We start from the raw sequence: 57,476 nt of genomic DNA, 5'->3' as shown, positions 1-57,476 counted from the left end.
GGAATTTTGAAGAAAACGACCTGACCGATAAATGTCGCAATCGGAGCAGTGAGTTCATTGATGGTTTCGTCTATTCCCGCGAACGCAGGACCTGACAGCACAAGTGCCGCCAGCAATAAAGTTGCAAAGCGTGCCATGAAGCACCTCCAAATCAATGGTTATCGTTTTGAGGCCCCTCAGGGCACAACTACCACGGGAACCGTGGCTGTCTGAACAAGATTGGCAACGACGCTGCCGAAGATCAGCGATTTCAAACCGTTTTGCCCTCGTCGACCGATAACAATCTGCGCCGCGCCGACTTCCTGAGCGATGTCCACAAGGGTCTCGGCCGGATTGCCATGCCGCACGATGCCTTCAGCCGAAATGCCGGCATCCGCCAGCTTGGCCAACGCAGGCACCACGACCCCCGAATTTGCGCGTTCGATCTCGGATTCGCGCCGTTCATGCCGTTCAGCATTTTCCTCGGGTGTGTTGAACGAATAGGGCGACCATTCGATCACGTAAGCGACAACGATTTTCGCCTCGCCTATCTGTGCGCGCTTCAAGGCATGGTCCATGGCCCGATCCGAACCATCGCTGCCATCCACGGCCAATAGTACAACATTTTCCATAAGTTTGTCCCTGTCCTAGGTGGACCCAACTGCGGCTTACTACCGTTATAGTTTAGTCGGGATGTGCCACTTTAACCATCTGCGCAACGGCGCACATAGGGCCAGTTTATTAGGCAAATTAAATCCAGTTGCCCAAAAAATAGACGAATACCATCCGAAAAAGCATTACTTTCAGACCTTAAGCCGACATATCACCGGAGGAATTGACTTGAAACACGGCCCCCACCTCGGCGCGGATAATCCGGGCGATCAGGGCGCAATCTTCAAGGCTGAAGGTCAGCGGCAGGCGCATATCGATGATGCCCTTCAGGATGCGATCGCTTTTCGGCATCGGCGTGCTGGGGGCGTAGCGCCAGCTGTCATAGCGGCTGGTAAAGCCCGCTGGCTCGGCCCCACCGAACCATTTCAGCTCGACCCCGCGCGCCATGCAGCGGCGCACCACGTCCTGAACCGCCTCGGCACCCCAATCGAGCAACAGGAACTGAATGGATGATCCGACATAGGTTTCGGCTTCGGGCCGCTCGATCACCTGCAATCCGGGGGTGTTACGCAAACCCTCTTCCACCACGCGGTAACGCTCATTCCACGCCGTGCATTGTGCGTCCAGCTTGGCCAGTTGCGGGCGCAGGATTGCGGCACGCAGATGATCCATCCTGCCAGACACGTTGGGGGTTTCGTATTTTACGCGCTCAAACACCTCGGGCGGCGGCACGGTGCCATGACGCCCGTAGAGCATGTAAGACCCTGACAGGATCACAGCGCGCGCCATCACCTCGTCATCGTCGGTGACGAAAAACCCGCCCTCGCCCGAGTTCATGTGCTTGTAGGTTTGCGTGGAGTAGCAACCGATCAGCCCATCCCGTCCCGAGGGCCGCCCGTTCCAGGCCGCGCCCATCGTGTGGGCGCAATCCTCGATCACGGTGATCCCGGCGTCCTCGCAAATCTCAAGAAGCCGGTCCATGTTGCACAGATGACCGCGCATATGGCTGAGCATCAAAACACTTGCCTGACCCGCTTTGGCCGCCAGATCTTCCAGATCAATGGTCAGATCTTCGGTGACGCCAACAAAGACCGGCACGGCATTCACGCTGGCAATCGCACCGGGGACCGGGGCCAGCGTAAATGCGTTGGTCAGCACCCGATCGCCCGGTTTTACCCCGATAGCGCGCAAGGCGGTGGCCATGGCATAGCCGCCCGAGGCAACGGCCAGTGCATATTTCGCCCCGACATAGGCGGCAAATTCCTGTTCCAGCAGGCCCGTCTCGCCCACCTCGTCGCCGACAAGGTTGTAACGGTGCAACCGCCCACTCTGCATCACGTCTAAAGCGGCCTTGATCCCGTCCTCCGGGATCGGTTCTTGCTGGGTGAAATTGCCTTTGAAACTCTCTGTCATGGCGTGATCCTGCGATCCCTTTCGCAGCGCGTCAATGGCTCGGCGGTGATTTGCGTTCTCTCAACGATAAATCCGCAAGCGCCTTGAAGAAAACCCGAAGGATTTACCCCAGAAGACGCACCACAACAGCCTGCAGTTCTCCATAGTGGTCAATCGTCGCCTCGGGTTCCAGATCATGCACATCATGGCCATTGGGCCCAAACGTCACAAGGACAGACGGCACACCGGCGGCGCGCGCCGTGGCACGATCCGTCAGAGTATCCCCGACCAACAAACATTGCGCCGGATCCCCCCCGGCCAATCGCGTTGCCACGCGCAGCGGTTCAGGATCGGGTTTGCGCACGGCAAGGGTGTCGGCCCCAATCAGGCTGCCAAACGCATCCAGAACGCCCATGTTGCCCAGCAGCAAACGCGCCAGACCCTCGGGCTTGTTGGTGCAGATCGCCACCCTGTAATCGGCCGATTTCAAGGCCTCAACCGCCTCCATTGCGCCGGGATAGAGGAACGTGTGCACGTCAATAGCTTCGCCATAAGCCTCTAACAGCACCGGATAATATTGATCAATCGTGGCTTCGTCATCGCCCCGCCCCAGCCGTTCAAGCCCAAGACGCAACATCGCACGTCCGCCATGCAGCGCGGTCGAGGCATCCTGCGGGACGGACAGCATATCGCCCTCGCCCATTGCGCGAAAACAGGCATTGGCCGCGGCAATCAGATCGCCACTTGTATCGGCCAGAGTGCCGTCCAGATCGAAGACCACCGTGCGCATTTCCGCCTATCCTTGTCACATGTCGAAATCATCTTTGATGCGCTGCGCCCTTGCGCAACCCCCTCAGGCAGATAAAACGACGCCCAAGCGATTACAAAGAGAAAGCGCATGAACACAGCCCTGATCGTTCTGGCCGCAGGCAAAGGCACCAGGATGAAATCCGACCTCCCGAAGGTACTGCATCCCATTGCGGGCGCGCCGATGCTGATCCACGCCCTGCGGGCCGGTGATGCAGTCGAACCTGCCCGTATTGTCGTGGTGGCCGGGCATGGCGCCGACCTGGTGCGCAGCGCCGCGCAAAACCATCACGAGGCCGTCGAAGTGGTTGTGCAATCCGAACAGCTGGGCACGGCCCATGCAGTGGCGCAGGCCGCCCCGGCCCTGAAGGATCTTGACGGTGATGCCCTTGTCCTCTATGGCGACACCCCGTTTATCCAGCCTGAAACCCTGACCCGCATGGCCGAGGCCCGCAGCGCCCATGATGTTGTCGTATTGGGGTTTGAAGCCGCTGATCCGGGACGGTACGGACGGTTGGTAATGCAAGGCGACACGCTGAGAGCTATTGTTGAGTATAAAGACGCGGATGAGGCTACCCGCGCCATAAGCTTTTGTAATTCTGGGGTTATTGCCGCGAAAGCCAGCACACTGTTCGATCTTATCCAGGCTGTGGGCAACGACAATGCCAGCGGCGAATACTATCTGACGGACATTGTCGCCATCGCCCGTGATCGCGGTCTGTCGGCCACCGCTGTAGCCTGTGATGAGTCTGAGACCATGGGTATCAATTCCCGCATCGAACTTGCCGGAGCCGAAGCCGCGTTTCAAGCCCGTGCACGCGCCGACGCACTGGACAATGGCGTCACCATGGCGGCCCCCGATACGGTCTATTTCTCGTATGATACCGCCATTGGGCGCGATACGATGGTTGATCAGAACGTGGTGTTTGCCCCCGGTGTTACCGTTGAAACCGGCGCCCATATCCGCGCGTTTTCACACCTTGAAGGATGCCATGTGGCGCGCGGCGCCGTGGTGGGCCCCTATGCCCGTCTGCGCCCGGGGGCGGAACTGGCCGAAGACACGCGCATCGGCAACTTTGTCGAGGTCAAAAACGCCATTCTGCACGAGGGCGCCAAGGTCAATCACCTCAGCTATGTGGGCGATGCCGAGATTGGCGAGGGCAGCAACATCGGTGCGGGCACGATCACCTGCAATTATGACGGTGTCATGAAGCATAAAACCACCGTGGGCGCGCGGACTTTCATCGGGTCGAACACCATGTTGGTCGCACCTGTCACCGTGGGCGATGAGGCGATGACGGCGTCCGGGTCGGTGATCACATCTGACGTCCCAGAGGGCGCTTTGGCCGTGGCCCGGGGCCAGCAAGTGAACAAACCGGGCCTGGCACGAAAATTGTTCGATATGTTAAAATCAAAGAAGAAAAAACGGGATGAGGAGACCGAATAATGTGCGGTATTGTAGGTGTCCTTGGCCACCACGAGGTCGCGCCAATCCTTGTTGAGGCGCTCAAACGGCTGGAGTATCGCGGCTATGACAGCGCCGGGATCGCTACGGTAAATGACGGTAAGCTGGAACGCCGCCGTGCGGTTGGAAAACTGGTCAACCTCTCTGATTTGCTCGTGCATGAGCCACTGGCGGGCAAGGCTGGTATCGGACATACCAGATGGGCCACCCATGGCACCCCGAACGTCGCCAATGCGCACCCCCATCAGGCGCGGACAGTCTCGGTTGTGCATAACGGGATCATCGAAAACTATCGCGAATTGCGCAGCATGCTGACCGCGAAAGGGATCGGGCACAATACGGATACCGACACCGAAACGGTCGCCCTTCTGGCGCAGCACTTTCTTGATGAAGGTGCGACGCATAAAGAGGCGGTTTTGCAAACACTGGACCAACTCGAGGGCGCTTATGCGCTGTGCTTCCTTTTCGATGGTCAGCCTGACCTGATGATCGCGGCACGCAAGGGCAGCCCATTGGCAGTGGGGCATGGTGACGGCGAGATGTTCGTTGGCTCGGATGCCATTGCGCTGGCTCCGATGACCGATCAGATCACCTATCTCGAAGAAGGCGACTGCGCCATCATCACCCGCGACAGTCTCGAAATCCTCGATTCCAACGGGGAGTTGGCCAATCGCGAGGTCCGCCAGATCCAGATCGACAGCGCTTCGGTCGACAAGGGCGGGCACAAACACTTCATGGCCAAGGAAATCGCCCAGCAGCCTGCCGTGATCAGCGATGCCCTGACTCATTATCTGACTGCCGATGGGCGCGACATCACCCTGCCCGGCGACGGCGTGGATTTTGCCGGTCTCGATCGCATCGTGATGGTAGCCTGCGGGACTGCCTATTATGCCTGCCTGACGGCAAAGTACTGGTTCGAACAGCTGGCTGGCCTGCCTGTCGACGTCGATATCGCCTCGGAATTCCGCTATCGTGAACCCCCGGTCCCCGCCCGCACCGCCGCGCTTTTCGTCAGCCAGTCGGGTGAAACCGCCGATACTCTGGCCGCTCTGCGCTATTGCGAGGGCAAGGCCGAGCGTATCCTTTCAGTGGTCAATGTGCCTGAAAGTTCGATCGCGCGGGAAAGCGATCTGGCCCTGCCCATCCTCGCCGGTGTCGAAGTTGGCGTGGCCTCGACCAAGGCGTTCACCTGTCAGTTGACGGTGCTCTTCCTGATGGCCCTCAAGGCGGCGCAATCCCGCGGTACGATGACCCCGGATGACTCGGCGGACATGCTGTCGCGCCTGCGTGGACTGCCCTCGGCGATAAACAACGCCTTGGAGATGAATACCGATTTCAAGCAATGCGCGCAGCGGCTGTCCGAGGCGGAAAATGCGTTATTCCTGGGGCGTGGGCTGATGTATCCTCTAGCTCTCGAAGGCGCTCTTAAACTTAAGGAAATCAGCTATATACACGCCGAAGCTTATGCTTCCGGAGAGTTAAAGCACGGCCCCATCGCCCTGATCGACAAGAAGATGCCGGTGATCGTCATGGCCCCGCGTGACGCCCTGTTCGACAAGACCGTCAGCAACATGCAGGAAGTGCTGGCGCGCGGTGGTAAGGTGATCCTGATCACCGATTCCAAGGGCGCGAGCGAAGCCCGAGAGGGCGTCTGGCAATGCCTGACGATGCCTGAAATCGACCCGGTTTTGACCCCGATCCTTTACGCGGTTCCCGCACAGCTTCTGGCCTATCACACCGCCATCGCCAAGGGCACGGATGTGGATCAACCCCGCAATCTGGCCAAGTCAGTGACGGTGGAGTAGCGACATGGGTACGCAATATGATGCGCTAAGCGACCAACACATTGCTTTCATAGGCAAACAGCACCTGTTTTTCAGCGGCACCGCCGCACCATCTGGTAAGGTCAACATCTCGCCTAAGGGCATGGATTCCTTACGCGTGCTGGGTCCCAATCGCATCCTGTGGCGCAATTTCACCGGGAGTGGCAACGAGACCGCCGGACATCTGGCACAGGCCAATCGCATGACGCTTATGTGGTGTTCGTTTGACAAACAGCCGATGATCCTGCGCGCCTATGGTACAGCCCGCACGATCCATCCGGATGACGCGGATTGGAACGATCTGACCACCCATTTCCCGGACCAGCTTGGGATGCGGCAACTCTATGATATGACAATAGAAATGGTGCAGAAATCCTGTGGTTACGCAGTACCCTATTTCGAGCATACCAAAGACCGTGACACGCTGAAACACTGGGCCGAGGACAAGGGCGAGGACGGGATCAGAACCTATTGGTCCGAGCGGAACAGCCAGACATTGGATGGCCTGCCCACGGGAACCGGTTCCAAATGACATTGGACGACGCGCTTGCCGCGCTCAAAGCCCATATCGAACCGGGTCGTGCCGAAGGGATGGCCGGTTATCACAAGGTTCCGCGCGAATATCTGGGTATCCCGAACCCGGCGCTGAACGATCTGACCAAAGCATGGCGTCAGGGTTTGGACATTGACGCCCGCGTTACACTGGCGCGTGAGCTATGGGACACAAACATTTTCGAGGCCCGTCTGGCCGCCGCCAAACTGCTGACCCAAGCGCGCATCCGCCCGGACGAGGCGGCCTGGACGCTGATTACATCCTGGGTGCCGGATTTCGACAGCTGGGCGATTGCCGACCACGCCATGATGGCTGGACAAAAACGGTTGGTGGCCGATCCCGCCCGCATTGACGCGGTTGAAACCTGGACCAAATCCGACAGCCACTGGATACGGCGCGCCGCGATGGTCATCACTCTGCCTTACACCAAGCAAAACCACCCTAAGCCGGACGAGGCAGCAATCCGCGAGCGCGTCTTGGGGTGGGCCGCAACCTATGTGCAGGATCCCGAGTGGTTCATCCAAAAATCCGTCGCCTGGTGGCTGCGCGACCTCAGCAAGCACGACCCGGACCGCGTGCGTGCCTTCATGGCGGAAAATGGCAGATACATGAAACCCTTCGCCCGCAAAGAGGCGGAAAAACATCTTAAAGATTAACCGCTTACGCGAAACACCTGGACTTCCGGCAACCCGGTTAACGGTGCCTCGATCAATCGCATTGCGGGCAAGGACATCCGGCTGCCTGCGGTTTTGGGCCCGTCAATCGGGATCAGGTCGACCGCGACCGACTTCCCCGTTCCATGATAAACCACACGCCCCTTGGCCGGGTTGGACACCAACGGCGTCTTCAGCCAGAACCCCGGTTCAGATGGGGACCCAAGCGACGCTATCGTTACGCCCAACGCCGTTTCGCCACCGGCGCTGGCAGCCTCGGCCTCGCGACGCGCCTCGGGTGAGGTGGTGTCAAACTCTTCCACCGTCCGGGCAGTTGCAGGTACCGCTGCAGCGGTGGTCACACCACCTTGAGGGCGCGCGATTGGCCGGGTCTGATCATCGCCATCGCGCACGTCCACATCACGTGGTCCCGTCAACGGCTGCAGCACCGCGCAAGCCGACAGACTGCAAGCCAGAATACAACTCAGAACATACTTCTTCATAAGGTCAATCTAATGCGCGCGTCATGTCATCGCAATTCCCAACATCGCCCTTGCCCTGCGCGCAGGCGCATCTTAACTTCGGGGGATGAAAACACCTTTGATTGATCCCTTCACCCGGCCGATTTCATACCTTCGGGTCTCGGTCACTGATCGCTGCGATTTCCGCTGTGTCTATTGCATGTCCGAGAACATGACGTTCCTGCCCAAAAAGGAGCTTTTGACCCTCGAAGAACTGGACCGCATGTGTTCAACCTTTGTGGGCCTGGGCGTTGAAAAGCTGCGTATCACCGGTGGGGAACCATTGGTACGGCGTGGGATCATGACGTTTTTCGATGCCATGACCCGCCATCTGGATGCAGGCGATCTCAAGGAGTTGACGCTGACCACGAACGGTTCGCAACTCAGCCGGTTTGCCGGTGACCTCTATGCGGCAGGCGTGCGGCGGGTGAATGTCTCGCTCGATACGCTGGATGAGAAGAAGTTTGCCGACATTACCCGCTGGGGTCGCCTGAAACAGGTGATCGAAGGGATTGATGCGGCGCAAAAGGCGGGCCTGAGGATCAAGATCAACGTCGTTGCGCTGAAAGACTTCAACGAAGACGAGTTGTTTACCATTGTCGAGTGGTGCAAATCCCGCGACATGGATCTGACCTTTATCGAAGTGATGCCGATGGGCGATATCGGCAACGAGGATCGTCTGGGCCAGTATTGGAAGCTGTCTGATCTGCGCACCCGTCTGGCCGAGCAATATACCCTGACTGAACTGGCAGAACGCACCGGCGGCCCTGCCCGTTATGTAAAGCTGGAAGAAACCGGGCAGAAGATCGGTTTCATCACGCCGCTGACCCATAATTTCTGCGAAAGCTGCAACCGCGTGCGCCTGACCTGCACGGGCGAGTTGTATATGTGCCTTGGTCAGGAAGACATGGCCGATCTGCGCGCGCCGATGCGCAACAATCCGACCACGGATGCGCCTTTGGAAGACGCCATTCGCGCCGCGATCGAACGTAAGCCGAAGGGCCATGATTTCGACTATTCCCGCCAAAGCGTCGATGGCCGCGTTTCGCGCCATATGAGCCATACCGGCGGCTGATGACCGGGCCCCGGCCGACCCTTTTACTGCGCTTCTATTCGCTTGTCGCCAATCTGCTGGCACCGCTTGCAATGTCGCGCGTCGTTGCCAAGCTCAAAGCGCAAGGAATTGAGGCCAAACGCTTCCCTGAGCGTCAGGGCAAGGCCACAAAGGACCGCCCGGAAGGTCCTCTGGTCTGGCTCCACGCCGCCAGTGTCGGGGAGAGCCTGTCCGTTCTGCGCCTGATCGAACATATGGGCGCACTGTTCCCGAACCACTCGTTCCTGCTGACCTCAGGCACGGCCACCTCGGCCCAGATCGTCGCCAAGCGCCTACCTCCGCGCACCATTCACCAATTTGCGCCGCTCGACAGCCGCAAATATCTACGCCGGTTTCTGGATCATTGGAGACCTGCCGCCGCGATCTTTGTTGAAAGCGAGCTTTGGCCCCAAATGCTGCGTGAGACGGCCCGGGCGGGTGTGCCATTGGCGCTGGTCAATGCCCGGATTTCCGAAACGTCTGCACGCAACTGGAAACGCGCCGCCCGCACATCGCGCGCCCTGCTAAGCCATTTCAGGATGATCCATTGTCAGGATCAGCGCACCGCCGATCACCTTACCGATCTGGGGCTGAGCCAGGCGCGTGCGGGGCAAAACCTGAAATCGTTTTCCGGTGCCCTGCCCTTCGATGCGGCCGAACTGGCACGGATGCAGACCGTGTTGCAAGGCCGTCCCGTCTGGCTGGCCAGTTCGACCCATCCGGGCGAAGATCAGATCATGCTGGAGGCCCATCAAGCGCTCTTGGCGAAAATGCCCGCGCTGATGCTGATCCTCGTGCCCCGCCACCCCGAACGCGCGGAAGATATCGAGGTGATGATTGCCGAAGCGGGGCTGCATGGCGCACGGCGTGCCACCGGCGAGCGGATTGATGGGGCCACTCAAGTTTACCTGGCCGACACCTTGGCCGAAACCGGACTATGGTACGCGCTCTGCCCTATCACCTGTCTGTGTGGCTCGTTCACCCCTGTGGGCGGGCATAACCCTTACGAGCCTGCCTATGCAGGGTCCGCCGTTCTACATGGACCGCGCTATGCCAATTTCGCGCAAACCTATGCGGATATGGATGCTTCGGGCGGGGCTGTTGAGGTTGCGGACGGTGCTGCATTGACCGACACGCTGGGCAAACTGCTGAGCGCACCCGATCGCATGCATAAGATGGGCGACAAGGCCAGGCAATTCGCCGATGCACAGGAAGACGCATTGGATCAGATCGCCCAAGACCTTTCCAAGGCTCTGTCTCTGCGCTAGGCACACAACGAACCTTCGTCTGTGCAAAGGCCGCCTGTGCCCAACCTGATCGTCACCAATTTCAACCGCAACTTTACCGGGGTCTCGGCCACGGCGGCGGGTGTGGTGCGCCAGCAAGCGCATGACTATGATCTGGCACTGGCCGGTCATCCCCTGCCCGGTTGTCCTGATCCGATCACAAAATCCGAAGCCATCCGCCTGTCCCGCACCCCGCCAAAGGATCGCCCCTTTACGATCTGGCACGTGCGCCGCAATCCTGAAATGCGCGCCGCACTCTGGGGCCGTGATGTGCTGCGCCTGCCGATCCGCATTGTGTTCACCTCCGCCGCACAGCGGTTTCATTCGGCCTTTCCACGCTGGCTGATCTCGCGCATGGACGCGGTGATTGCCACGACAGACCGCGCCGCCGAATTTGTTCCTCATGTGCGCGCAACTGCCCCCCATGGCGTTGATATTGAGGTGTTTTTCCCAGCCAAGGATCGTGCGAAAGCCTGGGCGGAAACGGGGTATCCCGGCACGAAGGGCCTTGCCACGATTGGCCGCATTCGGCCCGAAAAAGGCACTGACCGGTTTGTCGAGGCGATGCTGACCCTGTTGCCAGATCATCCAAACCTCACCGCTTTGGTGATTGGCCGTGCCGCGAAATCGGATCAGGCCTTCTTGAGCGATCTCAAATCGAAAATCGCGGCAGCCAACCTGTCGGATCGCGTGCTCTTTCCGGGCGAGATCGCACCCGACGCCCTGCCCGCCCTGATGCGCGCGCTCAGCGTTGTTGTACAACTGCCCCGCTACGAGGGTTATGGAATGACCCCGCTGGAAGGCATGGCAAGCGGCGTGCCCTTTGTGGCCACCGATGCGGGTTATTACCGAAGCTTCTCGGGTCAGGGTCAAACCGGCGTGATTGTGCCCGAGGACGATGCCACGGCCACCGCAAAGGCCATCTCGGACCTGCTCGGCAATCCGGAGCGCTACGGAAAAATGGCTCGGAATGCGCGCGATGCAGCCGAAACCCATTTTTCAATCCGCTCGGAATCGGACGCCATCAACGCGGTCTACGAAAGCCTCTGGGCCGAAGGCTGAACCAGCCTCTATCTTGCTGCGAAGATACTCGGCTAAACCGGCATCCTCTGCTCTACAATCTCGGCCCACCAGCTGCACCCGGCCGGGATCACCTCGTCGTTAAAATTGTACTCCGGGTGATGCACCATCGCCGTATCACCGTTGCCGACAAGGATATAGGCCCCGGGGCGTTCTTCCAGCATGAAGGCGAAATCCTCCCCCCCCATGACCAGCGGCGCATCGGCACATTCCCCCGCAACACTGCGCGCCACATCAGCGGCGAAATCGGTCTGGTCAGGGTGGTTGGCCATCACTGGATAGCTGCGCTGGTAGGTCAGTTTCGCCACCCCGCCAAAGCCCGCTCCGATAGCGTCGCAGAGGGCTTGCATCCGCGTTTCGGCCAGGTCTCGCAGTTCGGGGTTCAACGTGCGTACCGTACCCATCAGCCGGGCCTGCTGAGGGATCACGTTGAAAGTGTTGGAACTGGTGCTGACCGAAGTGACCGAGATTACCAATTGTTCGGTCGGATCCGCATTGCGGCTGACGATACTTTGAAAGGCGGTGATCAAATGGCTGGCCATCACAACCGGATCAACCGTGTCATGGGGCTTGGCGGCGTGCCCGCCGACACCGTCAATCTCGACCTCGAACCAATCTGAGGCGGCGAAAAACGGCCCCGGACGGATCGCAAAGCTGCCTGCGGGTTGCCCGGGCCAATTGTGCATTCCGTAAATCTCCTGAATGCCGAACCGGTCCATCAGCCCGTCATCACACATTTCCTTGCCACCGCCACCGCCTTCCTCGGCGGGTTGAAAGATCACCACCGCAGTGCCATCGAAATTGCGAGTCTCGGCCAGATATTGTGCTGCACCCAGCAGCATGGCGGTGTGCCCATCATGACCGCAGGCATGCATCTTGCCCGGGGTGGTTGAGGCATAGTCCAGCCCCGTCGCCTCTTCGATCGGCAGTGCGTCCATGTCAGCACGCAGCCCGATCACCTTGCCCGATCCCTTGGCCCGCCCTTGGATTACGCCCACTACCCCCGTGCGCCCGAGCCCCGTGACCACCTCGTCACAGCCGAAGGCGCGCAGCTTTTCCTCGACCAAGCCACTGGTACGGTGCGTGTCAAACAACAGTTCAGGGTGTTCATGCATGTCGCGGCGCCAGGCGGTAATCTGATCGTGCAACTCGGCAAAGCGGTTCTTGACGGGCATGGGCGTGGTCCTTTCGCAGCGGCTCTCGTGATTTAATCTAGCACCCGTCCTGCGGGATCAAGACACGATGTCCGGCACTAACCTCGCGATAGGTCGACGGGGCGGGGGTGCAGCCGGTTGCGTAGACAGGTGTTTCCGGAGGTGTGGTAAGGCGTGCAGGCGCCATATCCCGCTGGGCCGGATCGGCAACAGGCACAGCATCCAACAAGGCTTGAGTATAAGGGTGTTGGGGTTCTTCAATCACGGCGGCACGCGGTCCGATTTCAACGATACGCCCCTTTTGCATGACGGCCACATCATGGCTCATCCGTTCGACCACGGCCATGTCATGGCTGATGAACAGGATCGACAGGCCCAGATCGCGCTGCAGTTCCAAAAGCAGGTTCAGCACCTGCGCCTGCACGGATCCGTCCAGGGCACTGACCGCCTCATCCGCCACGATCAGTTTCGGCTCCAAAGCCAGCGCGCGGGCAATTGCCACGCGTTGACGCTGCCCCCCGGACAACTCGTGCGGGTAACGGCGCATCAGGCTGCGCGGCAATCCCACCCGGTCAAACAATTCGCCCACCCTGGCGTCGACTTCGCGATGTGTCATGCTGCGATAATTCCACAGAGGTTCGGCCACCTGCGCGGCCAGACTCAGTCGCGGGTTCAGTGATCCAAACGGGTCCTGAAACACCATCTGCATGGCCTGACGGGTCTGCTGCAGCTCCGCTGCTCCAAGTGCGGTGATGTCCGCACCGTCCAGCACAACTCGTCCCGTCGTGGGCTCGACCAGCCGCAAAATCGCACGCCCGACACTGGATTTTCCGCAGCCTGATTCTCCCACCAGCGACAAGGTTCGCCCGGTATTCAGCGTGAAAGACACATCCTGCACCGCATGCACCTGCGCCACGGTACGACGCAACAGCCCACTGCGGACCGGGTAACACAGGCCAAGATGGTTAACCTCCAGCAAAACAGCCTCGCCGCCCTTGACCGGGTCGCGGGGCGCCTCGCCGGTTAGGGCCATCGGCTCGGGGAAGACCCTGCCACGCATCGCACCCAGACGCGGCACAGCGGCCAGCAACGCCTTGGTATGACCATGACGGGGGGTGGTAAAAACCTGATCCACCGAACCTTCTTCAACAATATGACCCTCATGCATAACAGCCACGCGGTCGGCCATCTGCGCCACCACGGCCATGTCATGGGTAATGAACAGCACGGCCATGCCCGTATCGCGCTGCAACTGCTTGATCAGAGACAGGATTTCGGCCTGTATCGTGACATCCAACGCCGTTGTCGGTTCGTCAGCGATCAACAGGCGGGGGCGGCAGGCCATGGCCATCGCAATCACCACGCGTTGGCGCATTCCACCGGACAATTCGTGAGGATACTGGCCCAGAATGCGCACAGGATCGGGCATGCCAACCTGACGCAACAGGTCGAAAGCGCGGGCGCGGGCTTCGGTTCGGCCAAGGTTTTCATGGCGTCGCACCCCCTCGCTGAGCTGGCGGCCAATCGTAAAGACCGGATTCAGGGCCGTCATAGGTTCCTGAAAAATCATACCGATCTGGTTGCCACGAAGATGCTGCATCTGGCGCTGGTCGGCGCTGGCCAGATCAACGTTGTGACCCTGCGCGGTCTCGAACAGAAGTTGCCCTCCTTCGATTTGCCCGCCGCCAAAATCAACCAGCCTCATCAGCGAAAGGGCCGAAACCGATTTGCCCGACCCGGACTCGCCGACAATGCACAGGGTCTCACCCGCGCGCAGTTCAAAGCTGACATCCCGAACGGCCCCTACCTGGCCGCTTGCCGTGGCAAAACTGACATGCAGGTTCTGAATGCGGGCAACGGGGGCCTCGAGCATTTCGCCTCTCAGGTAAGGTTGGCAGCACCGCCACGCTAACGACGCCGGGAGCCCCCGTCAAACCACTCAAAACAATCAAAACACGTCAAAAACCCTCGGAAAGCTTGCGTTTTGAGCCCGATTCGTTTGAAATAACCACACCACTCAACCCCTGCGCCAACAGGGAATGGGCCACCCCGCCGCCAACGGGGATATCGCTGGGGACACCAAGATGGGCAGGCCCTGCTCATGGGGGATGACGTATGAACATCACAAACCGCCTGCTCGGAGCATTCGCGACGCTGATCACGGCCTCTGTGGCACAGGCCGAACGGGGTGCCGACGGACAGGTCAATATCCTGTTCTGGCAAGCCCCCTCGATCATGAATCCCTACTTGTCCGGCGGCCTGAAGGATATCGAAGCCGCGAGCCTGGTGCTGGAACCCCTTGCGCGTTACGACGAAACCGGTGCGATTGTGCCGTGGTTGGCCGAGAGTGTTCCGACCCTCGAGAATGGCGGCGTGTCGGGTGACATGCGCTCGATCACCTGGCGCTTGAAAGACGGGCTGGTGTGGTCAGATGGCAGCCCCTTGACCTCGGGCGATGTGAAGTTCACCTGGGAATACTGCACGGCCGAGGGCGGAGGCTGTGCACAGATCGCCAATTACGCCGGCATTACAGGAATCGATACACCCGACGACCTGACCGCTGTCATCCGTTTTGATGCACCAAAACCCTTTCCCTACAACGCCTTTGTCGGCGCCAAGTCGCCCATCCTGCAACAGGCGCAATTTGGCGATTGCATGGGGAACAAAGCCCCGGGATGCACCGAGGCGAATTTCAATCCCATCGGCACCGGACCCTTTGTGGTCAGCGATTTTCGCCCCAATGACGTGATCCAATACGACGCCAATCCGAATTACCGTGATCCGGCGAAGCCGGCCTTTGCAAATGCCGTTCTGAAAGGTGGTGGCAATGCCGAAGCCGCCGCGCGCGCCGTGCTGGAAACGGGCGAGTTTGACTATGGCTGGAACCTGCAACTGGCGCCGGATGTTCTCAACAAGATGCAATCGGTTGGTAAGGGGCAGGTCGTGTCGGGCTTTGGTACATTGGTTGAACGGATCATGATCAACCTCACTGATCCCTCACCCGAGCTGGGGGATCGCCGGTCAACACTGGATCAGCCGCACCCGATCCTGTCTGACAAGGCCGTCCGCAAGGCCCTGTCGATGGCCATTGACCGCGAGTTGCTGGTCGAAATCGGCTATGGCAAAGCCGGACGGGCGACATGCAACGTTCTGCCAGCGCCCAAGATATACGCCTCGACCGCCAATGACGCCTGCAAAGTGCAGGATATTGAGGGGGCCAAGGCACTCTTGGACAGCGCGGGGTGGGTCGTGGGCCCCGATGGCGTGCGCGTCAAGGACGGCAAGCGCCTGTCGCTTCTCTTCCACAGTTCAGTCAACGCGGTGCGGCAGGATTTTCAGGCTGTGATCAAGCAATGGTGGGGACAGATCGGGGTTGAAACTGAATTACGCAGCATTGATCCGGCCGTTTTCTTTGGCTCGGACCCGGGCAACCCGGACACTTTCCAGAAGTTCTACGCCGATGTGCAAATGTACGCCAACCGCTTTGATGGCACCGACCCCGAAGCCTACATGGCAATTTGGCATTGCGATCAGGTTCCGAGTCCGGACAACCAATGGCAAGGCAACAATATGCCGCGTTACTGCAACCCGGCCTATGACGCCCTAGTGACACAGATGCAGACCACCGGCGAGATAAGCGTGCGCGCCGCCCTTGCCAAACAGATGAACGATATGCTGATGCAGGATTTCGTAATCCTTCCCCTGGTCGATCGGGGACGTGTTTCGGCCCATGCCAACAGCCTGGAAGGCGTGATCCTGAACACCTGGGACAGCGAGATCTGGAACATTGCCGATTGGCGTCGTGCAGACGGGGACTAAACTCCAAATGAGCGACTAGCTATCGGCCAGATCCATCGCCTCGCGCCAGTGGCGGCGACACAGGCTGACATAGCGTTCATTCCCGCCGATCTGCACCTGATCGCCCGCGGTCATCACGCGACCGTTCTGGTCCTTGCGCACCACCATCGTCGCCTTTTTGCCGCAGTGGCAGATCGTGCGCACTTCGCGCATTTCATCGGCCAGCGCCAGCAAGGCGGCGGAACCCGGAAACAGCTGCCCCTGGAAATCGACGCGCAACCCATAGCACATTACCGGCACACCCAGATCATCGACCACCCGGGCCAGCTGCCAAACCTGTTCAGCTTCCAGAAACTGCGCCTCGTCCACGAACATACAGGCAATGGGGCCGCGGCTCAGGCGGCCCTCAACCTTGGCAAAGAGGTCTTCACCAGGGGCAAACCTGTCCGCGCCCTGCCCGATTCCGATGCGCGATGCAATACGGCCCTCGCCGCCCCGGTCATCCAGCGCAGCGGTCAGCAGATAGGTCTGCATGCCTTGTTCCTGATAATTATAGGCCGCCTGCAACAGCAGGGTCGATTTGCCCGCGTTCATGGTCGAAAAATGGAAGTAAAGCTTTGCCATGGTTCTGGGGTACGCCAGCAAGGCCTCCGCCTGCAACCACTGATATGGCCGACATGTGGGTGGGGTCAGGTGACCGGCCTCTAACCGCGTGCAGGAAGTGTACTTCCGGGGATGGAAAGCACGGGCTATGGCTTCTGATCAACAGGCACCGGGACGGACGTGTCCCCGGCACCCCGACCCCACCCTATGTCCGTCGCTGGGGACGTCGGACAACTTGTTACAGGTGTGATACTCGTACCCCCCGGCAACTGCGGGATTGCCTTACCAATGGCATTTGGGGATAAAGCAGTTTATGGGAAAAGACTGGGGGCTTTCCCCCTCTTTGAGACACCCGCGTGACAGGGATGAGTGTATGTCGACATTCGGAAGTTATCTGAAGAAACACACCGAGGCATTGGTGAAAGATGTGGGCATTGAACCTGCCTGCGAATTGACCGGAAAATCCAAGGCCACACTCGGACGGTATTACTCCGATCACCCCGAGCATGGTGATCGTTTCATGCCGATTGATGCCGTTGCAGCGCTCGAAGAGGCATCGTCCTACCCCCATGTTACTAGCGCTCTGGCCGAGTTGAAGGGCATTCACCTGTCCTATGACGAACGGCGCCGTAATGCTGATGAGAAGGGCGGCGTGAACAGCGACGTGATCGCACTGAGCCAGAGGTTTGCCATGCTGATGGCCGAGTATCAGCAAAGCATCGAAGACGGTGTGATCACCGTGAACGAGGCCAAGCGCCTGTTGAAAGAAACCACGGCGCTGCAACAGGTACTGATCGACATGAAGCTGCATCTGGAAGACGAAACCGTCACCTGAGCGGCGAATCGATTCTTCAGGTTTGGCTCGTCACGTTCGAGTATCGTCGCGCTGCAATGAATGTGATGCTACGTTAGCCGCAACCTTTCGGCACGATGGAGCGTGCGCCTAAGCGCGCCTCTCGCAAGAACCACGTCCATGACTTTTCGGCAATCCGCGGCCCGGCTTCATACAGCCAATGAGTATGTCCTGGAATGATCACGATATCATTGTCATGCCCGCGCTTGGCCAGTTCGCGGCCATTCGTTTTGGCATCCTCAATGGAAAAAATGTGCTCATGCTCGCCAATGTACAACCGGAAGGGCTTGGGCGTCGCTGGTTGCACCAGCATGTCGCTCGGAACGAATCCTGCGTGCAGCACCGCCGCCCGCCATGGACCTGTCGTCCGGTTCAGCAGCACCTGCGCATAGGCGGCCCCGTTTGAATGACCAAAAAGAAAGATGCGTTCGGGATCAATGTTGTGCCGCTCGCTCATCTCGTTGATCAACTGCTGCAAAACCGCTGCATCAGGATTTTGAAGGGGCCAACCTTGCTTCCCTGCATCCGGTGCCAGCAAGGCGATCCCGTGGCGCTTGGCCGCCTCACTCCACATCTCGATCAGAGACAGACCGTCGCGCCCAGCCCCGTGCAACAGAATGACCAATGGCAGGTTCGCTCCAATGCTCGGCGCATAATCGTACCAGACCTGCGGGCCTGCGCTGGCGTCACTCACGTGCCGGGTTGCAAGATCGCGTGTGGCTGTGGATGGGGTGAAATTATATGTCGCGGGCTGCGTGATCGGAAACCCATCCCATCTCGCTTCGGAAAAACGTCCCTTCTGCACGACAGTCTCGGCGATAGGCATTTTTAAACTGCCAGCCTTTTCCGTGGCAGGCGCATTCCGGATTTGGTACGCACCAAGGCCCGCCCCCCCGATCAGCACCAATCCTGTTATAAGGGCCACCCCACGCATTATCGACATGCCTTTACACTCCACTCGTTGTTCAGCCCATATGGACCGTTCGAAAACAAGCTATTCTCACCATGCCAAACAGGCAGAATTACGGCACCTGTCGGCATTTTCCTTAACACCCCGACGGACAACCCGGCCCAGCGCTTGCCAATTCTGCCGCGCTCCGTCACAGAGCTATCATCCCAAGATCAACAGGAGCCCCGAACATGTCCGACATCACCCGCATGCACACCGCCCAGCGCATGAGCAAAATCGTCATCCATAACGGCACGGTCTATCTGTGTGGGCAGGTCGGAACTGCCGGAGACAGCGTTGCCGATCAGACGCGCCAGTGCCTTGAAAAGGTTGAAGCATTGTTGGCCGAGGCCGGATCGGACAAGACCCGCATCCTGCAAACCACGATCTGGCTGGCTGATATGGCCGATTTCGCCGAGATGAACGCGGTCTGGGATGCCTGGGTCCCCGAAGGTCACGCCCCCGCCCGCGCCTGTGGCGAGGCCGCCTTGGCGCGCCCCGAGTTGAAAGTGGAATTACTGGTCACCGCCGCACAGGCCTGAGTAACGCCTTGCCGGCCAAGGCCATGACCGCGCTCAAATGGGCAAACTGCCGCTTGTGACGCAAAGAAACTTTGCCCGGTTTGACCTCTGTCAGAGAACCGCAACATCTGCGCGCTAGACCGGGGTCAGACCTGATCCAAGCGGAGCGCATGAATGACCCTTCCTCTTTCCGGCCGTATCATCCTTGATCTGACCCATGTTCTGGCCGGACCCTATGCCAGCATGACCCTGGCCGATCTGGGTGCCACCGTGATCAAGGTCGAACGTCCCGAAATTGGTGACGACACCCGCGCTTTCCCGCCGTTCAAAGACGGCGAGAGTGCGTATTTCGCGGCCATCAACCATTCCAAGCAATCCATCGCGTTGGACCTGAAGGCCGAGGCGGACCGTGCCGTGTTTGACCGCCTTCTGGCGCGCGCCGATGTCCTGTTAGAAAACTATCGCCCCGGCACGATGGAAAAGCTGGGATATGGCTGGGACACTGTTCATGCCCGACACCCGAACCTGATATACGGTGCGGTCAGCGGCTTTGGTCATACCGGGCCCGATGCCTTGGAACCGGCCTATGACATGGTGGTGCAGGCGCGCGGCGGGGTGATGTCGATCACCGGTGAGGCGGGTCGCGACCCGGTGCGCGTGGGGGCCAGTATCGGTGATATCGTGGCAGGCATGTGTCTCGTTCAGGGGGTTCTTGCCGCCTTGATCGACCGCGACAAGACCGGTCAGGGGCGCAAGGTGGATATCGCCATGCTGGATGCGCAACTGGCGATTCTGGAGCATGCGATTGCGATCACCGCGACCACCGGTGAACCGCCAAAACCCTCGGGCGCGCGGCACCCGTCGATCACGCCGTTCGAGACGTTTCATGCGGCTGATGGGTTGTTTGTCATCGCGGCGGGCAATGATGCGCTGTTCACCCGTCTGTGCCGGACACTGAAATTGCCCATTGCCACGGATGAGCGCTTCGCCACCAATGCTGCGCGCTGTGACAATGCCCGCCTTCTGAAACGGCTGATCGAAGCGGTAACACTGGACCATCCGGCCAGCTACTGGATCGAACGGCTGAGTGATGCGGGCATCCCCACCGGTCCCATCCAAAACGTTGCCGAGGCAATGGCCGATCGTCAGATCAAGGCCCGTAACATGGTGGTGGATGTGCTGGATGAGACGGGTCAGCCGCGTTACAAATCCGCAGGCAACCCCATCAAGATTTCCGATATGCCCGATCCGCCAACCCGTGCGCCTGCCCCCAAACTGGACGGAGATCGCGAGGCTATCTTGAAATGGCTGGATGAGGAGTAAAGCGGCCTAAAGCGCCTGAATAAACCGTTTCAGATGCTCGGCGACGATCTCGCCCGCTTCCAGTAAAAGCGAGTGTTTGTACCCCGGCAGGATCACAAGTTCCGAGTTGGGCAAAGCCGCATCAATCTGACGGTTCAAGCGCGGATTACAGCCACCGTCATTCTCGCCGGTCAGCACCAATGATGGGGCCGTGACCTTGCGCAGCCAAGGGGCCATCTCGACCGTGGCGTAAATGCGAAAGACATTCAGAAACACCGCGGCATCCGTACCGATCACCTGTTCCAGCCGCCGCTCGACCACATCGCCATGTTCGGCAATGAAGTCATCGGTAAACCACCGATCCGTCAGGGTGGGCAGGATTTGCGGGATGCCCTTGTCTTCCATCGCGCGCACCACGCCCATGACCTTGGCGGAATCGTCCTTGGTGCGGAAGGCGGCTGTGGACAGAACCCCAAGCGACGATACCCGATCAGGGTACTTGAGCGCATAGGCCGGACCGATCATCCCGCCCAAGGAATGGCCTGCAAAATGCGCCTGTTCAAACCCTGTGCGCTCGCGAACCCGTTCCAGGTCAGCCACCAGATCGTCCAAACCGAATGCGCCTTCGGGCATCGGCGATACACCATGCCCGCGCAGATCATAGGTCACCACGGTAAAATGCGGTGTCAGCACGGGCAGCAGCTTGGCCCAAGTGTTGCGCGCCGCCCCTATCCCATGGATCAGGAACAGCGGCGGGCCATCGCCCTCAATGGAATATGCGCAGTCAATCACATCGCCCATCGCCCTACCCCCTGTCCGAGAACAACACCCCGCCCTTGGCCCAGCTGTCTTTCTCAACATCTACGATCATCACCTCGACCGCGTCCGGGTTCCCCCCGGCGGTGCGGATAAACGCATCGGTCAACTCTTTCGCCAAAGCGCGTTTCTGGTCATCACTACGCCCCGCGAACATCTCGACCCTGATCATTGGCATGGCTGTCTCCTGTCAGAATTTCTGCTTGGGGTGCACCACATGAAACGCCCCGCTCATATAGGTCAGCGGTTTTTCCCCGGCGTTGGAAATGCCCGTCACATCGCCAATGCAAATCGCGTGGCTGCCATGGACCACCGCGTGGTTCAACGAACAGGTGAAAGCAGTTGCGCGCGGCAGGATCGGGCCTTCTTCGGTCGGGGTGACCTCAAGCCCCTCGAACCGGTCGGCCTGGTGGGCATCATACGCCCCGGCAAAGCATTGCGCGACTTCAACCGCATCTTCCGGCAGGACATTGACGCAGAACACGCCATTGTCCCCAACCGCCTTGGCAATGCGGCTGTCGGCCTTCAGGCAGACCAGAACAGAGGGCGGATCAGCCGAGAGCGAAGTAAAGGCGCTGACGGTCGCGCCCATGCGACCTGCGGGGCCATCAGTCGTGACCACAGTTACAGTGGCAGCGACATGGCGCATGGCAGCAATAAATGCGTCGCGGGCTATATTCATCAGGCGGTGACTTTCTCAGGTTGAATGGCGAAATGTGGCATAACGTCTTCAGCAAAACACTGGATCATATCCAGCGTCTCTTGTGCTTCCAGCCCGAAATTAGGACTCAGGATCACGCGATCAATGCCCAGCTCGGCGTAAGGTGCCAGTTTGTCGATCATCTCTTGCGGGGTGCAGATCAAAAGGCTTTCTCCCAACTCGTCCACGCTTTGCGCGCGTGGCAACTCGCGGATCATGCCGTGATCCACAATTCCGGGTCCAGTATAGACATTGTCGAACCGACTGTAATAGCGATCTGCCATCTCAAGTTTGCGCCGCTTCTCGGCCCCCGAATGCGCCAGATGCGCCACCCGGCTAAGCGTGAGGGTCAGATGCGCGCCCGCCTCACCCATCTCGTACTTGGCGCGGTTGAACCCACCCACCTGATCCAGCAGCAATTGGTGATTCCCGGCCAGCGGTGTGGTCTGAATGTGAAACCCGCGTTTTGTGCAGGCATAGATGCCATCGGGATGCATGACAGCCATCATCATCTGAATATCGCGCACCGGGCGGGGCATAATGGTGATCGGATCAAACTGGTAGTATTGGCCGTCCCAACTGACCTCTTCACGGGTCAAAAGCGCCTGCAGCACATCCAGTGATTCATCAAAACGCGCACGGGTTTCGTCCATCGGCACGCCAAATCGCTCCATCTCGAACGGGAACGCACCACGCCCGACGCCCAACATCAGACGGCCTTCAGTAAAGATGTCGGCCACCACGACCTCGCCCGCATAGGTGCGCATATCGTGCAATGGCAAAACAGCAATCGACGTCATGATCTTGATACGTTTGGTATGCGCGGCAATCTTGGTGGCGAAGGTCAGGGGCGCGGGCATCATCAGGATGTTGATCAGGTGATGCTCGGTGATCGACACCGCGTCAAAGCCCAGCTTATCGGCCAGCACAGCCTGATCCAACATGTCCCCGTAAACCCGATCCCCGCCATAGGATTTGTCCGGATAATCCGCCGAAAGCTGAATGCTGAAATCCATATCTGATCTCCTGTTGCGCGACCTCATTCTGACAAAGTCCCAAAAATAAAGAAAACGAATTTAATCTATTTAAAAGATCAAAAATTCTGCATTATAGAGCGATGAACATCACCGCAATCCAAACCTTTTTGGCCGTGACCCGCGCTGGTAATCTGAACCGCGCGGCGGAACAGCTCAACATCACACAGTCCGCCGTGACGGCCCGGTTGGACACGCTGGAACAGGCCATGGGCCAACGTCTGTTGAACCGATCGCGAAAGGGGGCAACGCTGACCAAAGCGGGCTATGCCTTCCTGGACCAGGCCGAGTTGATCACATCCACCTGGGCCAATGCCCGTGCGCAGGCCAGCCTGCCGCAGGGGGTCACATCGATGTTCAGCCTCGTGTGCGATCCAGCCCTTTGGATGGGTGTAGGCGCGGATTGGGTTGCAGGTTTACGCAACGAACATCCCGACACCGCGTTTGATATCTGGGCCGGTCTTGCCTCGGATGCGCGGCGCTGGTTGCAGTCAGGGGTCAGCGATGCGGCGCTGTTGCCCGAGCCGCTGAGCGGGCCAGAGTTTGCCCATCGCCCCTTTGCCATGGATCAGGTTGTCGAAGTTTCGTCCCGCCCCCGCGCGGCCATGCGCTGGGATCCCGATTACATCTATGTCGACTACGGCGCGGCCTATCGCCTGTGGCACGCCCTGACATGGCCCGGGGATGACACTGCGCCAAGCCGCTATTCCAACCCGGATTGGGCGCTGGCGCATCTGTTAAAGCATGGCGGATCAGCTTATCTGCCAGAAGGTCTGGTGAACAAGCATCTGGAGGACGGAACGCTGCATCCCGTACGCGGCGCGGCGGCCTATGAGCGCCAAAGCCATCTGAGCTGGCGCAAGGCCGTTGCCCCCGCCTTCCCATGGCTCGCTGCGGACTAACCGGCCTTGTTCTGCATCAGATGCGCCTCTAACGCAGCCAGCCCTTCGTCCAACCCCCTGCGCCCAAACCCTAGACGGAAGCGATCTGTCGGGGTTGGCCCCAGTTCGGACGAATAGATCGTGCTGGGCAGAAACAAGACACCGCTTTGTTCGACCAGATCGCGGGCAAACGCCTCGACACCTTCGGGACCCTTGTAGCGCGGGAACCCCATGCAGGACCCATCGGGGCGCGTCCAGTCAAACAGATCAGGGTGCTGGGCAAAGAACGCATCCCATTTCGGAAGGTTCTCATCGACAATGGCGCAATTGCGCGCCAGCAGCTTGTTCCGGTTGCGCAGGGCGATGATGGCCAACTGCTCACTAGGGCCGGAATTGCAGATCGACAGATAATGCTTCATCCGCTCCATCCGCGAGAGCACGTCACTGTCCTGACAGGCAATCCAACCGATCCGAAGGCTGGGCAGCCCGTAGGCCTTTGATGTCACACCCAGCGACAGCCCGCGCTCATAAACATCCGCGATGAACGGCAGATGCACCGCGTCACTGGGGCCCAGCCCGTTGAAAATCTCGTCATGCAGAATGTAGATGCCGTGATGGCGGCACAGCTCGATCAGGGCATTGTAACGCTCCAAAGGCAGGATCGCACCGGTGGGGTTATGCGGAAAGTTGATCGTGATCAGCTTTGTGTTGGGCCGGATTGCCGCCTTGATCCGGTCGATGTCCAGCGACCAGTTGTCATCCGCATCCAGCGGCACGCCCGTGGCCTCGCAGATGGCAATCGGCAGGGTTTCGTGGCTTTGATAATTGGGCGTGACAACAATGGCATGGCTGTCGCTATCCAGCAGCACAGTGTTGGCCGCAAAAATCCCCTCGCTTGCCCCGGCAAAGCAAAGAATATCACTGGAGCTCTGACGAGCAAACGTATCGGCAATCGCCGCGCGCAGATCGGGCGCGCCGTAAGTTTCGGTATAACCCAGCCACAACCCCTCAAACGCCTCGCGCTCCTCATCAGAAGCCATCGCCAGCAGATCGCGCAATGAAATGCTTTCGGCATCTGAGGCGGTCATGTGATAGCGCGCCTTGAACTCCCATTTGGAGAAATGCGTTTCCAGGCGGAAATCGGGAAGGCTGGGCATGGTGGGTCCCTTTCAGGCGACAGTGGTTCGCTCCTGCCTATCCCAATCATTTGCCAAAACAACCCCCTCTGGAAAATCGCCGTCACCCCTGCCATACCACCGCCAGATAACGCACAAAGGTATCCCATGACCCAGATCATCCAGTCCCTCTCTGAGGTGTCCGACCGGTACACCGCCCTGTTTGTCGATCTCTGGGGCTGTGTGCATAACGGCATTCAGGCCTTTCCGGAGGCGGTCGCAGCCCTACGCGCGTTTCGGGCCACGGGTGGCAAGGTGGTCTTGGTTACCAACTCGCCCAAGCCCCGCGCCGGGGTGGCAACGCAGTTGGGCAGCTTTAACGTGCCTGAGGATTGCTATGACGTGATTGCCACCTCCGGCGACAGCGCGCGATCAGCCATGTATCGCGGGGCGGTGGGAAATAAGGTTTACTTCATGGGCGAATGGACGCGAGATGCGGGGTTCTTTGAACCGCTGAACGTGATTGAAAACCCGGTTGAGATCGAACGCGTCCCCCTGCGGGAGGCCGAGGGTATCGTCTGTTGCGGCCCGTTTGACCCGTTGGCCGATCCAGACGTGAACCGCGCCGATTTCCTTTATGCCAAGCAAAAGGGCATGAAGCTGCTTTGTGCAAACCCCGATATCATCGTGGACCGGGGCGAGGTGCGGGAATGGTGCGCGGGTGCCTTGGCGCGGTTGTATACGGAAATGGGGGGTGAGAGCCTCTATTTTGGAAAACCCCATCCGCCGATCTATGATCTGGCACGGCGCCGGCTGGCATCGCTGGGTGTTGAGGTGGATATGGGCCGGATTCTGGCGATTGGTGACGGACCACATACCGACATACAGGGGGCGATGGGCGAGGATATCGATTCTCTTTTCATCTCTGGCGGGTTGGCCGCGGTGGAAACCAAAACGTCGCACCAACCCGACCCGGAAGCTCTAAATGCATATATTCAAAAGGAAATGATCTCTCCGACCTACTCTATCGGGTTGTTGCGCTGATGAAGATTTCCCTTGATTTTCTGCGCCTGCGAAGTAATAAAGTTCCAAAGTCAGGCCCGTAAGGGCTCGATTATTACTCACCGGACTGCCCAGGAGGGTCAGATGTTGGACAATATGCCCCGCGGAACCATCACAATCGAAGAGATCGAGATGGGCATGACCCGTCACCTTCAGAAGATCGTGACGGATGAAGACATTCAGATGTTCGCGCAGGTCTCGACCGACTTTAACCCGGTGCATATGGATGACGACTACGCACAGGACACGATTTTCGAGGGGCGGATTGCCCACGGGATGCTGACCGCGGGTCTGATCTCGGCCGTTATCGGGGAACAGCTTCCGGGGCACGGCACAGTTTACATGGGGCAAACGCTCAAGTTCCTCGCCCCTGTGCGCCCCGGCGACATGGTGCATGCCGAGGTCGAGGTGATTGGCGTCGATCACGGCAAACGCCGCGTTCAGCTGGATTGCCGTTGCCTGGTGAATGGCAAGAAGGTTCTGATCGGCGAAGCGACGGTTCTGGCACCTTCGGGCAAGTTCGACTGATAGAGATCGGCAGCAGTGCCGCGCGGTCTTATCGCCAGCCTGCCTCCCAATCCCTTGTCATCAAGGTTTTAAAACCGGACAGGTCGCTTTTTAAACGCAGGGATTTAGTCGTGCCGTCGCCGATCTTCTGGATCAGCAGGTGGCCCGCATTGTTATGTGCGAAAGGTGTGAAGGTGCTGTAGCCCGTACTCCAATCGAATTCTCGAATATCGCTGAGCCCGCTGCCCGCTGTGCCGATTTCCCACAGCTTGCCGTCGCCGGTATCCGAGCGGTAGCCGAAGAGATACATCTTTCCACCACGCGGCAGCACGGTCATATGCGTCCAGCCTTCTGCCCTTGAGGCAGTCCATGTGGTCTCGACGTCGACCTCGTTGCCAGCCTTGGTCAGCCGCAGAATGCGCATCTTGCCATTGCCGCCCTTGTACAGGAAAAGATAGCGATCATCCCCGTCCCAATAGGGCACCATTTGGGTATAGCCCTTGCCAATATTGGTCTTGAGCGCCGCGATGAACCCCGTGAAGGCGCTGTTGATCCGGTCGATGTTGAAATGCCCATAGCGCGAGTCGTATGAGATCAGGTGGTCGCTGTTCGCGATCTTGATCTTCTCCATATGCGTCCAACCGGCATAGATCTCGACATCATTGACCACGGTGGTGTCTTCACCCCCCGCGGCAATTTCCCAAAAACGGACCGCCCCGGTTGCAAAATCATAGCCCATAACATGTCGGCGGTTCGATCCGTCCGGCAGGAAATCGACGAAACTGGTCCAGTTACGACCCCAATTGCGCTGGATAATCTGTGTCGTTTCTTTTCCAACGGGATGATCAAAGCGGTTAATCCTGATCCTGCCATTCTTGCCGCGATACCGCAGGATGTAACGCGCGCCGTCCTCTTTCCAGCTGAGGAACCGGTTGCCCGGACAATTATGCGAGAGGATCTCCTCGGCATCGTCATCGCCCCATGTGCCCCATGTGCTGTTGTCGGCCTGATGTGTCTCGGCCTCGATACCGTCAAAGACCGCACGCACGGCTTCGCCATCCCCCATTTTGCCCCAGAAACCCGTGGCATCCAGCCCCGCGGCATCCAGCGTGACGTTCTGAACCTGCGTGTAATGGATATGAACTGTCGACGAGCCGGAATCACTGACCCTCCCGATCACCTCGCCCATGGCCACCTTGCGCCCCTCTGTCAGCCGCGGCTGGCCTTCTTCATCGGCCACATGCAGGTAATGCGTGCGCCATCCATCGGCATGGTCCACCATCAGATAACGCAGCCCGTTGCCAAGCGTCCGGTCGATCTGCACCACGCCCGCAGCACTGGCCAGAACCGGGTGATCACGGCTGATATTGGCCCCGGTTCCACTTCGCATGGCGAAATCCAGACTATCGGGATCCGGTGCATGGTTGCGTCCGGGTGGTCCGTAAGTCGAGACATCCCAGACCTGACCGCAAAGTGTCGGCGACTGAAAATCGGGGCGGTCCTGACTGTTGGCCACCTGTGGCAGGCAGATCAATGCGCCCAGAGCGGCACCGATGGGGATATATGAGTGGAGCGCGCGAATGCACGAGAAAGAAGGAAAAAGCATGAAAGCCTCCATGATACAAATAAGTTGATTTAAAATGTCGAAGTACAATCTATGCGATCCAGAATGCCTGCCCAACGGCCGTTCCGTCAATATCACGCTACCAGCCGTGCCAAACCGGCAGGAAGCAGCGCATCAAGGAAATCGGCAAGCACCTTTCTGATTGGCGCACACGCGCTTGCGGCCCCCGCGGTCTCGTTCTACCCCTGCCATATGACTGTTCATCTGGTCTTTGACCTCATCGCGGCCACCTGTGCTTCGGCCCTGACTTTCGCTGTCTATTTCTGGCGCTTGAGGGCAGTGGCCGAGGATCGTCTGGCCTCTGCCGGACCGGGCTATGCCTTTGCGGCGCTGCTGGGTGCGGCGATCGGGGCCTATGGGTTGGGCACAGCCAATCTGTGGCTCAGTGGGATTGAGGGCGTCGGCCGCTCGATCCTTGGCAGCCTGGTGGGGGCAATTGCCGGGGTGGAGCTTTACAAGCGCGCCCACAAGATCACCGGCTCGACTGGGGTGATTTTCGTGGCCGGGTTCACCGCCACCATCGTGATCGGGCGGCTGGGCTGTTTCTTTGCCGGGCTGGACGATCACACCTTTGGCACGCCCACAGACCTGCCTTGGGGTGTGGACTTTGGAGATGGCATCGCGCGCCACCCGGTGCAGCTTTATGAAAGCGGGATCATGGCCGCGTTTCTGGTGATCGCGCTGATCCTGCTGGCGCGACGGTCACCATGGTTTCTAACCAACGGGTTTTACCTGATGTGCGCCACTTATGGCGTGCAGCGGTTTGGGCTGGAATTTCTCAAACCCTACGCCACGGTTCTGGGGCCGCTCAACATCTTTCATGTCGCATGTCTGGGACTGATCTTTTATGCTGTGAAAATGATAAGGCGACCCAATGTTTGAACGTAAAATTGCCCCCTATGTTTTTCACGGCCAGACGGAATCCTTGTGTGAAACCTGCCTTGCCCCGGTCCCGGCCAAGATCATTTTCGATGAAGGATGCGTCTTTTACCTCAAACGATGCCCCACGCACGGAGTGCAGAAGTCACTTATCTCGACAGATATTACCTATTATAAACAATGTCTTGACTGGTTAAAGCCTGCCGACCGCCCCCAGCAAGTGCAAACCCGGACCGAGCTGGGCTGTCCGTTTGACTGCGGATTATGCCCGGATCACGAACAGCACAGCTGCCTAGCCCTGATCGAGGTGAACGAGCATTGCAACCTGACCTGCCCGGTCTGTTTTGCCTCGTCCTCACCAACGCACACCACAACCCGCTCGCTCGACGAGATTGAGACGATGCTGGACCTGCTTGTCGAGAGCGAGGGTGAGCCGGACCTGGTGCAGATTTCGGGTGGCGAGCCGACATTGCACCCCCAGATCCTTGAAATTCTGCATCTTGCGCGCGCCAAACCGATCCGACACCTGATGTTGAACACCAACGGGTTGCGCATCGCCCGGGACCCTGATTTCGCGGCCGAGTTGGCAAAGCTCAAACCCGGTTTCGAGGTCTACCTGCAATTCGACAGCCTTCGCGCCGAGGTGCACAAGGCGCTGCGCGGTGCCGATCTGACCCGCATCCGCCAGCAGGCCCTGGAAAACCTGAACGCGCATGACATTTCGACCACATTGGTGGCCACGATCCGCAAAGGCCTGAATGATGATGAGGTGGGCGATATCATCGAACACGCCCTGCAATGGCCCTGCGTGCGTGGCGTGACCTTCCAACCCATTCAGGATGCCGGGCGAAACGAAGGTTTTAATCCCAACACGGACCGCATCACCCTTTCCGATATCCGCCGGGCGGTGATTGAGGCACCCAATGGGTTTGAGGCCGAAGATATGATCCCCCTGCCCTGTAACCCTGAAAGCATCTGCGTGGGCTATGCACTGCGCCGGGGCACACAAATCGCACCGATCACAGGGTTGTTGCCGCGTGAGGTTCTTATCGAGGCGCTACCCAATACGGTGACCTTTGAGAAATACCCCGATTTGCAGGCACGTATTGCCGATTTCTTTTCGCTGACCACGACGGACGAAAACGCCAAAGATCGTTATGAGGCGCTGTTTTGTTGCCTGCCGGTTCTGCCAGCGCCCCCAACCATGGGCTATGGCGATCTATTCCGGGTCGCAATTTCGGAATTTCTCGATCCACATAATTTCTGCGTCTCGCGTGTCAAACGCTCCTGCGTGCATTTCGTCACGCATGATCAGGGCATCATCCCGTTTGATACCTATAACCTGTTTTACCGCGACGAAGACGCCCGCGCACGCCGCAAACAGTCCTTGGTTCAGCGCGCGCTGCACGCAACAAGAGGGATCGCATCATGAACGTCCTGCAAATCATCGGGCTCGCTATCTTCGGTGCCATTGGCCTGTTCACCGGAGGTTGCGCATTGCTGTTCTTCATAGGCAGCGAAGGGACCGGCGGCGGATTTCTTGAAGTTCAGCTGATGGGGTTTGGAATCGCGGCTGTCTGCGGATTGGTGGTGTATGCCATTCTGAAATCGCGCAGCCGTAGTGGCCCTGATGATGCGGATCAATGAAAATCCTGGCCATCTCCATACTCGGGGCCATCGGGCTGTTTACGGGCGGATGTTCCTTCGTATTCCTGGTGCCTGGGCGCACCTATGTGCCGGAATTGCAAATCCCCGGCTTTCTCATTGCCGCCTTGTGCGGTTGGGCGGTCTACGCGCTGGCCAAATCCATACAGAACCCACCCGCTGAATAACCCGGCTATGGTGCTTGCACCCTGCCCCGCTTGGCGCTACCCCTGCGCCCATGCGGATCATCCGGGACTATACCTTTCTTGAACCTGTCGACCGAGGAGCCAGCGTGGCCATCGGGAATTTCGACGGTGTGCATCTGGGCCATCGCTCGGTCATTGATCTGGCCCGTCACGAAGGCGAGGCGATTGGCGCGCCCTTGGGCATCCTGACATTCGAGCCGCATCCGCGCGAGTATTTCGCGCCTGACGCGCCGCCGTTTCGCCTGATGGGCTCCGAAGCGCGCGCAAACCGGTTGGAAAAGCTGGGCATCGAGAAACTCTACGAATTGAATTTTAACGCTGCGATGTCGGCGCTGACCCCGGAAGAGTTTGCCCGTAACGTGATCAGCGAAGGATTGGGTCTGCGCCACGTGGTTGTGGGGGCCGATTTCTGCTTTGGTCAGGGGCGTGCGGGCAATGCGCAGATGCTGGCCGAGTTTGGCAAACAGATGGGGTTTGGCGTGACCATCGCCGAGTTGTTGGAAGGCGAGGTTGGCGAGGTGTCTTCGACAGCGATCCGCACCGCACTGACCGAGGGCCGACCCCGCGATGCCGCCGCGATGCTGGGGCATTGGCACCGGATCGAAGGCGAAGTGGTGGGCGGCGAACAACGCGGGCGCGAGTTGGGATATCCCACCGCCAATATGTCGATCGAAGGCCTGCACCCGCCAAAATTCGGCGTCTATGCGGTGATGGTTGACGTGTTGGCCGGACCACATAAGGGCCATTACCACGGAGCGGCCTCCTTGGGGGTGCGTCCGATGTTCAACGGCGAGAAACCCAATCTGGAGACCTTCCTGTTTGATTTCTCCGGCGATCTTTATGGCGCGCATTTGTCTGTCGCGCTGGCCGAGTATTTGCGCCCCGAAGAAACCTTCGACAGCCTTGAAGCCTTCATCGCCCAGATGGATGCCGATTGCGCCCGTGCGCGCGAGATTCTGGTGGCTGAATGGCCGATCCCATAGCCCGCGCAGGCCTGCGCCCCAAATTCTGGGAAACCACGCCGCTGGATCGTATGACCCGGGACGAGTGGGAGGCGCTATGCGACGGCTGCGGCAAATGCTGCATGAACAAGCTGGAAGACGAAGACACCCAGGAAGTGGCACTGACCCGCGTCGCCTGCCGGTTGTTTGACGATACCACCTGTCGCTGTGCGCAATACGACATCCGCCACCAATTCGTGCCCGAATGCATCGTGCTGAAACCCAAGACACTGGATCAGAACCTCTATTGGATGCCCGACACCTGCGCTTACAAACTGCTGCATCAGGGCAAACCGCTTTATGACTGGCACCCGCTGATTTCAGGCACACCCGACAGCGTGCATGAGGCAGGCGTGTCGATGCAGAGCCGTACCTTGCCTGAGTTCGAGGTGGATGAAGACGATTGGGAAGACCACATCATCGAGGAGCCCCAGTGATGCATTTCTATTCTGACAATTGTGGCCCTGCCCATCCTGCGGTGATGGAGGCGGTGAACGCGGCCAATACAGGGTATCAGACCTCGTATGGCACCGACACGATTATGGACGAAGTCCGCACGCAGATCCGCGACCTGTTCGAGACACCCGAGGCGGCAGTTTACCTTGTCGCCACGGGCACCGCAGCCAATGTTCTGGGCCTTGCCACACTGACGAGCCCGTTTCAGACCATCTTTTGCACACCACATGCGCATATCGAGGTGGATGAATGCAATGGCCCCGAGTTTTTCACCGGAGGTGCCAAGCTGACCCTCGTTGGCAAGGACGACAAGATCACACCCGAAGCATTGGAAGCCGCCATTGCCAAATGGCCCAAGGGTGATGTCCATGCCGCGCAACACGGCCCCGTATGCCTGACGCAGGTCACCGAGCGCGGTCAGATTTACTCGGTCGATGAAATCACGGCGCTGACATCCGTGGCAAAGGCCCATGGCTTGCCCACGTTCCTCGATGGCGCACGCTTTGCCAATGCGATTGCCGCCCTGGGATGCAGCCCGGCCGAAATGACATGGAAGGCCGGCATCGACGCGCTGTCCATGGGCGGAAGCAAGAACGGCTGTCTCGGCGTTGAGGCCGTGATCTTTTTCGATCCCCAACATGCCTGGGAGTTTGAGCTGCGCCGCAAGCGAGGCGCGCATCTGTTTTCCAAACATCGGTACCTTTCAGCCCAGATGCAGGCCTATCTAAGCGATGACCTGTGGCTGTCGCTGGCCCGGAAATCCAATGCGGCGGGCGGGCGGCTTGCTGCGGGATTGCGCGAAATTCCCGGGTGCCACCTGACCCATAAAGCTCAGGCCAACATGATCTTCGCCACCCTGCCCCGCGCCACTCATCAACGCCTGCATGCGGCGGGGGCGGTCTATGGCATGTTCGAGGGCCCGCTTGAAAAGGGCGATCCGGACGAACCATTGCTTTGCCGTCTGGTCTGCGACTGGTCGGTCAGTGACGCGCAGATTGACACTTTCCTTGCCGCTGCGATGTAGGCCGGGGTTCACCCCGGCACCCGTGACAAAAATCGCAACACTTCCCGTGCCACCTGATCTGCATGGGTGATCGGCACCATATGCTGCGCCCCTGCAATCACAACACGCTCGCCTTGCGCCAGCCGCCTGGCAAGGCCTGCCTGGATCGCCCCGATCACAGGTGGTGAGTCACTTCCTTCCAGCAAAAGCACCGGCATATCAACAGGATCCAGACCGCCCTGTTCCAACATACCCGTAGGGTCGTCATGCAGCGCCCCGCCTGCCGCCACGATCAGGTCCATCTGTTTGGCCAGATCATCCTGCACCGTTTCGGGCAAGTCCTCCCATGCAGGGCCAGTGCCCCACATCATGGTGAAGGCCCGGGCGGCCCCGTGTTTGTCTCCAGCCTTCCACGCTGCAGCAAACTCAGCAAACTTATGTTCATGCGCCGCCCAGATCGCGGGTTGATCCCGCATGGCAACAGCGAAGAACACCGGCTCGATCAACACCAGCGAACGCACCAGATCAGGCCGTTCGCGCGCCAGCCGCAAAGCGACAGTCGCGCCAAAGGAATGGCCAATCACGTCGCGTGGCCCGTCGCAGAAAGCCGCCGCGATATTGACCGTTACCCCCTGGATTTCACCCCGATCGTCCCAAGCCGCGCTACGCCCATGACCCGGCATGTCAAACGCGGTCATCGTGAGCGCACCTGATAAATGCCGCGCCAGCCCGCCCCAACTGCCAGAATGGGCTAGCGAGCAATGGATCATCAATGCCTCGCGCGGCCCCTGCCCGAAAGTGGTCCAGTAGGTGGGAAACCCTGCCTTATCGCCCCGTGGCATGAATTACAGTTTGCCCGCCAGATGCAGATCCAGATCTTCGATCCGGTCCTGCCCCCAGAAATGCTGATCGGTATCGGTGACATAGGTCGGCGCGCCGAACACATTGTCCGACACGGCGTCTTCCAGATTCCGGGCATAGGTCTCGGCCCCGGCCAGCAAACCGCTATCGGCCAGGGCCGGATCAAACCCAGCGGCCTCAAGACAGGCCTTGATCACGTCATCTTCGGCGATATTGCGTTCTTCGGCCCAGACCGCGCGCAGAAAGGAATGCACAAGCCCCCCCAGATCACCGCCACCCGCGTTTTGCGCGGCGATAATGGCATAGGAGGAAGGCGCCGTATTGGTGGGCCAATGGGCAGGTTTGACATTGAAGGGCATGCCCAATTTACGCGCCTGGCGTGGCATTTCCTCTAGCCGCCAGGCCTGCCGCGAGGGGTGGCGATCCTTTGGCGGGGTGCCACCCGTGCGCGCAAACAAACCCATGATATCGAGGGGTTTGTAGGTGATGCTCGCCCCATGCTTGTGGGCCACCTCCTCCATTCGGGTGCCTGCCAGATAGGAATAGGGGGACATGGTCGAGAAATAATAGTTAATATGGGCCATTTTCGCGCCTTTCAGGGTTCGCATCGCTTTGCCCGACCGTAGCCGCGTGTTAATCGGGGTTCAACGTCACGATTCTGTCATATCGAGCACCCCGGGGACCCTGCCACATGCCAATCACGTCCGAGCCGAAACTGATTTCCGGCAATGCCAACCTGCCACTCGCCAAAGCCACAGCACGACGCATGTCGATGCATCGGGGGGTGAATGTCGATCTGGTAGATGCCCGCGTCGAACGCTTCAACGATCAGGAGATTTTCGTCGAGGTTTACGAGAACGTGCGCGGCGAGGATATGTTCATTATCCAGTCCACCTCGAACCCGGCCAATGACAACCTTATGGAGCTGTTGATCATGGCCGACGCGCTGCGCCGGTCCTCGGCGCGCCGCATCACCGCTGTCATTCCTTACTTCGGCTATGCCCGGCAGGATCGCCGCTCACGCGCGCGCACGCCGATCTCGGCCAAGCTGGTCGCCAACATGATCGTCGAGGCGGGCATTGAGCGGGTTCTGACCATGGATCTGCACGCCGCACAAATTCAGGGCTTTTTCGATATCCCGGTGGACAACCTTTATGCCTCGCCGGTGTTTGCGCTGGATATCATGTCGCAATTCAAAGGGCAGATGGATGATATCCTGGTGATCTCGCCCGATGTGGGCGGCGTGGCGCGCGCGCGCGAACTGGCCAAGCGGATTAATGCCCCGCTGGCGATCGTGGACAAACGCCGCGAGAAGGCCGGCGAAGTGGCAGAGATGATCGTCATCGGCGACGTCACCGGCAAGAAATGCCTTATCGTGGATGACATGGTCGATACCGCCGGAACGCTGTGCAAGGCAGCCGAGGTGCTGATGGAAAACGGCGCATCCGAGGTGCATGCCTATATCACTCACGGCGTAATGTCTGGCCCCGCCGTGGACCGGGTGACCAAATCAGTGATGAAATCGCTGGTTCTGACCGACACGATTGCCGCCAGCGACACGGTCAAAGGTGCGCCAAACATCCGCGTACTGCCCACCGCACCGATTTTTGCCCAGGCGATCCTGAACATCTGGAGCGGGACGTCGGTGTCATCCCTGTTTGACACCGAAACGCTTGAGCCGATTTATGAAGGACTGTTCAACCGCTGAGGTGACGAGATACTGCTTTGAGCCCTTTGCGGTCATCCCCCCGCGCGGAATCAAGGCCGCAGGCCGCCGCGCGATCGCCAGACCGCCCGCAAGGGCTGGCGATTTGGTGAGGAAGGCGCATCGTTTTGATCTATTGCGGATTTGGCAGGCATAAAGCGTGTCAAATAAACGTTTGATCGCCATCCCGCGGTCTGGCCATCGCGCGGCTGGTCCGAATGTCCGCTTCGTCCCGCAAAGCGGTCGATTGACAAGACGGCATGAAATCTCCGCTCTGGGGCAGGTTTGCGACGGAACTGTGTGGTGGATAAGGGCACTTTGATGCGCAAAGGCAGGACGCCCGGTCACGTCGGTACCGAGTCTACATTTCGCAGGTTTCGCCAAATTCTGTGATTCAGGTTTTCCGCGAAACGCTCTAAGATCGCCCGAGATGCTGACTTACACTCTCCGGCGGCTGATATTGGCCATCCCCACGCTGCTCTTTATCGCGCTGGTGATTTTTTTGCTGTTGGAACTTGCCCCGGGCGATCCGACCGCGCAGGTGCCCCTGACGGTCCCGCCTGAGGTGAAAGAGCAGATGCGCATCGCCCTCGGTCTGGATCAGCCCAGCCATATCCGTTTTGGCAAATGGCTCTGGCAGATGTTCGCAGTCGAGCCGATGGTATGGTGGGATGCCACGTTTGGCACCACGCTGGCCACCGACACGCCCCGCGTGATCAGCTGGCAAACCCGCTCACCCGTCATGGACATCGTGGTGCAGCGTCTGCCCCAAACCCTGTGGGTGGTGGGTATGGCCTATGTCGTCGGCGTCATGATCGCCCTGCCCATTGGCATCTACTCGGCCTACCGGCAATACTCGGTGTTTGATCAGGTCGGCACATTCGTGACCATGGTGGGGTATTCCATCCCTCCGTTCTTTTCCGGCGTCTTGCTCATCGTGATCTTCTCGGTTGGACTGGGCTGGTTCCCGTCCGTCTATGACACGACGCACCGGGTTGTGGACTGGGACAGTTTCGTCGTGCAGCTCAACCAAATGGTGTTGCCGGTGATGGTTCTGTCCTTGCAGGTCACCTCGCAGATCAGCCGTTATATGCGATCGGCCATGCTGGACAATCTCACACAGGATTACGTGCGCACTGCCCGCGCCAAGGGCCTGCGCGAAAACACCGTGGTGGGCGTGCATGTGCTGCGCAATTCGATGATCCCGGTCGTGACCGTAATTGCCCTTGGCGTGCCGCAAGTCTTTGGCGGGGCGATCATCACCGAGGTGATTTTCAAGGTGAACGGGCTGGGCCAGCTTCTGATCACCGCGATACAGGCCAATGACCTGCCGATGGTGCACACTGTCACCTTCATGCTGGCTGTGCTGATCGTGCTGTTCAACATACTGGCTGACATCCTCTATGGCCTGCTTGATCCGAGAATCCGATATGAGTGAGCTGCGCCCCCACAGCCCCTCCCGCGATGTCTGGGACCAATTTCGCCGCCACCGGGGCGCGTTGGCGGGTGGTGTAATCTTCATGATCCTCGTCATCGCCGTTGTCTTGGGTCCACTGATCTGGCGGATCGATCCGGCCCTCATCGACATCCTCGCACGTAACCGGGGGCCATCTTTCGCGCATCCTTTCGGAACCGATCAACTGGGGCGCGACATGCTGGCACGCATGCTCGCAGGCGGACAGGTCTCGATGGCCGTCGGGCTGACAGCCATGGCGCTGTCCATCGCGTTGGGCGCGCTGGTAGGTGTCACGGCGGGCATGGTCCGCTGGCTGGACGGGCCTTTGATGCGCCTGACCGATCTGTTTTTGTGCCTGCCTTTGTTGCCTCTTCTGCTGGTGATGGTGATGCTGTTTCGCGAAGTGCTCAGCACGCAGTTTGGTACCGAAACCGGTATCTTCCTCCTGATCGTCATCGCCATCGGCATCACCAGCTGGATGCCCACCGCCCGGATTGTACGTGGCGATGTTCTGGCCCTAAAAGAACGCGAATTCGTGCTGGCGGCACGCTCGGTCGGGACCAAAGGACTGAAGATGGTCACGCGTCACATTCTGCCCAACGTGCTGTCGCCTATCATGGTCTCAGCCAGCCTTGGGATTGCCAACGCGATCATCACCGAAAGCGCGCTCAGCTTTCTGGGTCTCGGCTTCCCACCTGACTTCCCCACTTGGGGGCGCCTTCTGGCGGATGCGACCGTGTACATCACCGACTATCCCGAGCGTGTGATCTGGCCCGGGGCGGCGATTTCGCTAACCGTTCTGGCAGTGACTTACATGGGCGACGGGTTGCGTGATGCGCTTGACCCGAGAGTACGGCGCGTCAAATAAGGACCGACTTCAGCCCCCAGCAAACTTCCCAGTGTCGCTGATCCGCGCAGCTCCACAAATGCGAGATGTTTTTCCGCACAGGCCAGCAAGATTAGAAAAACGTTCCTCGTGGCGCCTCACATTCACGAAATGCAATGCTTGAATGCAATGGAATTTCACGTCATTTGGAATGAAATTCCGAATTTCCTTTCACCTTAAGGTGCTGCCATGTTTGAATCCTTCGGTTTTGAGACCCTCACCGCACCCCAAGCCGCTGTGCTGTTTGGCCTCGGCCTTGGCGCGGTGTTCGGTGCGCTGGCCCAGATTACCCGCTTTTGTCTGCGCCGCGCATTGGTGGGCGAAGATCGCCGCGCGGCGGCCGGTGTTTGGCTGACGGCGCTGGCTGTCGCGATCCTTGGGACGCAGACGGCCGTCGCGCAAGGCTGGATCAGCTTTGCCGATCACCGCTTCATGACCGCCGATATCCCGGTTCTGGCGATTGTTATCGGCGGGTTGCTGTTTGGCGCAGGCATGGTTCTGACGCGCGGATGCGTCTCGCGCCTGACAGTGCTGACCGGGTCGGGCAACCTGCGCGCCCTTCTGGTGCTGCTGGTCTTTGCTGCCACCGCCCATGCTGCGCTCAAGGGCGTGCTGGCCCCAGTGCGCACAAGCCTTGGATCGGTGACCCTGCCCTTAGAAAGCGCCGCCCTGCCCGGGCACCCGATGATCTGGGCTGGATTGCTGGCAGTGGCCGCTCTGGCCTTTGCGCTGCGTTCGGGCAACCGCCCCGGGATGCTGATCCTCGCGGCAGTGATCGGCCTGCTGGTGCCACTGGGCTGGGTCGGCACTGGGTTCGTGCTGTTTGACGACTTCGACCCGATTGCAATGGAATCGCTGTCCTTCACCTCCCCCGCCTCCGAGGCATTATTCTATACCCTCGCCTCAACCGCGATCAGCCCGGGTTTTGGCAGCGCGCTGGTCGGCGGCGTGGTGATCGGCGCGTTGGTTGCCGCCTTGCTGGGTGGTCAGTTTCAATGGCAAAGCTTCGAGTCTCCGCGCCAGACAGGGCGTTACATGTCGGGCGCCGTGATGATGGGGCTGGGTGGTGTTCTTGCCGGCGGGTGCACCGTTGGGGCGGGACTGTCGGGCGTGCCCACCTTGTCGCTGGCCGCGATCCTGGCACTGGCCGCCATCGTTGCAGGCGCTTTCGCTGCAGATCGCGCCCTGCGCCCCGCTACGCGCAAAGACGTTGCCGCGGTCCCTGCCGAGTAAACCCGATTGCAATATGTACACGGCATCGATCCTGCGCTAAACCGCTTTGCGGTCAGTCAGGACAGGGTAACGTTACATGACGCAGTTTGAATACAAGGTGATCCCGGCCCCCTCCAAAGGGCGCAAAGCCCCGGGCGTCAAAGGGGCCGAGGCACGGTTTGCCCATGGCCTGGAAGAAGTGATGAACGAATTGGGGGCCGAGGGCTGGCACTATCTGCGCTCGGATCTTTTGCCGAGTGAAGAGCGTCAGGGACTGACGTCATCCCAAACCATCTATCGCAGCGTGTTGGTGTTTCAGCGCCCGCGTATCGAGCACGTTGTGGACGAAGCCGTTGACGAGGTAAAAGCCGCCCCGCAAGAGCCTGATATTGAACCTGAAACTGCGGGTCATGATGAGATCGAAATCGGTGCCAGCACACCAGAGGAGCCCGCACCCGATGTTGATCCGGTGCCGCCGCGCCTTGCCTAAGCGGCACCTGCTTTAACTGCAGCGGTTGACGACAGGCGGTTTATCCCCATCTTTTTTCGACGCAACCCCTTCTCATCTTCTGGTTTTTGCCTAAACTCTTCTCTCCGAGTCGAACAGGTGCCCCAATGTCCAAGTCTGATCCCTTTGGTTTCGATATGTCCGTGTCATCGGCCAAGAAGAAAAACCCGCGCGGTCGGCGCGGCATGTCAGGGGCGTCCGAAACCTCGACTCGTCAATGCGAACATGAGGGCTGCACCGAGCCGGGCAAGTACCGCGCACCCCGCGCGCCCGACGTGTTGGATGAGTTCCTGTGGTTCTGCAAGGATCATGTCCGCGAGTACAATCTGAAATGGAACTTCTTCAACGGCACCACCGAGGCCGAGATGAACGCCCAGATGTCCAAAGACAAGGTGTGGGAGCGCGAGACAAAATCTTTCTCGGACCCCGAGGCTCGGGCCTGGGCCCGCCTGGGCATCGAGGATGCACATCAGGTGCTGGGCGGGAATGCCACACAAAACCCCGGCAAGGGGGCGTCTTCCAAGCGAAAGTTGCCACCGACCGAACGTCGCGCGATGGAAATACTCGAGGCGGAAGATACCTGGTCCAAGGCTGAAATTCGCAAGGCTTACAAAGCATTGATCAAGGTTCTTCATCCCGACATCAACGGCGGTGACCGTAGCCAGGAAGAACAGCTCCAGCAGGTTGTCTGGGCTTGGGATCAGATCAAGCAAAGCCGGAATTTCAAGTAAGACGTCAGAAAACAGCGTGCTCTCCGAGGTCGGCACGTTCATCACCACTGAGCAGTTTCTCGTAGAAATCGAACAACGTCTCGGTGCCAAATTCCGGGGTCGCCTCGGCATTGTACTGTCCGGCCGCCTCGTCCCAGACCAGCATCGACTCGGTCGCGTAATATCGCCCGATTCGCGCAAGATCGGCCTTTGCGGCCAGTTTTGAACTCAACTTCCCGCCCAGTCCGAGTCCGGCAATGATCACATCCAGCATCGCCACGGGCACATGCCTGAACCTCGGCGTCTGTCCCAGCATCCGAAACAAGGCATGACCCTGATCCAAAGGCGTAACTGCGGGTCCCGGCCCTCCGATTGGCAGGATTCTATTATAACGCGCCGGGTCAGTAAGGCAGGAAGCCATGAACCGTCCCAGATCATCGTCACTGATCGGCTTACAAGAGGTGAGCAGGCCATCGCCAAACACAAGAAACGGCTTGCCCGCCTGTACCCGCGCCAACTGCCCCGAGAGAGATTTGAAAAATGCCGTCGGTCGCACGATGGAATAGGTCAGATCCGAACCGATCAACGCTTCTTCAAAGGCCAGCTTGGCCTGCTGGAATGCCAATTTCGGACGTTGCACGCAGATCGCTGAAAGCTGAATAAACTGAGCCACACCAGCCTCTTGAGCGGCATTCAGAATGCGCAGATGCGCATTGAGTTCAATTGCCCAGGCATCATCCGGTGCCCCGGTGCGAGATGCCAGACAGGACATAACTGCGTCCACTGGCTGGGCGAACGCAGCACGCACATCCTCCAGCGATCCTGTGACAGCCACAGCCCCGTGAGGCAACGCGCCCTCGCGCCTTGGCCGCATAAAACACGTCACATCGTACCCCGCCTCTAGCAAGGCACGCACAGCGGCCTGCCCGGCGGTGCCGGTGCCTCCGAAAACAAGAATGCGTTTTGGTCGGGATGGTACGGACATGGCCCCACTCAGACAGAGCCCGCGCGCCGCGTCAACGCCCGTCAGGCGGGCTTGAACACCAGGCTGACGCCGTTCAAGCAATGCCGCTTGCCAGATGGGGCCGGACCGTCGTTGAAAATATGTCCCAGATGGCTGCCACAGCGACTGCAATGACATTCCGTGCGCACCATCAGCAATTTGCGGTCTTTCTTGGTGCCAATCGCACCGGGTTTGGCCTGCCAGAAACTGGGCCAGCCGGTCCCGCTGTCGTATTTGTGCTCGGAAGAGTAAAGCGCCTGATCGCAACCCCGGCAATGATACATCCCCGGATCATAGACCTTATCCAGCGGGGACGAGCCGGCGCGCTCGGTCCCTTCCTCGCGCATCACGTAATACTGGGCGTCTGTCAGCATGCTGCGCCATTCGGCATCCGTGCGGGTCACTTCAAACTGATCCTTGGCAGCTTGCCCGGGGCGCGTGCCCAGACCCATCAGGGCGATGGCACCCGCTGCCGCGCCCGCCATAAATCCACGTCGCATCATCACCAAGCCTCCTTATTTACATCACTAAGATGCGCCTCGACCCACCTTCTGACAAGCGCTACGCTTGCAACATATCGTGAGGCGCTGAAAGAAAGCCGTCAGGTAATCACGTCAGGGCAATGCCCAATCCCGGCGATCTTTCCCCTTTCCCTTGCCCTTTCCCGCGATATGTTGCACGACGAACGCCGGAAAAGGCGCGCGCGAAAAGGACAAAGACCATGGCCGACGGAACGATCGATATGAATGCCAAACCCACCGAAGACATCTCGGTGCGCGAAGTGTTTGGAATCGATAGCGACATGGCCGTCAAAGGCTTTGCCGAGCGGACCGAGCGTGTGCCGGAACTGGACAGCACCTACAAGTTTGATCGCGATACCACGATGGCGATTCTGGCCGGGTTTTCCCATAACCGGCGGGTCATGATCCAAGGCTATCACGGCACCGGGAAATCAACCCATATCGAACAGGTCGCTGCTCGGCTGAACTGGCCTTGCGTACGGGTGAACCTGGACAGCCATATCAGCCGGATCGACCTGATCGGCAAGGATGCCATCAAGCTGCGCGATGGGATGCAGGTGACGGAATTCCACGAAGGCATCCTGCCCTGGGCGCTGCGCAACCCGACCGCGATCGTGTTTGACGAATATGATGCGGGTCGTGCCGATGTGATGTTCGTGATCCAGCGCGTGCTGGAAACCGACGGCAAGCTGACCCTGCTGGACCAGAACGAAGTGATCACGCCCAACCCCTATTTCCGCCTGTTTGCCACGGCCAACACCGTGGGGCTAGGCGACACCACGGGTCTCTATCACGGCACCCAGCAGATCAACCAGGGCCAGATGGACCGCTGGAGCCTTGTCGCTACGCTGAACTATCTGAGCCATGATGCGGAAACCGCGATCGTGATCGCCAAGAACCCGGTGTTCAACACCTCCGAGGGGCGCAAGACGATCAGCCAGATGGTCACCGTCGCCGATCTGTCGCGCACCGCCTTCATGAATGGCGAACTCTCCACCGTGATGAGCCCCCGCACCGTGATCGCCTGGGCGCAGAACGCTACCATCTTCCGCGATGTGGGCTATGCCTTCCGCCTGACCTTCCTCAACAAATGCGACGAGCTGGAGCGCCAGACTGTGGCCGAGTTCTATCAACGCTGCTTTGACGAGGAACTGCCCGAAAGCGCTGCGAGCGTGAGCCTGGGATAGGATCGTGAAGCAACTAATGCTATCCTTTTTCATATCTCTTAGCTACGCTTCTGCAATGGCCGAAGCTCAAGTGTTGTTACCTTGTGGCACAGACCGAGTCCGCTACTCAGAGGCAGAAAGAGTTTGGGCAAACAGCCCTGACAGCTTTGCTATATGCACCTCTATGCAGGGAGCGGGTGTAGTTTATCAGACTCTTTCCGGGAAAACGGGCGAGATCATTTCTGAATTTCCGGACGTCTGGTTCGCTAGCAACATCATAGTTCTTGATGAAGAACTCTGGTTGGAAATTGAGACGCCTTCGGCAGCCAATTGCCAGGAAAGACCACGCGAAAGCTACGTGAGTATTGATAACATGACCTGCAGGTTTCGGTCGCAAGGCAAGCCATGACCAAACCAACCGATAACCCCGCCGACCCGTTCAAGAAGGCGCTGGCCGAAGCGACCAAGGTCATGGCCGATGACCCTGAGCTGACGGTCAGCTATTCGGTGGACCCGTCGGGCGTGACGGGTGAGCAGATGCGCCTGCCACAGGTCAGCCGCCGGATGACACGCGACGAGGTGTTGTTGGCCCGTGGCACCGCCGATGCGCTGGCGATGCGCCACAGATACCACGATGCCAAGACACATGCCCGCTATACCCCTCCCGGCGAGATGGCCCGCGATCTCTATGAGGCGATGGAAACCGCCCGGTGCGAGGCGATGGGCGCGCGCGACATGCCCGGCACGGCGTCCAATATCGACGCCAAGATTTCTGCCGAAGCACAGCGACTGGGCTATGACCAGATCAAGGATGCCTCTGAGGCTCCCCTGCCTGTTGCAGCCGGATACCTGATCCGCCATCTGGCCACCGGGCGTGATCTGCCCGAGGGGGCCGAAAACGTCATGCAACTGTGGCAAGGCTTCATCGAAGAACAGGCTGGTGGCACGCTGGAAGACTTGTCCGAAACCTTGTCTGACCAATCCGCCTTCGCCAAATTCGCCCGCCAGATCATCGAGGATCTGGGCTATGGCGATCAGCTGGGCGATGACCCGGATGCCATGGATGAAGAAGACGAAGACGAGGGCGAAGACAGCGCCGAAGAGGAAGAACAGCCCGACAGCTCGGGTCAGGATGACAGCGACGACAGCGAAGCCGACGCCGATCCGGAACAGACCCAGGAAGATCAGCAAGACGCCGCTCAGGCCCAGGTCAGCAGCGACGACATGGCCGATCAGGACGCGGGCGAAGAACAGGAACTGCCCGAAGGCGAGGCCCCGCTTGAGCCGCCGCAGCCACAGCCGATTTCCGATGCCGATCCCGACTACACAGTCTATTCCACTGAGTTCGACGAGGAAATTCACGCCGAAGACCTGGCCGAACCGATCGAGTTGGAGCGCCTGCGCGCGTATCTTGATCAGCAGCTTGAGCCGCTGAAAGGCGCAGTCAGCCGTCTGGCCAATAAATTGCAACGCCGCCTTCAGGCACAGCAAAACCGGTCCTGGGAGTTTGACCGCGAGGAAGGTATTCTGGATGCCGGTCGTCTGGCGCGGGTGGTGGCCAACCCGACCACACCGCTGTCCTTCAAGGTCGAGAAAGACACGGAATTCCGCGATACCGTGGTGACGCTTCTGCTGGACAATTCCGGCTCAATGCGGGGCCGCCCGATTTCCATTGCGGCGATCTGCGCCGATGTTCTGGCCCGCACGCTGGAGCGCTGCAGCGTGAAGGTGGAAATCCTTGGTTTTACCACCCGGGCGTGGAAAGGTGGGCAAAGCCGCGAAACCTGGCTGGGCGAAGGCCGTCCGCAACTGCCCGGTCGCCTGAACGATCTGCGCCACATCATCTATAAATCCGCCGATGCACCGATGCGCCGGACCCGGCAGAACCTAGGGCTGATGATGAAAGAAGGGCTGCTGAAGGAAAACATCGACGGCGAGGCGCTGGAATGGGCGCACCGCCGGGTTGTGGCCCGCAGGGAAGCGCGGAAAATCCTGATGGTGATCTCGGACGGGGCACCCGTGGACGATTCAACTTTGTCCGTTAACCCTGCGAATTATCTGGAGAAACACCTGCGTGACGTGATCGCCATGGTGGAAAAGCGCCGTCAGGTCGAATTGCTGGCCATCGGCATCGGCCATGACGTGACGCGCTATTACGATCGCGCCGTGACCATCACCGATGTGGATCAGTTGGCCGGGGCGATGACAGAGCAACTCGCCGCGCTGTTTGACAACGACCCTCGCGCCCGCGCCCGGGTTATGGGCATGCGCAAAGCGGGCTGAACACGCTAAGCGGGGGCGAGCGATGTTTAAAACTGTGATCCTCTATGGACCTTTTTTGGTCGCGGCCTTGTTGCGTTATGTTTTGGGGTCTGGGTGGCTGATTTTTGCAATGGTGCTTTGCATAGTGCCTGTCGGAGCCGTCGCCACCGTGGGGACGTGGCTTGATCCGCGCGCCCTGAGCGATCCATTGATAGGGGCGAGTTATCTGGGCATGGCAGCGATTTCAGCAGCAGTTGGCATCATCGCAGGCAAATTGCTGCGTGACGGTGGTCAAGAGTAACGGACCGACAGCCCGCAGGGTTGGCACCCATCTGACGAACAAGTCTTGTCTTAACGCGCAAAAGGCGCTTCTGTCGTCTGTGTTCTATTGATCAAACCACCAGAGAGCCGCATGTTTCAATCCTTCGCCGACACCGCCTCGCCCGAGCAAGGCCCGCCCCGCCTCGCCTTGTTGCGTCAGGTCATGGCCTCCGAGGGGTTGAGCGGCTTTCTGATCCCACGCGCAGATGCCCATCAGGGCGAATACGTTGCCCCGCGCGATGACCGTCTGGCATGGTTCACGGGCTTCACCGGATCGGCCGGGTTCTGCATCGCCCTGTTGGATCGCGCCGGGGTGTTTGTCGATGGGCGTTACCGGGTGCAGGTCAAGGCGCAGGTGCACACGGATCATTTCACCCCCGTTGACTGGCCCGAGACCAAGCCCGCGGATTGGTTGAAAGAGGCACTGCCAAATGGCGGTGTTATCGGATTTGACCCGTGGCTTTATACGGCTGAACAGATTGAAACACTGGAAAAAGGCCTATCGGGCAGCGCCATTGCTTTGCGCCCAACCGCCAATCTGATTGATATGATCTGGCCCGACCAACCAGAGCCCCCAATGGGCCGGATTACCGCTTATCCATCTGAACTGGCGGGCGATTCCCATTCAGAAAAGCGCGCTCGGCTGGCCAAGGATCTGCGTGAATCCGGGCATCCATCGGCCGTGATCACCCTGCCTGATTCCATTGCCTGGCTGCTCAACATCCGGGGCAGCGATATTCCCCGCAACCCGATCCCGCATTGCTTTGCGATCCTGTTCGAGAACGGGCATGTCACGCTTTATGTCGAGGCCGGAAAGATCGACGAGGCCTTGCGCGCGCATCTGGGTGCGGATGTTCTGATCCGCCCAACCGCGGCGTTTGCCCCCGGCCTGCACAGCCTGACCGGCCCTGTACGACTGGACAAGTCCAGCGTACCGCTCTGGGTGGTGCAAAACCTGAGCGAAGCGAATGTGAGTTTCGAGTGGGGCGACGATCCCTGCATCCTGCCCAAGGCTTGCAAAACCGACGCCGAGATTACCGCCACCAAAGCCGCCCATCTGCGCGACGGCACAGCGGTGTGCGAATTCCTCAGCTGGTTCGCGGCGCAGGCCCCCGGCACGATTTCCGAGATCGACGTGGTGCGCCAACTGGAAGATGCGCGCCGTGCCACGGGTAAGTTGCTGGACATCAGCTTTGATACGATTGCCGGGTCGGGCCCGCATGGCGCCCTGGCCCATTACCGCGTCACGCAAAGCTCGAACCGGGTGCTACAAGACGGCGATCTGCTGGTGCTGGATGGTGGCGGGCAATATCTGGATGGCACCACGGATATCACCCGCACCCTGCCCGTGGGTGATGTGGGGGACGAAGAAAGAACCGCCTTCACCCGCGTGCTGCAAGGCATGATCGCCATGTCGCGCGCCCGCTTTCCAAAGGGGCTTGCCGGGCGCGATCTGGATGCGCTGGCGCGCTATCCCCTGTGGCTGGCCGACCAGGATTTTGCCCATGGCACCGGCCACGGCGTTGGCGTGCATCTTTGCGTACATGAAGGACCGCAACGGCTGTCACGCACATCACATGTGCCCTTGCAACCCGGCATGATCCTGTCGAACGAGCCCGGCTATTACCGCGAAGGGGCCTTTGGTATTCGCATCGAAAACCTGCTGGTGGTGCAAGAGGCCAATACCTTGCCCGGCGGCGATCCGGGTGCACGGCATTGTTTTGAAACCATCAGCTATGTCCCAATAGCCCTTGATATGATCCAAGCCGAGATGCTGTCGGCGGGCGAGCGAGACTGGCTGAACAGCTATCATGCGGCCTGTCGCGACAAACTCACCGGCCTTTTGTCGCAAACTGCGGCGTCATGGCTGGAAAATGCCACTCGGCCTCTCTGACATTATGTTGTAACAAAGGCCGGATAGCCCCTTCGGGGACAGAAACAGACGTCAGATGAGGGGGATGGACATGTCGCAGATCAAGATTCGCAGGGCTAGTGGGACTTGGGTGGTGCGCGCCGGCGGGGCCGTTCTGGCCGAAACCAAGGACGCGCTGGAACTGAGCGAGCCAGGCTACGGCGACGTGATCTATTTCCCGCGCGATGATGTGGCGATGGCCTTTCTGGACGCCACGGATCACAGCACGCATTGCCCCCATAAGGGCGATGCCAGTTATTTCTCGATCGTGACCAAAAGCCAGACCCTGGAAAATGTCGCGTGGAGCTACGAAGACCCGAAAGAGGATGTGGCACGTATCAAGGGCCATCTGGCCTTTACGCCCGGCGACTACGTGGCGGTCGAAGAGCTCTGATATCGGCCTTTGGACAAAGATCGGCCCCGGACAGGATCATCCCGTCCGGGGCCGATTTCGTTTGATCGCCTAGTTCAGCGACATTTGCACAAACAGAACGATGTCCTGAACCGCACCATCCTCGAACGCAGCGGTCGCGGTGGCATCACCCGGAGCCAAATCTCCCGCATCCACCACGCGCACCGCGTGATCGCCCAACAATCCGGCACCAAACCCGCCAGCGGCATTGGCCCCCACATAGCCCGGGAAATCGGGGATTGGAGCAAAGCCCGAGATGGGCGTGCCATTGATGCTGATCTGGGTGCCGGTTGCCGACAAACCATCCGCCGGTTTGATCAGCAACAGCGCCTGATCAATGCTGATTGCCCGGTTGCGCAGGGCCACAGGCAAGGCCCGTTGGTCCAGCGTCATCACGGCATCCACGTTCAGCGGCCCGGTTGCCAATTGATGCAACACGGTCGCAAATTCCTGCCGGAAGCTGTAGGCCCGTGCAATGGAATTGTCGCTGAGCGCCTTGGCCAACGCGCCCTCAAGCGCCGCATTGGAGTCTTCAACCCGATCGCGCAGCACCCCGTCACTTTCGGCCGAATACGAGATTTGCAGGATCACATCGTTGATCGTGGCATAATCAAAGGGCCTGAAGTTGCGCGGCAATGTCACTTTCCATGTGCTTTCGACCGCCCCCGCCCCTTCAAAGGGCATATAGCGCGGGTCGGCAAAGCTGAAATCGAACACGCCTGCATCAGCCTGCGCCGTGCTGGTGGCAATCTGCACCGTGTGTCGCAACAGGCTGTCGGTCAATCCGGCAGGCCCGTCCTGTGTCGGTTCTACCCTCAGTTTGGATCCCGTCAGCGTCAGCGTCGCGGGGATGTTCACGTAAGGCCCCGTCACACAGGCAATCGACAAGCGCACCGATTTCATAATCCGCCGGTACTGTCCGGGATAAAGCAGGTCAAAGGCCAGTTCCGGAATGGTGAAGGTGCATTCCCCCTCTTCGCGCAACCGCATCAACCCGGCCGGGTCAATCTCGGCCAGCGAGAAGGGTTGGGTGATTTCCAGCACACGGTAGTTGGTTTCGAGGAAACGTTTTTCCATCGCCACAAGATCGGCCGCCAGCTTTTCACCTGACAACAAACCCGCCTGCCCCGGCTCCCAATAGCTGAGTTCCAGAAGATTTGCCGTATCGTCAGGGCGCTCAAACCGATAGGCCTGCTCGGCCAGTTGCGCCATGGAAAACGCCGCGTTGAAGGCCTGACGATAGATCGTCTGCAAGGTTGACGCCATCCAGGTGTAAAGCGCCTCACCGGAAAACTTGCTTTCGTAGAAGTCCAGGATTTCTTCCTGATCTTCAATGGCCTGCAGGTGGTTTTCCAATGATTTCTCGGCAATCTCGACCCGGATTTCCGCGGCTGCGATCTTCTTCTCGATCTGTTTCAGCTCGTGCTCATCCAGCTTTTTGGAATGCTCCCAGCCCTTGCGGCGACGTTGATACTTGGCTTCAAGCGAGGCGGATTTGCCAAAGATGTCCAGCATCGTGCCGGTGTCCTTGAACACTTTCGCCCATTCCTTGCAGGACGCCCCCAGTTCGGCACCACCATATTTCATTGCAAAGGGCGAACCAAGCTGCGGGATCAGATAGAAGATCCCCGCCGTACCGCTCAACATGGCGCTGAGGCCCTTACTGATCCCGGCCGCATGGGTCGAGATCTGCTCGGCCCGCTCCCAGGACAGCAGATCGTTGGTGATGTTGCCCTCGTAATAGCTTTTGCGATACTCCACCGCAGCTTTGCGACGGTTGACTTCCTCAAGGTTTTCCTTGGCGATCTTCACCTCATTCTCGCGCACCTTGGTGACAAGGTTCTGCATGTTGATGGCCTGTTGCAGGCGCAGCTTGGCCAGTTCCTCTCCGTCTCTCCGCTCGATCGCACCTTGCAGTTTCGATCCATAGCCTTGCACCAGCGACGTATACTCGCGCGCTTTCGAGATCAGGTAGGAAAAGCGATAGGGCGGCAGGTTGCCGGCACTGGCCCCCAGAATGTCGCTGAGGCTCAGGCCCGCTGCCCGGGCCCGCACCAGCGCCATCGGATCAATCTCGGGCGCAAACAGCGCCATATCCACCCGTTCGCCATCTATATTGCGGCAATTGTGAATTTTATAAAGCCGGTCTTCGATCCGATCCCATATCTTCATCAGATCCTTGTTGCGGGGCACGCAGAATACCGGCCCGACCTGACGGATCACCGAGGTAGTGAAGGCATCCGGGCGCATGCGGCGCCAATGTCGCCAGTTGCGGTCCGTCGCTCCGGTGACACGCATATGACCGCGCTCAGCATAGGCCGCGCCGGTGCCGTTCCACGTCAATTGGCGCCCTGGCGTACCATCCTTGAGATAAGCGGTTTCATACCTCTTCTCGGCAGCGACATGCTCGGCCAGAACTGGTGCGGCAGGTTCGGACGAGGGCACATCGTCCAACATCGCCACGGTCAGATCATCCTTCATCTCCAGTTCGGTACGTCCCCGGCTGCTGACATCAACGCGTTCGGGCGCACCGACCATGCGGGCGCTGTCAAACGTCATTTCCGACAGAACCATCGACTCGGTATTGGCTTTCAGATCAAGGGCATAGATGTCGCTGACCTCCATACCGACAAACTCGCGCTTGGCTATCACACCGAAATTCGTGGCGACACTCAGAACACCATGCTGGATCCAGTAGTTTTCGGCCTCGATCAGGAAATCCTGCCCTGCCTCCATATGTGGTTTGATACGCGCATAGGTGCGCGGGCGCACGCGGCCCTCACCACAATCCCCGGCATCCGCAGGGCGCGGGCCCATGATCTGCCGCGCCAGATCGTAAAGAATATGGGCTTCGTCCACCGTCTCGCGTTGGAACTGGCGGAACAGGCTGTCGGCCCAGTCCAGCAGATTGTTCACATAGCGCATGACGATGTTCTTCTGGAACGCCGACAGGCGCAGACGCGCAATTGCATGGGGGTTAAAGGGATCCTTGCGATAGGCCTCTTGGGCATCCTCATCGGTCAGGATGCTGCGCAGGCTGGGCGGCGACATGCCTTGGAATTCGGCATATTGCCAGACCCGGTCGCGTTCCGCCTGACGACGCGCCGACGCGGACAGGCTGCCCAGATCGACGCCGCTGTCAAACTTGGCCGTGGGATCGAAGATCGTCTGATACCAGCCTTGCGCGGCGGCATAATCGCCCCGCGAATTCTGATGCGACGCCAGAAGCGCCGGGATGTGCAGGAACACCTCGCGAAAATAGACACCCAATGGCCCGGTGTAATCCAAACGGCTGGTCGTGCCGCGCACGCGCGTGCGCATATTGCTACTGGTGACCAGATGGGCCTTTTCCTTGAAGTCTGCCTGCGCCTGCTTGTCCAGCAGGGCGTCGACCCCGCCATAGAACAGAGTGCGGCTGAGGTCAGTCAGAACCGTCGTGCCAACGCGGCGCGCCTCGAACGGGCGACCATCGGGATTGAAGCTTTCAGTAAGAAGACTGGCATCGGTTTCCTTTTGCACGATCATACACGGCAATCCGAAATCGGAATCCGGCACAACCAGATGAGGATTAGGGTCGTTGACCCGGGCAATCGATCCCCCCAGATCTGAACTGAAAAAGTTCATGTCATCTCGTATTGTACTGCCGAAACCCGAGCTATAGCCAAGTGATAGAATGTTACGGATCAACTCGCTGCGCGACCTGACGAAATCCCGTCGCGCGCTCAATGGGGCCGACAGCAGATTTGAGCGTAAATACATCGTCTGGTCATAAATACGCCGGTTAGAGCTCGAGCCGCTCATATGGAAAGTCATACGACTGGATCGCCAGTAATTGTCCATCATTTCGCGCTGACTTGTGCTCCGGGCGGTCGCTTTGCGCTCATAAAGATCCACCTGATACTGGAAATGCCAGGCACCAAGACTGAGGTATAGCTGTCCGTTCAATACGGCGGGATAGACTTTTTGCCAGGCTGGCGCATTGAGCCGGTAACCTTCCTCATAATCGTTATGGGCAACCAGCTGGTCCGAAAAGGAAGGGATCAAGATCGACGAGCCGGTCAGCTTGGGAACAAGCCCGCCGTTCAGAACGCCGCCTTCGCGCATGTACCAGTTTCGCCCCAAATCTATCTGTTGCGGGGCCGCCCAACTGCCGTCGAGACGCAGGAAGGTGTACATGACCTTGAAGGTATGGCGATAGCCGATAAACCTGTTCTCGCCATCCTCGACCACATTGCGCGAGGAAGTGCTGGATTCCATCCAGAAGAGATGCAGCCTGTTGTTATACATGAAAGGCGACACGTCGCGCACCGGGATCGCCACGTCGATCTTACGCCGGGCCGAATAAGACAGGCGGCGGTCATCCCGGAACTTGCTGAACGTCAGATTGTTGATCGTCCAGTAGTAATAGCTGGGCGGATCATCGGCGGTGCAGCCGAAGACATGCATCACATCCTGTGCGTCCGACCAGACATGTTCGTGATAGGCCCCCGCAATGCGCAGCCCCGCCACTTCTTCAAAGCCGCGCAAATACGCCGCATAGGCATCAAGCACGGTCTGTTCGGTCACATCCTGCTGCAACAGGGTTTTCTCAAGTGTCTCAAATTGCGGAGTTTTGTTGTCGCGCAACTCGGGCAGCATGTAATTTTCGGGCCATAGGAAAACCTTCCGATTGGCCTCCCAGACGCGGTAATTCTTGCGCCATTCCCATTCATCCGCCGGGATGCGCGAGGGGCTGATATGCACATGATTGGCCGCATCCGGGTCGCGCCGGTCCTGCTCCATGTTCAGCACCACGCGGTGCACATAGCTTTGCAGCGACCCGATTGCCGACACCACCAGAGAGGTGCGCGCGCAGCCCTCCATATCGGGATCAATCAGGTAGTAATTGTAAAGGTCGCCACGGCTGTCGAACCGTCCGGCAGAGTTGCGGATCATCCGGTCGGTCAGGGCATCCCGCCGCTTGCCGCGCAAGGCATCCTCATGCGCTTCCGAAGCCGAGGCAAACGCCTCTTCATCGCCCAGCCGCAGGCGCAGCGCAGCTTTCAGGCTCTCGGCCCCCTCGGCCAGCGCATCGCCGTCCTCCGACGCCAGCAACGCCATGGCATCCGCGCTCAGACGACGATCTTTTGCAAATTCAACAATCCGACGCAGATGGGTCAGCGCAGGCACCGCCAAGGCGGGCAGGTTCGCCGCCGCCTCGAAGACGCGGACCGTGGCCAGATCGGCCCCCGTGGCTGCCGCAAACTGCGCTGTATCCGCCGCAGCAAACCCACCCGGATTTGCATGCGCCAGCAGCACCGCTTCGACCGCCACAGCGTGATCTTCCTCGTCGCTGTCCTCCAGCGCCTCGATGTAACCGGCAACGGCACCGACGCTGGCGCGGCTCCATGCCGCAACCGGGTTGGCCAAGGCGAACAGCGCGCGATTGGCATCAATGAACGCAACCCGCGCCATGGTGATGTCGTCATCAGCCAAAGCCGCCACGGGCCGCCGCATACGCGCCAGCGCCGTGCTCAGAGGGCCCGCCGGGCCACCATTGGCCGCTGCAATCACACCGGCCTGCATGAAATCGGCCCCCGACAGGGCGGCCAGCGCGGCAAACTTGTCCTCTGGCAGGTCCAACGCCAAGGCCAGTTCCTCGGGCAGAATGCGCCGCAGGTTGAACCCGTCCAATACAGCCTGCAGATCAGCCAGGGCGATGCCAGAGGGGAAGCCGCCATCCGGGGCCACGATTGCCGGAGCCAGCCCAATACCCGGTTTCAGACGCAGCATGTCGCGCGCGGCCGCATCGAACAGCGCCGGGTTGGCCGCAATGATCGCGCGAGATTGATCCTCGCTGACCCCGTCCAGATAGGCAAATACCGTGGGAGCGAACAGCGTGCGTTCACCATTCGCGATCGCCGCGATCACCTGATCTGCCAACGCGTCAGGATCAAAGAACGTCCCATCCGCAACCGGATCGGACGATATGCCCATCAGTGCGGCAATCACCGGCAAGTCAAAGGGCATGGTCGCCGCACGTTTCACAAACTCGATCAGCGCGATCACGTGATCAAACGTGCTGACGGCCCCTGCCCCGGTGGCCACGCGAATGGCCATGAACAACTCAGACACGGACAGATCCAGCGCCTCGGCCAACAGCGCATGACGATAAAGCAGCGAAAGCGCCTCTTCCGTCAGCAGGAACCCGCGATCCGCCTCAAGCGCCGCCTCGGGATCAAAACCAAGGGTCGGGGCCAGTGCAAGGATCAACTCCAGGAGGTCGCCGTCACTGATCCCGAAAGCCATGCGCAAACGTTGCGAGACAAACACCCCCGCATTGGGGCCGGTATCCGGCAGTGACGCATCATCGCGCAGCCCCGGATGCACAAAGTTCAACGCATCGGCCGGGAATGGCGTCGCCCCTTCGGTGCCGAGGGTTTCGTTAAACAGCCGGTCCATCAACGAGGTATCATGCCGGCCCATGGTCACGAGAGGGATACCGCCGCCAAGCGCCAGCACCTGATCCGGTTCAAGACCCAGCAGCTCGCCAATATGCGCCACCCGGATCACCCGGCGGATCACCGCATTGCTCAGGTTTCCACCTGCCCGGCTCAGCACCACATCCAATGTCGCCGGATCCCAGCCGATCGCCTGTGCCAGCCGCCAGAAGCGATGCGCGCGATCCAGCATGAAGCGGGTCATGCCTGTCACCCGTTCGATATCGTTCTGAACGCTTTCAGGCGAGCGTTTCTGCGCCCGAATACGGATATTGCCAGTGCTTTCAACAAATTGCGTCTCGACCAGCGCACCGAAATCGTCACGGCTGATCTCCATCCCCGCCATGATATCCTGCACGTCAAACGCGTTTGCCGTGTTGCCTGAGCGTGGGAATGGCATCCGGTACAGCGACACCAAAAAGCCCCACTGCGCCCGCGGCGTGGTGATCATCTCGTACGAGGGCATAGACAGTTTCAACGCCGCCGCATTCGCCACATTTGCCGGGGCATCGGGCCGGATCAGGCCAAGAATTTCGGCACGGTCGGTATCGAAGTCTTTGACATATTGGTCCGCCTCAGCCGCGCCCAGCACAAATGGTGTGACAAAGGACCGGTTGGCAGCGGGCAACTCGTCGCCATAGACCTTGTCCAGAACGGCGTTGCGATCGTTCAGATTCAGACCCGCATCGGCGCGTTTGGCAAGTGCGGTTTCCAGAATGCCATTGATGATACTGAGTGTCGGAACAAGGTCATGGGTGTTGTCGCAGGTCAGCGGCGTGGTCCACAGATCGGGCCGCCGGTTTTCCAGCTTCAGCGCATGATTGGCCTTTGCCCCGGTGAATTCCTTCGAGGTAACATTGTCATCCACGAAGTTCATCAGATCGACGAAATAGGCCGCCGGGCTGAGGATGGAATCGCAATGGGCGCAGTCACAAAAGCTCTGATTGCCAAAAAGATCCTCGTATCCCGGCAGTTTTTTCAGACCATCGGTGACATCTTCGGGAAACCACGGAATCCAGTTGTAGCCGCCGGGTTGCCAGACAAGTTCATCCGCCAGAGTGGCCACCAGGTTGGTCACCGTCAGGCGGGTGTCGCGGGCCCGGGCGTAAACCACGCCGGCCTCGGTGGCCGACAGGCCCGTGTTGACAGACACGGTCATCGGATCGCTGGCCGCAATCGCCATGGCCGAGTGATACCCGCCTTGCATCAACGCAGCCGCGTTGCGCACGGTGCCACCCACACGATAGGCGCGCGCCCGGGATTGAATCACATTGATCACCCCGGCCCGGTCTTCATCCGACACACCCGAAAAATCCAGTTTATCAAGGTCTTCCGACCCGGAGGTCAGGTCAATCTGCATGAAATCGGTTTCAGGGTTTTGGGCAATGACCTTGTCAAAAACGTCAATCCGCTGATCGATTTTCTGGGCGATTTCCTGTGGGTCATCATCCGATTGTGCGATCTTGGTCAGCCCCATCCCCGGATAGGCACGGATCGCCGTGCGGATTCCGCTGAGCGCCTCTTTCTCCTCCTCTTTCAGCCCCTCCAGCGCGTCGGGGTTGGTCAGGATGGCGGGCTCTTTGCGGATAGCCTCGGCTGCGACATTAAACTGCTCGCGAAGCTTTGCGGGCTGTGGTTTGGGCAAGCGGGCGCGCACGCCCACATCGGGAAACCGTTCTTCAATCCGATGGCGCAGGGCGGCGGCCCCGGCCATGGCGGCCTCGGGATCCTTCTCGTGCAGTTCGGGCGAAACACTTTTGGACAACTCTGCGCTATCGACAAACAACAGATCGCTCAATGCCTCGGGCGGACGTCCCAGCGCCTTGAATTCGGTCGACGTGACCCGGCCCACCGCCTCTATGTCACCCGCCAGGAGTTGGGCAAACCCGGATAGCATGCCCAGCCGCTTGGCCCCTTTCTCGTCAATCTTTCCTTCGATCGCCAAGGTACCAACACGTTGATTGGAGAGCGATTCCAGGGACGGCACCCGGTCCAGAAGTTCGGTGATGCCTTCATCGGACAACTTCGCAATCTCGGCCAGTGCGACCACGTTTGCGCGGGCCAGTTCGCTGCGCATCTCTGGCAACTCGGCCGCTGGCTTTTCCCGATCCACATTCTCCAGATCGACCAGCCGTTCGATCACGGCAGGCTCGGAAATCTCTGTTTCGATGCGGGCCTGTTCCTCTTTGGGCAAACCAGCATCCTTGATAGCCTGCTCGATGACATCACGTGGCTTGAGGCGCACGATATCCTTGGCCGACAATGCCTTGATGCGGGACTGGACAGCTTCGGGCGCAACCTCCAACACGTCCAGAACCTGACGCCGTCGGGTTTCGGCCAACACGGTCAGCGACGCGCCTTCCGAAATCGCTTCGGCCACGGTCAATTGGCTTTGCTTGGCCAGCTCGCGCAGGCCTTTCAGGTCAAGGATTTCCTCTGGCATGACATACATCTCCCGTGGGTTGATGGCGTTCCTCTCAAAATTGAGGGATACGCATGGTTATGGTTACGCCGCGCAAACGCAGCGGGTCTGGATCACTAAGCGGATTGGCACCATCACAGATCAGCTTTGCTGCTGTGGGGCGGGTCACCTGAACGCCGTCTGTTTCAATTTCGTTGGGGGCCGTGCCCTCGGGCAGCAGCCAGAATTCGGGGCCGAAGCCAAATCCGGTATGCAGCACCTGCCCGCC

Annotated in this window: 53 protein-coding genes (2 of these 53 running past the window's edge); 32 read left to right on the top strand and 21 right to left on the bottom strand. The window is 59.4% G+C overall.

Going from position 1 to position 57,476, the window contains the following annotated elements; genetic code table 11:
• The 4 genes from V6N02_RS01280 to V6N02_RS01265 form a co-directional block, all read right to left on the bottom strand.
• Positions 1-137, bottom strand: partial view of an alanine/glycine:cation symporter family protein gene (locus tag V6N02_RS01280; RefSeq protein WP_371223516.1) — the beginning only. It extends 1,366 nt beyond the left edge of the window; 137 of the gene's 1,503 nt are visible here — the first part of the coding sequence; the start codon lies at positions 135-137; the stop codon falls past the left edge of the window.
• A gap of 39 nt (positions 138-176) precedes the next feature.
• Positions 177-611, bottom strand: a complete 435-nt coding sequence (locus V6N02_RS01275) for a universal stress protein (RefSeq protein WP_371223514.1) — start codon at positions 609-611, stop codon at positions 177-179.
• 178 nt (positions 612-789) lie between these two features.
• Positions 790-2,004, bottom strand: coding sequence for a DegT/DnrJ/EryC1/StrS family aminotransferase (locus V6N02_RS01270; RefSeq protein ID WP_371223512.1), 1,215 nt, complete (start codon positions 2,002-2,004; stop codon positions 790-792).
• A 103-nt stretch (positions 2,005-2,107) separates the two neighbouring features.
• The gene (locus V6N02_RS01265; protein WP_371223510.1) at positions 2,108-2,773 is read right to left on the bottom strand and encodes an HAD-IA family hydrolase; all 666 of its coding nucleotides are present in this window, start codon (positions 2,771-2,773) and stop codon (positions 2,108-2,110) included.
• A 108-nt stretch (positions 2,774-2,881) separates the two neighbouring features.
• Between V6N02_RS01265 and glmU the strand changes: the two genes are divergently transcribed.
• From glmU to V6N02_RS01245, 4 genes are read left to right on the top strand one after another with little or no spacing between them, the layout of a single operon-like run.
• On the top strand, positions 2,882-4,237 hold the full coding sequence (glmU, locus tag V6N02_RS01260; protein ID WP_371223508.1) for a bifunctional UDP-N-acetylglucosamine diphosphorylase/glucosamine-1-phosphate N-acetyltransferase GlmU: 1,356 nt from the start codon (positions 2,882-2,884) through the stop codon (positions 4,235-4,237).
• A complete protein-coding gene (gene glmS / locus V6N02_RS01255) occupies positions 4,237-6,060 on the top strand; it encodes a glutamine--fructose-6-phosphate transaminase (isomerizing) (RefSeq protein ID WP_371223506.1) in 1,824 nt (607 codons plus the stop codon). Before glmU ends, glmS begins: the two co-directional genes overlap by 1 nt.
• Positions 6,061-6,064: 4 nt before the next feature.
• Complete coding sequence (locus V6N02_RS01250; protein ID WP_371223504.1) at positions 6,065-6,610, top strand: pyridoxamine 5'-phosphate oxidase family protein; 546 nt, start codon at positions 6,065-6,067, stop codon at positions 6,608-6,610.
• Positions 6,607-7,287 carry a DNA alkylation repair protein gene (locus V6N02_RS01245; protein ID WP_371223502.1) on the top strand — a complete coding sequence of 227 codons (681 nt, stop codon included), beginning with the start codon at positions 6,607-6,609 and terminating at the stop codon, positions 7,285-7,287. Before V6N02_RS01250 ends, V6N02_RS01245 begins: the two co-directional genes overlap by 4 nt.
• Here V6N02_RS01245 and V6N02_RS01240 read toward each other — a convergent pair.
• A complete protein-coding gene (locus tag V6N02_RS01240; RefSeq protein ID WP_371223500.1) occupies positions 7,284-7,787 on the bottom strand; it encodes a hypothetical protein in 504 nt (167 codons plus the stop codon). The two genes, V6N02_RS01245 and V6N02_RS01240, sit on opposite strands and share 4 nt — an antisense overlap.
• A gap of 85 nt (positions 7,788-7,872) precedes the next feature.
• On the opposite strand from V6N02_RS01240, the gene moaA reads away from it, so the two are divergent.
• The 3 genes from moaA to V6N02_RS01225 are packed head-to-tail and all read left to right on the top strand — an operon-like array spanning position 7,873 to position 11,246.
• Complete coding sequence (gene moaA, locus V6N02_RS01235; protein WP_371223498.1) at positions 7,873-8,880, top strand: GTP 3',8-cyclase MoaA; 1,008 nt, start codon at positions 7,873-7,875, stop codon at positions 8,878-8,880.
• Complete coding sequence (locus tag V6N02_RS01230; protein WP_371223496.1) at positions 8,880-10,166, top strand: 3-deoxy-D-manno-octulosonic acid transferase; 1,287 nt, start codon at positions 8,880-8,882, stop codon at positions 10,164-10,166. Before moaA ends, V6N02_RS01230 begins: the two co-directional genes overlap by 1 nt.
• Positions 10,167-10,202: 36 nt before the next feature.
• Positions 10,203-11,246, top strand: coding sequence for a glycosyltransferase family 4 protein (locus tag V6N02_RS01225; RefSeq protein ID WP_371223494.1), 1,044 nt, complete (start codon positions 10,203-10,205; stop codon positions 11,244-11,246).
• Positions 11,247-11,278: 32 nt separating this feature from the next.
• Here the strand turns inward: V6N02_RS01225 and V6N02_RS01220 are convergent, their stop codons facing one another.
• Positions 11,279-12,439 carry a M20 aminoacylase family protein gene (locus V6N02_RS01220; protein WP_371223492.1) on the bottom strand — a complete coding sequence of 387 codons (1,161 nt, stop codon included), beginning with the start codon at positions 12,437-12,439 and terminating at the stop codon, positions 11,279-11,281.
• Between the two features lie 37 nt (positions 12,440-12,476).
• Complete coding sequence (locus V6N02_RS01215; protein ID WP_371223490.1) at positions 12,477-14,291, bottom strand: ABC transporter ATP-binding protein; 1,815 nt, start codon at positions 14,289-14,291, stop codon at positions 12,477-12,479.
• A gap of 242 nt (positions 14,292-14,533) precedes the next feature.
• Between V6N02_RS01215 and V6N02_RS01210 the strand changes: the two genes are divergently transcribed.
• Positions 14,534-16,237: a peptide ABC transporter substrate-binding protein gene (locus tag V6N02_RS01210; RefSeq protein ID WP_371223488.1), complete on the top strand. Its 1,704-nt coding sequence runs from the start codon at positions 14,534-14,536 to the stop codon at positions 16,235-16,237.
• A gap of 15 nt (positions 16,238-16,252) precedes the next feature.
• Here the strand turns inward: V6N02_RS01210 and V6N02_RS01205 are convergent, their stop codons facing one another.
• Positions 16,253-16,840 (bottom strand): thymidine kinase, encoded by a 588-nt coding sequence (locus V6N02_RS01205; protein ID WP_371223486.1) that lies wholly within the window; start codon positions 16,838-16,840, stop codon positions 16,253-16,255.
• Positions 16,841-17,192: 352 nt separating this feature from the next.
• On the opposite strand from V6N02_RS01205, the gene V6N02_RS01200 reads away from it, so the two are divergent.
• A complete protein-coding gene (locus V6N02_RS01200) occupies positions 17,193-17,654 on the top strand; it encodes a phage regulatory CII family protein (RefSeq protein WP_371223484.1) in 462 nt (153 codons plus the stop codon).
• Between the two features lie 73 nt (positions 17,655-17,727).
• On the opposite strand, the gene V6N02_RS01195 is transcribed toward V6N02_RS01200, so the two are convergent.
• Positions 17,728-18,366, bottom strand: a complete 639-nt coding sequence (locus V6N02_RS01195; protein ID WP_371223482.1) for a prolyl oligopeptidase family serine peptidase — start codon at positions 18,364-18,366, stop codon at positions 17,728-17,730.
• A gap of 446 nt (positions 18,367-18,812) precedes the next feature.
• Here V6N02_RS01195 and V6N02_RS01190 point away from each other — a divergent pair, with 446 nt between their 5' ends.
• Positions 18,813-19,163 (top strand): RidA family protein, encoded by a 351-nt coding sequence (locus V6N02_RS01190; protein WP_371223480.1) that lies wholly within the window; start codon positions 18,813-18,815, stop codon positions 19,161-19,163.
• A gap of 153 nt (positions 19,164-19,316) precedes the next feature.
• Positions 19,317-20,465, top strand: coding sequence for a CaiB/BaiF CoA transferase family protein (locus V6N02_RS01185; RefSeq protein WP_371223478.1), 1,149 nt, complete (start codon positions 19,317-19,319; stop codon positions 20,463-20,465).
• 6 nt (positions 20,466-20,471) lie between these two features.
• Here the strand turns inward: V6N02_RS01185 and V6N02_RS01180 are convergent, their stop codons facing one another.
• The 4 genes from V6N02_RS01180 to V6N02_RS01165 are packed head-to-tail and all read right to left on the bottom strand — an operon-like array spanning position 20,472 to position 22,976.
• Positions 20,472-21,245, bottom strand: a complete 774-nt coding sequence (locus V6N02_RS01180) for an alpha/beta fold hydrolase (protein WP_371223476.1) — start codon at positions 21,243-21,245, stop codon at positions 20,472-20,474.
• Between the two features lie 4 nt (positions 21,246-21,249).
• Complete coding sequence (locus V6N02_RS01175) at positions 21,250-21,438, bottom strand: 2-hydroxymuconate tautomerase (RefSeq protein WP_371223474.1); 189 nt, start codon at positions 21,436-21,438, stop codon at positions 21,250-21,252.
• 12 nt (positions 21,439-21,450) lie between these two features.
• Complete coding sequence (locus tag V6N02_RS01170) at positions 21,451-21,942, bottom strand: flavin reductase family protein (protein ID WP_371223472.1); 492 nt, start codon at positions 21,940-21,942, stop codon at positions 21,451-21,453.
• Entirely contained in the window at positions 21,942-22,976 is a 1,035-nt protein-coding gene (locus tag V6N02_RS01165; protein ID WP_371223470.1) for an LLM class flavin-dependent oxidoreductase, read from the bottom strand. Before V6N02_RS01165 ends, V6N02_RS01170 begins: the two co-directional genes overlap by 1 nt.
• Positions 22,977-23,077: 101 nt before the next feature.
• Here V6N02_RS01165 and V6N02_RS01160 point away from each other — a divergent pair, with 101 nt between their 5' ends.
• Complete coding sequence (locus V6N02_RS01160) at positions 23,078-23,896, top strand: LysR family transcriptional regulator (protein WP_371223468.1); 819 nt, start codon at positions 23,078-23,080, stop codon at positions 23,894-23,896.
• On the opposite strand, the gene V6N02_RS01155 is transcribed toward V6N02_RS01160, so the two are convergent.
• Positions 23,893-25,032, bottom strand: a complete 1,140-nt coding sequence (locus tag V6N02_RS01155; protein ID WP_371223466.1) for an aminotransferase class I/II-fold pyridoxal phosphate-dependent enzyme — start codon at positions 25,030-25,032, stop codon at positions 23,893-23,895. The two genes, V6N02_RS01160 and V6N02_RS01155, sit on opposite strands and share 4 nt — an antisense overlap.
• A gap of 126 nt (positions 25,033-25,158) precedes the next feature.
• On the opposite strand from V6N02_RS01155, the gene V6N02_RS01150 reads away from it, so the two are divergent.
• Together V6N02_RS01150 and V6N02_RS01145 are read left to right on the top strand one after the other, a co-directional pair.
• Complete coding sequence (locus tag V6N02_RS01150) at positions 25,159-26,034, top strand: TIGR01459 family HAD-type hydrolase (protein ID WP_371223464.1); 876 nt, start codon at positions 25,159-25,161, stop codon at positions 26,032-26,034.
• Between the two features lie 102 nt (positions 26,035-26,136).
• Positions 26,137-26,580 carry a MaoC family dehydratase gene (locus V6N02_RS01145; RefSeq protein ID WP_371223462.1) on the top strand — a complete coding sequence of 148 codons (444 nt, stop codon included), beginning with the start codon at positions 26,137-26,139 and terminating at the stop codon, positions 26,578-26,580.
• Between the two features lie 28 nt (positions 26,581-26,608).
• Here the strand turns inward: V6N02_RS01145 and V6N02_RS01140 are convergent, their stop codons facing one another.
• Entirely contained in the window at positions 26,609-28,165 is a 1,557-nt protein-coding gene (locus V6N02_RS01140) for a M23 family metallopeptidase (RefSeq protein ID WP_371223460.1), read from the bottom strand.
• Positions 28,166-28,375: 210 nt separating this feature from the next.
• Between V6N02_RS01140 and V6N02_RS01135 the strand changes: the two genes are divergently transcribed.
• The 7 genes from V6N02_RS01135 to V6N02_RS01105 are packed head-to-tail and all read left to right on the top strand — an operon-like array spanning position 28,376 to position 33,393.
• Entirely contained in the window at positions 28,376-29,065 is a 690-nt protein-coding gene (locus tag V6N02_RS01135; protein WP_371223458.1) for a prolipoprotein diacylglyceryl transferase, read from the top strand.
• Complete coding sequence (locus V6N02_RS01130; protein WP_371223456.1) at positions 29,058-30,494, top strand: radical SAM protein; 1,437 nt, start codon at positions 29,058-29,060, stop codon at positions 30,492-30,494. Before V6N02_RS01135 ends, V6N02_RS01130 begins: the two co-directional genes overlap by 8 nt.
• Positions 30,491-30,709: a hypothetical protein gene (locus V6N02_RS01125; protein ID WP_371223454.1), complete on the top strand. Its 219-nt coding sequence runs from the start codon at positions 30,491-30,493 to the stop codon at positions 30,707-30,709. The genes V6N02_RS01130 and V6N02_RS01125 overlap by 4 nt, the downstream gene beginning before the upstream one ends.
• Positions 30,706-30,894 (top strand): hypothetical protein, encoded by a 189-nt coding sequence (locus V6N02_RS01120; protein WP_371223452.1) that lies wholly within the window; start codon positions 30,706-30,708, stop codon positions 30,892-30,894. The genes V6N02_RS01125 and V6N02_RS01120 overlap by 4 nt, the downstream gene beginning before the upstream one ends.
• 50 nt (positions 30,895-30,944) lie before the next feature.
• Complete coding sequence (locus V6N02_RS01115) at positions 30,945-31,895, top strand: bifunctional riboflavin kinase/FAD synthetase (RefSeq protein WP_371223450.1); 951 nt, start codon at positions 30,945-30,947, stop codon at positions 31,893-31,895.
• On the top strand, positions 31,880-32,350 hold the full coding sequence (locus V6N02_RS01110) for a YcgN family cysteine cluster protein (protein WP_371223448.1): 471 nt from the start codon (positions 31,880-31,882) through the stop codon (positions 32,348-32,350). Before V6N02_RS01115 ends, V6N02_RS01110 begins: the two co-directional genes overlap by 16 nt.
• A complete protein-coding gene (locus V6N02_RS01105) occupies positions 32,350-33,393 on the top strand; it encodes a threonine aldolase family protein (protein ID WP_371223446.1) in 1,044 nt (347 codons plus the stop codon). Before V6N02_RS01110 ends, V6N02_RS01105 begins: the two co-directional genes overlap by 1 nt.
• An 8-nt stretch (positions 33,394-33,401) precedes the next feature.
• On the opposite strand, the gene V6N02_RS01100 is transcribed toward V6N02_RS01105, so the two are convergent.
• Positions 33,402-34,214: an alpha/beta fold hydrolase gene (locus V6N02_RS01100; RefSeq protein ID WP_371223444.1), complete on the bottom strand. Its 813-nt coding sequence runs from the start codon at positions 34,212-34,214 to the stop codon at positions 33,402-33,404.
• A gap of 3 nt (positions 34,215-34,217) precedes the next feature.
• Positions 34,218-34,817 carry a 2-hydroxychromene-2-carboxylate isomerase gene (locus tag V6N02_RS01095; RefSeq protein WP_371223442.1) on the bottom strand — a complete coding sequence of 200 codons (600 nt, stop codon included), beginning with the start codon at positions 34,815-34,817 and terminating at the stop codon, positions 34,218-34,220.
• Positions 34,818-34,924: 107 nt separating this feature from the next.
• Here V6N02_RS01095 and V6N02_RS01090 point away from each other — a divergent pair, with 107 nt between their 5' ends.
• From V6N02_RS01090 to V6N02_RS01065, 6 genes are all read left to right on the top strand, one after another.
• Positions 34,925-35,941 (top strand): ribose-phosphate pyrophosphokinase, encoded by a 1,017-nt coding sequence (locus tag V6N02_RS01090; protein ID WP_371223440.1) that lies wholly within the window; start codon positions 34,925-34,927, stop codon positions 35,939-35,941.
• Positions 35,942-36,368: 427 nt separating this feature from the next.
• On the top strand, positions 36,369-37,376 hold the full coding sequence (locus tag V6N02_RS01085) for an ABC transporter permease (RefSeq protein ID WP_371223438.1): 1,008 nt from the start codon (positions 36,369-36,371) through the stop codon (positions 37,374-37,376).
• On the top strand, positions 37,369-38,262 hold the full coding sequence (locus V6N02_RS01080; protein WP_371223436.1) for an ABC transporter permease: 894 nt from the start codon (positions 37,369-37,371) through the stop codon (positions 38,260-38,262). The genes V6N02_RS01085 and V6N02_RS01080 overlap by 8 nt, the downstream gene beginning before the upstream one ends.
• 207 nt (positions 38,263-38,469) lie before the next feature.
• Positions 38,470-39,513, top strand: coding sequence for a YeeE/YedE family protein (locus tag V6N02_RS01075; protein ID WP_371223434.1), 1,044 nt, complete (start codon positions 38,470-38,472; stop codon positions 39,511-39,513).
• Positions 39,514-39,589: 76 nt separating this feature from the next.
• Entirely contained in the window at positions 39,590-39,982 is a 393-nt protein-coding gene (locus tag V6N02_RS01070) for a DUF4177 domain-containing protein (protein WP_371223432.1), read from the top strand.
• A 125-nt stretch (positions 39,983-40,107) separates the two neighbouring features.
• Entirely contained in the window at positions 40,108-40,731 is a 624-nt protein-coding gene (locus V6N02_RS01065) for a J domain-containing protein (protein ID WP_371223430.1), read from the top strand.
• 4 nt (positions 40,732-40,735) lie between these two features.
• Here V6N02_RS01065 and V6N02_RS01060 read toward each other — a convergent pair whose 3' ends face one another.
• A complete protein-coding gene (locus V6N02_RS01060) occupies positions 40,736-41,695 on the bottom strand; it encodes an NAD(P)H-binding protein (protein ID WP_371223428.1) in 960 nt (319 codons plus the stop codon).
• Positions 41,696-41,736: 41 nt separating this feature from the next.
• Positions 41,737-42,216, bottom strand: coding sequence for a peptide-methionine (R)-S-oxide reductase MsrB (msrB, locus tag V6N02_RS01055; RefSeq protein WP_371223426.1), 480 nt, complete (start codon positions 42,214-42,216; stop codon positions 41,737-41,739).
• 218 nt (positions 42,217-42,434) lie between these two features.
• Here msrB and cobS point away from each other — a divergent pair, with 218 nt between their 5' ends.
• The 5 genes from cobS (at position 42,435) to V6N02_RS01030 (ending at position 48,289) form a co-directional block, all read left to right on the top strand.
• Positions 42,435-43,421 (top strand): cobaltochelatase subunit CobS, encoded by a 987-nt coding sequence (gene cobS, locus V6N02_RS01050; RefSeq protein WP_371223423.1) that lies wholly within the window; start codon positions 42,435-42,437, stop codon positions 43,419-43,421.
• A 384-nt stretch (positions 43,422-43,805) separates the two neighbouring features.
• Entirely contained in the window at positions 43,806-45,683 is a 1,878-nt protein-coding gene (gene cobT / locus V6N02_RS01045) for a cobaltochelatase subunit CobT (RefSeq protein ID WP_371223421.1), read from the top strand.
• A gap of 22 nt (positions 45,684-45,705) precedes the next feature.
• Complete coding sequence (locus V6N02_RS01040; RefSeq protein WP_371223419.1) at positions 45,706-45,963, top strand: hypothetical protein; 258 nt, start codon at positions 45,706-45,708, stop codon at positions 45,961-45,963.
• A 111-nt stretch (positions 45,964-46,074) separates the two neighbouring features.
• The gene (locus tag V6N02_RS01035; RefSeq protein WP_371223417.1) at positions 46,075-47,877 is read left to right on the top strand and encodes an aminopeptidase P family protein; all 1,803 of its coding nucleotides are present in this window, start codon (positions 46,075-46,077) and stop codon (positions 47,875-47,877) included.
• A 70-nt stretch (positions 47,878-47,947) separates the two neighbouring features.
• The gene (locus tag V6N02_RS01030; protein WP_371223415.1) at positions 47,948-48,289 is read left to right on the top strand and encodes a DUF427 domain-containing protein; all 342 of its coding nucleotides are present in this window, start codon (positions 47,948-47,950) and stop codon (positions 48,287-48,289) included.
• Positions 48,290-48,358: 69 nt separating this feature from the next.
• Here V6N02_RS01030 and V6N02_RS01025 read toward each other — a convergent pair whose 3' ends face one another.
• Together V6N02_RS01025 and V6N02_RS01020 are read right to left on the bottom strand one after the other, a co-directional pair.
• Positions 48,359-57,229 carry a Tc toxin subunit A-related protein gene (locus V6N02_RS01025; protein WP_371223413.1) on the bottom strand — a complete coding sequence of 2,957 codons (8,871 nt, stop codon included), beginning with the start codon at positions 57,227-57,229 and terminating at the stop codon, positions 48,359-48,361.
• 34 nt (positions 57,230-57,263) lie between these two features.
• A protein-coding gene (locus V6N02_RS01020) for a hypothetical protein (protein ID WP_371223411.1) crosses the window boundary here: on the bottom strand, positions 57,264-57,476 show its 3' portion. Its footprint extends 102 nt past the window's final position; only the last 213 of its 315 coding nucleotides appear in the window; the start codon falls outside the window, past its right edge — the gene reads right to left on this strand; the stop codon is at positions 57,264-57,266.

Origin of the sequence: Roseovarius conchicola (assembly GCF_041403425.1) — a bacterium.
GTDB classification, from domain to species: Bacteria; Pseudomonadota; Alphaproteobacteria; order Rhodobacterales; family Rhodobacteraceae; genus Roseovarius; species Roseovarius conchicola.
Note: the sequence above shows the minus strand (reverse complement) of the source record. Positions and strands in the feature narration are given on the sequence as shown.

Bases quoted from the DNA above. Each gene is read 5' to 3' on its own strand.
- V6N02_RS01275 (WP_371223514.1), bottom strand. From the start codon at position 611: ATGGAAAATGTTGTACTATTGGCCGTGGATGGCAGCGATGGTTCGGAT.
- V6N02_RS01270 (WP_371223512.1), bottom strand. From the start codon at position 2,004: ATGACAGAGAGTTTCAAAGGCAATTTCACCCAGCAAGAACCGATCCCG.
- V6N02_RS01265 (WP_371223510.1), bottom strand. From the start codon at position 2,773: ATGCGCACGGTGGTCTTCGATCTGGACGGCACTCTGGCCGATACAAGT.
- glmU (WP_371223508.1), top strand. From the start codon at position 2,882: ATGAACACAGCCCTGATCGTTCTGGCCGCAGGCAAAGGCACCAGGATG.
- glmS (WP_371223506.1), top strand. From the start codon at position 4,237: ATGTGCGGTATTGTAGGTGTCCTTGGCCACCACGAGGTCGCGCCAATC.
- V6N02_RS01250 (WP_371223504.1), top strand. From the start codon at position 6,065: ATGGGTACGCAATATGATGCGCTAAGCGACCAACACATTGCTTTCATA.
- V6N02_RS01245 (WP_371223502.1), top strand. From the start codon at position 6,607: ATGACATTGGACGACGCGCTTGCCGCGCTCAAAGCCCATATCGAACCG.
- V6N02_RS01240 (WP_371223500.1), bottom strand. From the start codon at position 7,787: ATGAAGAAGTATGTTCTGAGTTGTATTCTGGCTTGCAGTCTGTCGGCT.
- moaA (WP_371223498.1), top strand. From the start codon at position 7,873: ATGAAAACACCTTTGATTGATCCCTTCACCCGGCCGATTTCATACCTT.
- V6N02_RS01230 (WP_371223496.1), top strand. From the start codon at position 8,880: ATGACCGGGCCCCGGCCGACCCTTTTACTGCGCTTCTATTCGCTTGTC.
- V6N02_RS01220 (WP_371223492.1), bottom strand. From the start codon at position 12,439: ATGCCCGTCAAGAACCGCTTTGCCGAGTTGCACGATCAGATTACCGCC.
- V6N02_RS01215 (WP_371223490.1), bottom strand. From the start codon at position 14,291: ATGCTCGAGGCCCCCGTTGCCCGCATTCAGAACCTGCATGTCAGTTTT.
- V6N02_RS01210 (WP_371223488.1), top strand. From the start codon at position 14,534: ATGAACATCACAAACCGCCTGCTCGGAGCATTCGCGACGCTGATCACG.
- V6N02_RS01205 (WP_371223486.1), bottom strand. From the start codon at position 16,840: ATGGCAAAGCTTTACTTCCATTTTTCGACCATGAACGCGGGCAAATCG.
- V6N02_RS01200 (WP_371223484.1), top strand. From the start codon at position 17,193: ATGTCGACATTCGGAAGTTATCTGAAGAAACACACCGAGGCATTGGTG.
- V6N02_RS01190 (WP_371223480.1), top strand. From the start codon at position 18,813: ATGTCCGACATCACCCGCATGCACACCGCCCAGCGCATGAGCAAAATC.
- V6N02_RS01185 (WP_371223478.1), top strand. From the start codon at position 19,317: ATGACCCTTCCTCTTTCCGGCCGTATCATCCTTGATCTGACCCATGTT.
- V6N02_RS01180 (WP_371223476.1), bottom strand. From the start codon at position 21,245: ATGGGCGATGTGATTGACTGCGCATATTCCATTGAGGGCGATGGCCCG.
- V6N02_RS01175 (WP_371223474.1), bottom strand. From the start codon at position 21,438: ATGCCAATGATCAGGGTCGAGATGTTCGCGGGGCGTAGTGATGACCAG.
- V6N02_RS01170 (WP_371223472.1), bottom strand. From the start codon at position 21,942: ATGAATATAGCCCGCGACGCATTTATTGCTGCCATGCGCCATGTCGCT.
- V6N02_RS01165 (WP_371223470.1), bottom strand. From the start codon at position 22,976: ATGGATTTCAGCATTCAGCTTTCGGCGGATTATCCGGACAAATCCTAT.
- V6N02_RS01160 (WP_371223468.1), top strand. From the start codon at position 23,078: ATGAACATCACCGCAATCCAAACCTTTTTGGCCGTGACCCGCGCTGGT.
- V6N02_RS01155 (WP_371223466.1), bottom strand. From the start codon at position 25,032: ATGCCCAGCCTTCCCGATTTCCGCCTGGAAACGCATTTCTCCAAATGG.
- V6N02_RS01150 (WP_371223464.1), top strand. From the start codon at position 25,159: ATGACCCAGATCATCCAGTCCCTCTCTGAGGTGTCCGACCGGTACACC.
- V6N02_RS01145 (WP_371223462.1), top strand. From the start codon at position 26,137: ATGTTGGACAATATGCCCCGCGGAACCATCACAATCGAAGAGATCGAG.
- V6N02_RS01140 (WP_371223460.1), bottom strand. From the start codon at position 28,165: ATGCTTTTTCCTTCTTTCTCGTGCATTCGCGCGCTCCACTCATATATC.
- V6N02_RS01135 (WP_371223458.1), top strand. From the start codon at position 28,376: ATGACTGTTCATCTGGTCTTTGACCTCATCGCGGCCACCTGTGCTTCG.
- V6N02_RS01130 (WP_371223456.1), top strand. From the start codon at position 29,058: ATGTTTGAACGTAAAATTGCCCCCTATGTTTTTCACGGCCAGACGGAA.
- V6N02_RS01125 (WP_371223454.1), top strand. From the start codon at position 30,491: ATGAACGTCCTGCAAATCATCGGGCTCGCTATCTTCGGTGCCATTGGC.
- V6N02_RS01120 (WP_371223452.1), top strand. From the start codon at position 30,706: ATGAAAATCCTGGCCATCTCCATACTCGGGGCCATCGGGCTGTTTACG.
- V6N02_RS01115 (WP_371223450.1), top strand. From the start codon at position 30,945: ATGCGGATCATCCGGGACTATACCTTTCTTGAACCTGTCGACCGAGGA.
- V6N02_RS01110 (WP_371223448.1), top strand. From the start codon at position 31,880: ATGGCCGATCCCATAGCCCGCGCAGGCCTGCGCCCCAAATTCTGGGAA.
- V6N02_RS01105 (WP_371223446.1), top strand. From the start codon at position 32,350: ATGCATTTCTATTCTGACAATTGTGGCCCTGCCCATCCTGCGGTGATG.
- V6N02_RS01100 (WP_371223444.1), bottom strand. From the start codon at position 34,214: ATGCCACGGGGCGATAAGGCAGGGTTTCCCACCTACTGGACCACTTTC.
- V6N02_RS01095 (WP_371223442.1), bottom strand. From the start codon at position 34,817: ATGGCCCATATTAACTATTATTTCTCGACCATGTCCCCCTATTCCTAT.
- V6N02_RS01090 (WP_371223440.1), top strand. From the start codon at position 34,925: ATGCCAATCACGTCCGAGCCGAAACTGATTTCCGGCAATGCCAACCTG.
- V6N02_RS01085 (WP_371223438.1), top strand. From the start codon at position 36,369: ATGCTGACTTACACTCTCCGGCGGCTGATATTGGCCATCCCCACGCTG.
- V6N02_RS01080 (WP_371223436.1), top strand. From the start codon at position 37,369: ATGAGTGAGCTGCGCCCCCACAGCCCCTCCCGCGATGTCTGGGACCAA.
- V6N02_RS01075 (WP_371223434.1), top strand. From the start codon at position 38,470: ATGTTTGAATCCTTCGGTTTTGAGACCCTCACCGCACCCCAAGCCGCT.
- V6N02_RS01070 (WP_371223432.1), top strand. From the start codon at position 39,590: ATGACGCAGTTTGAATACAAGGTGATCCCGGCCCCCTCCAAAGGGCGC.
- V6N02_RS01065 (WP_371223430.1), top strand. From the start codon at position 40,108: ATGTCCAAGTCTGATCCCTTTGGTTTCGATATGTCCGTGTCATCGGCC.
- V6N02_RS01060 (WP_371223428.1), bottom strand. From the start codon at position 41,695: ATGTCCGTACCATCCCGACCAAAACGCATTCTTGTTTTCGGAGGCACC.
- msrB (WP_371223426.1), bottom strand. From the start codon at position 42,216: ATGATGCGACGTGGATTTATGGCGGGCGCGGCAGCGGGTGCCATCGCC.
- cobS (WP_371223423.1), top strand. From the start codon at position 42,435: ATGGCCGACGGAACGATCGATATGAATGCCAAACCCACCGAAGACATC.
- cobT (WP_371223421.1), top strand. From the start codon at position 43,806: ATGACCAAACCAACCGATAACCCCGCCGACCCGTTCAAGAAGGCGCTG.
- V6N02_RS01040 (WP_371223419.1), top strand. From the start codon at position 45,706: ATGTTTAAAACTGTGATCCTCTATGGACCTTTTTTGGTCGCGGCCTTG.
- V6N02_RS01035 (WP_371223417.1), top strand. From the start codon at position 46,075: ATGTTTCAATCCTTCGCCGACACCGCCTCGCCCGAGCAAGGCCCGCCC.
- V6N02_RS01030 (WP_371223415.1), top strand. From the start codon at position 47,948: ATGTCGCAGATCAAGATTCGCAGGGCTAGTGGGACTTGGGTGGTGCGC.
- V6N02_RS01025 (WP_371223413.1), bottom strand. From the start codon at position 57,229: ATGCCAGAGGAAATCCTTGACCTGAAAGGCCTGCGCGAGCTGGCCAAG.